The sequence below is a fragment of the Pseudoalteromonas sp. NEC-BIFX-2020_015 genome (assembly GCF_012952265.1).
GTDB lineage: Bacteria > Pseudomonadota > Gammaproteobacteria > Enterobacterales > Alteromonadaceae > Pseudoalteromonas > Pseudoalteromonas neustonica.
In genome coordinates, this window is record NZ_JABCJL010000008.1 from 57,672 (window position 1) to 115,342 (window position 57,671).

Consider the following 57,671-nt stretch of genomic DNA (forward strand, 5'->3'; position numbering starts at 1 on the left):
GGTAAGTCAGGTGCCATTGCTTTAGCTAAGTCGGTAATGCGAATTGACGGTATTTTAGGCACGAAGATTTCTCCACCTAACATGCGTTCAAAGTTCGTTAAAACAAAATCTACACCTTGTTGCAGGCTTATCCAAAAGCGCGTCATTTCTTCATGTGTTATGGGGATGTGATCTTGGCCTTGCTCAATAAACTTTTGAAAAATTGGGACAACAGAGCCGCGTGAACAAACAACATTACCGTAACGCACAACTGAAAATGTGGTGCGATTTCCGCCAGCAATATTATTGGCGGCAACAAATAGCTTATCCGACGCCAATTTAGTGGCGCCGTATAAGTTAATTGGGTTAGCTGCTTTATCGGTAGATAGAGCAATAACTTTTTCAACATCGTTGTCCAGCGCTGCATCAATTACATTCTCAGCGCCGTTGATATTTGTTTTTATGCATTCCATTGGGTTGTATTCAGCGGCGGGAACTTGCTTAAGAGCTGCTGCATGAATAACGTAATTTACACCGCGCATGGCTCTTCTTAAGCGATCTTTATCGCGAACATCGCCGATAAAATATCGCATACATGGTTGATTAAATTCTTGTTGCATTTCAAATTGTTTTAGCTCATCACGAGAGAAAATTATAATCTTTTTAGGGTTATATCGCTCGAGCAAGGTTTTTACGTATTTCTTACCGAATGATCCGGTACCACCGGTTATTAAAATTGTTTTGTTATCGAACATAGTGTTACCCAAGTTATTTATCATTGGCGTAGTTGTTTATAAAAGTTAAATACGCAAAAGTGAAATTCATTACACATCTCAGTACTTTACCTATTAACTTAGTTGGTTAGCAAGCAAGATGCCAAGTTAATTTAATTTAACCATGGTACAAAGTGTAAAATTTGGCAAATTAAGCTATAATTTAACCAATCAGTGTGTCGGAGCCTGCTATGAAAATTCAATCACCATCTACTAGTTTTTTAAACCAAACACAGCAAACTGGAAATAAGCTTGCAGAACAACTTGCTACGGGTAAAAAAATAAACTCTGCGGCTGATGACGCAGCTGCGTTACAGATTATAGACCGTTTGACCTCCCAACAAGATGGGTATGGGCAAGCCGTGAGTAATGCTTATGATGGCATTTCTTACTCACAAGCAACAGAATCTAATTTATCTGGAGTTAATGATGCCGTGTCACGTATTCGTGAACTCTCTATTCAAGCAGGTAATGGCGCGTTGAATGATAATGATCGCGCAGCTTTACAAGATGAAGTTGTGCAATTACAAAGTCAAATAACAGACACCTTTGAGAATGCATCATTTGGTGGTAAACCATTATTTGATGGTCAGGCAGTATCGTTTCAAGTTGGGCCAGATGCGAATACTACGCAAAGTGTAACTCCTGGCAATGGGAGTATTGCTAGCGTGGTTGCGGGTATTGACATTTCGACCCAAGCTGGCGCGCAAGCTGCGATTGATATTAGTGATCAAGCTGCAGATGAAATTAATAGTCAGCGTGCAGAGCTTGGTGCATTTGAAAATACGCTTTCAAGTACCATTCGCGGACTGGGCGAGCAAAATGAAAATATTGCCGCGAGTAAAAGTCGAATTCAAGATACCGATTATGCGCAGGCTATTTCTCAGCAGGTATCTAACGATATTTTAGCGCAAGCATCTATTGCACTTCGTGGGCAAGCAAACCAATCTGCAGAATCTATTTTAGGTTTGTTATAACCGTTATATTGAAACAGTAATTATTAAGTATTACTTATAGTTAACTAGGCGTCTGTTTTTTGGCATTGATGTCAAAAAACTGCCGCTTAGTGCTTGCATCCCTCCCAAAGTCGCTTACAATTTAATGTATCAATCTTTTTTGTAGTAATTGTGGCTCGCCAATAATGATCTTGATTTTAGATAATAATAATAATCGTGCGATAGGCTTAAATGCGGCGCTTACTTTCATTGGTGAAGCGGTGCAATTACTTGATGAACAAAATTTTGAGCAGATATGTTCCAGCTTTGATAAAAAAGAGTGCATGGTTATTCTTGGTGCACTCAATGACCTTGAGCATGAAGCTGTAATTAAAAAATACCCGACACTTCCCTTTTTATTGATTGGCGAAACACTTAAACCATTACTAAGTATTGCTAATGTAGTCGGCCTTATCTGTGAGCCGTTTACTCATGATGTGACTACTCAATTACTGCATGATTGCCAACAGTATCAGCGGATGCTGCCAAATGAACATAAGCACGCAAAACCACATAAAACCTTTGATGGGTTAGTCGGTGAAACAGAAGCTGTTAAAGATGTGCGTTTTTTGATTGAGCAAGTGGCGAAAACTGATGCAAACGTACTTATATTAGGTGAGTCAGGCACTGGTAAAGAAGTTGTGGCTCGTAATGTACATTTGCTTTCTAAGCGCAACTCAGGACCATTTGTACCAGTCAATTGTGGTGCCATACCTGCCGAGTTATTAGAGAGTGAATTGTTTGGCCATGAAAAAGGGGCGTTTACGGGGGCTATTTCTGCTCGTAAAGGGCGTTTTGAACTTGCTCAATGCGGAACACTCTTTTTAGATGAAATTGGTGATATGCCGCTGCAAATGCAAGTGAAGCTTTTGCGTGTGTTACAAGAGCGAAGTTACGAAAGGGTTGGTGGCACTAAGGCAATTCAAGCTGATGTTCGCGTAATCGCGGCAACGCATAGAAACCTTGAGATGATGATTGAGCAAGGGAGCTTTCGCGAAGATTTATATTATCGTTTAAATGTCTTTCCAATTGAAAACCCATCGCTTAATGAGCGCGCAGATGACATCCCATTATTACTGAAAGAATTAATGCGTCGTGTAAATGAACAAAGTGGTACAACTGCTAAATTTACAGAGCGGGCAATTGATAGCTTAAAGGAACATGCATGGCCAGGTAATATTCGTGAACTAGCAAATTTAGTGGAACGTATGGTCATAATGTTCCCTGATAAAGTCGTTGATATCCCCGATTTACCAGCCAAATACCGTTATATTGAAGTAGAAGCATACGAACCACAGTACCCAGAAGAATTAATGGAACGTGATGCATTTAATGATATCTTTAGCGCAGGTTTTAGTGATTATGATGATGAACCTGATGTTGAAGTTAGTCAGTCTTCAGTTGATTTACTTCCCAATGAGGGAATTGAGTTAAAGGATTATTTGGCAGAATTAGAAATAAGCCTGATCACTCAGGCCTTAGAGCGTTATGATTATGTGGTAGCACGTGCAGCCGAAATTTTAGGGGTACGCCGTACAACCTTAGTTGAAAAGATGAAAAAATATAACTTATCACGAGATTAATTCGGGGTAGTTTTCATCTTCTTAGTAACTGAAGTTCGACTCAGTAGCAGCGATTTTACATCGCGAACCGTAAACAAGCGCGTGATAAATCTGAGCCTACTATACCCAAGTCACCTCAATATGCAGTTTCAGTTGAAGTTAAAAGCGATTTAGGCAAGGCATTGATTGCAAATAATAGTGGTTCTATTGTTAAAATCAATAACGCAGTATAAATCGCTTTTAAACCAACCCATTGGGCGTTTCACAGGCGCTTACTCTCATCGTTGTTACTTCTTAAAAGGGACTGCCATTGTTGCAAAGTAACGCCTTGATATTAAGCCCCTGTGAAACGCTGAAGTCTGCATCTTGAGGTGGCTTGGGTATATACCCCATAGACGGAAATTTGTTTCTCATATGTTTTGCTTGTTGAAAATTAACCTAACGCGCTAAAGCACGTCCTAGGGTTTTCTTCTTTAAACTCTTTTTACTCAGCTTAAAGTTATTTTGTACAAAGAGAATATTCTCTAGCGTCTAGTATTGCTCAATAATCTCAGCTTTGCGGAAACAGTCATTACTGTGATCGTTTACCATGCCACAGGCCTGCATATGGGCGTACACGGTGGTTGGCCCTAAAAATTTAAAACCTCGTTTTTTTAAATCTTTTGCAAACGCAGTTGATGCCTCGGTAATCGCGGGGTAGTCACTGAGTTTGTCTAAATCACTTACTAACGGCTTACCACCCACAAACTGCCATTGGTAGTGACTAAAGCTACCAAACTCTTGCTGAATTTCGATAAAACGTTTTGCATTATTTATTGTCGCTGCAATTTTTAGCCGGTTGCGAACAATTGTTTCATCAAGCATTAATCGTTCAATATCGTGTTCGTTCATTAACGCGACTTTTTCTACATCAAAATCTAAAAAAGCACGACGATAGCCACTGCGTTTTTTTAAAATTGTATACCAACTTAATCCTGCTTGTGCTGATTCAAGGGTAATAAACTCAAACAGTTTTTGGTCATTATAAAGTGGCACGCCCCATTCATCGTCGTGATATTTAACATAGTCTTCTTTACTGGTATCGAGCCAAGGGCAGCGACATGCATTTTCTTTACTCATTGAATAATCCTTTCTTTTAAAACCGATGTCATTTTTTTGTCGCGCAAATTTAAAGCTAACATTATGAAAATAAACATTAATAATAGTGGTATGAATCGTGCATTTAACTCGTTAGAAACGATTTATAAGAGTATCGATTATGGCCTTAGCTAATGTCTTGAAACCACAATTTATCACAGCTACCCAATATAACCCATGCCTTCAGCAAGAAGAGTATGTGGGTGAGCTTAGTGAGCTGCGTCAACAAGCCAGCTGGTTAAGCCACTTAGTTGATACTATGCCTGCGGGAGTTGTGGTGCTAGATGCCAGAGGCATGATCGCAAAAGCCAATCAAATAGCGATTGATATGCTTGGCGAGCCACTTGAAGGTGAAAAGTGGTTTAGCGTGATCCAGCGCTCTTTTCGACCTCAGCAGGATGATGGTCATGAAGTATCACTCAAAGATGGTCGCTTAATTAAATTAGAAATAACGGCGTTGACACCAGAGCCTGGACAGTTAATTTTAATGACAGATTTAACTGAAACGCGTCGTTTACAAACACGAGTTGCACATATGCAACGTTTGAGTGCACTGGGTAAAATGGTGGCATCTTTAGCTCATCAAGTGCGTACACCATTATCTGCGGCTATGTTATATGCCGCTAATTTAGGATCCAAGCGTTTACCTGAAAGCTCTCGAGGCAGTTTTCATACAAAATTAATGTCACGGTTAAAAGATCTCGAAACGCAGGTGAACGATATGCTGTTATTTGCAAAAAGCGGCGATCAGCAAGTGGTAGAGCAGGTGTCTATGCAGCAGCTATTAACAGAAGTGAAAATGGGTGCTGATGCGATGGTTGCACTAAACAATTGCGAACTTGAGGTTAGCCTACCGGATCCTGATGTTGAAATTGTCGGTAATAAAACGGCGTTGGCGAGTGCTATTCAAAACCTTGTCCATAATAGTATCCAAGTTATTGGTGCTGGCGCGAAAGTTTACGTAAGTGCGCAACGTGATGAAGATGAGCCTGAGTTTGTCCGGATCAGTGTTAATGATAATGGTCCCGGTATTGATTTAACGCAAGCTGATAAGTTATTTGAACCATTTTATACCACTAAAAGCCAAGGCACAGGGTTGGGCTTAGCAGTGGTTAGCTCAGTGACAATTGCTCACCAAGGGCGAGTTGATGTTGCTAATAATACACAGGGCGGTGCTTGCTTTAGCTTGCTGCTGCCTATTTGTGCAGAATCAAAGTCAGTGGAGGTCATATGAGTAACAATACGATTTTAGTTGTAGAAGATGATGCAGGGCTTCGAGAGGCTTTGATCGACACGTTAGAAATGTCAGGAATTGATTGTGTTGCGGCTGATAGCGCTGAACAAGCAATGGTTTTATTGAAAAAAGATAGCTTTTCTTTAGTCGTAAGTGATGTGCAAATGGGGGCGATGAGTGGTCTTGATTTATTGCGGAGCATTAATTTAAATCACCCTGATTTACCAGTATTGATGATGACAGCATATGCAACAATCGATGATGCGGTTGAGGCAATGCGTTTAGGTGCGATTGATTATATGGCTAAGCCATTTGCGCCAGAAGTGTTACTCAATATGGTGAGCCGCTATTTACCAGAACCAGAAAAAGAAACGGATGGCCCAATTGTCGCAGATCCGAGCAGTATTCAATTATTAGAGCTTGCTTGTAAAGTTGCTAAATCTGATGCCAGTGTAATGGTGTTAGGCCCAAGTGGCTCAGGTAAAGAAGTATTAGCACGGTTTATTCATGATAAATCAGATCGTGCAGATCAGCCTTTTGTCGCAATTAATTGCGCTGCGATCCCAGAGAATATGCTTGAAGCGACCTTATTTGGTTATGAAAAAGGCGCATTTACAGGTGCAATCCAAGCTTGCCCTGGGAAATTTGAGCAAGCACAAGGTGGTACGATTTTACTTGATGAAATCACCGAAATGGATTTAAGCCTGCAAGCTAAGCTACTACGTGTACTGCAAGAGCGTGAAGTTGAACGTTTAGGTGGTCGAAAAACGATTAAATTGGATGTTAGAGTATTAGCCACTAGTAACCGTGACCTAAAAGAGGCCGTAAGTGAGCATCAATTTAGAGAAGATCTTTATTACCGTTTAAATGTGTTTCCATTGATGTGGCGCCCACTTTGTCAGCGCCCTGGTGATATTATTATATTGGCAAAGCATTTAATTGAGCGTCATATTAGTAAAAGCAAAGAGCCAATGGCACAACTTAGTCTATCAGCGCAGGATAAATTATTATCACACGCTTGGCCTGGTAATGTGCGTGAGCTTGATAATGTGATCCAGCGCGCATTAATACTGCGCCACGGTGATGTGATCGATGAAAATGCTATTTTTATCGAAAATCTAACAACGGCTCCATTAACCACCGCTTTAGCTAGCAATCCATTACCTGCTGACACAGCAAGCTCATTGAGTAATGAAGCGTATTACGACGTACAAGTGCCGACAATTAAAGCAAAAGCAACACACAGTGAGCCATTGCTTAGTACGGACTCTGGCAGCTACAAAGATGAATTAAAAGATAAAGAACATCGCATTATTTTAGAAACGCTTTCTCGCTGTCAAGGTAAGCGAAAAGATGTTGCTGAGACTTTAGGGATCAGTCCGCGAACATTACGCTATAAATTGGCGCAAATGCGTGACTTAGGTATTGCATTACCAGCCTAACTTTTATAAATATACGCTCAGTGCTCACTGAGCGTTCTTCCGTCAAAACTCTGACAAGTTAAATTAAACTGTAACTAACTGTATTTAAATGACTATTTTATGGCACGTTTTGTGCTTTATCTAGTTATAAGTAAATTGTATCGTCAGAGATCATTATGAAAATTGAAAACAGTGCATTATTCCAAGAAATGCAATCCATGGCTCTTGAAACAAGCCGTGGTAATCAAGTAAATAACATACCAACTGAAGCGCAACCAACGTCATCAGCACAATTTGGTGATTTACTTACTAGCGCGTTAAATACGGTCGATGGCCATCAAAAAGAAGCGAAACAAAAGGTGACGGCCTTAGAAATGGGGGACCGCAGTGTTTCGTTAGCTGAAGTGATGATCGCATCACAGAAATCATCTGTCGCTTTTGAAGCGACCGTTCAGGTTCGTAATAAGCTTGTAGAGTCTTACAAAGAAATCATGAACATGCCTGTTTAACTAGGTAGTGGAGAATTATTGTGGCGCAATCTAATCAATCAACAGATCTTGCTTTAGCTGGTGGCGGTATCGACCAAAACGATAGTGAAGAGCAACAAGAACAAAAGTCAGGCTATTTAAGTGCTCTTAATGGTGTTGATATATTACGTCAAGCAACACTGCTGATTGCTTTAGCTATTTGTCTTGCGATTGCAATTTTTGTGATTATTTGGGCAAAACAACCAGATATGCGACCACTTGGAAAAATGCCAACAGAAGAGCTTATCCAAACTCTCGACTTTTTAGATGCACAAAAAATTGAATATCAGCTCGATGGTAACGTTATTTCTGTTGAAGAAGGCGAATATCAAAGCATTAAATTATTAATGACTCGAGAAGGGTTAGAGCAATCCCCAAATTCTGGTACTGATATTATCATGCAAGATATGGGTTTTGGTGTAAGCCAACGTTTAGAGCGTGAACGTTTAAAGCACGGTCGTGAGCAACAGCTTGCACGAACTATTGAAGAACTAAAAAATGTTACCCGCGCCAAAGTATTACTAGCCATCCCAAAAGAAAATGTGTTTGCTCGTCGTGAGAAAAAACCATCAGCAACCGTTGTGCTAACACTTAAGCGTGGACGTATGCTTAGTAGTGAAGAAGTTGATTCTATTGTTGATATTATAGGTTCAGCGGTTCAAGGCTTGGAACCTGCACGAGTTACAGTTACAGATCAAAATGGTCGATTATTAAATTCTGGTTCACAAAGTTCACTTGCGTCACGCTCACGTAAAGAATATGAAGTAGAGCGCAAACGTGAGCAGGAATACCTCGAAAAAATTGATAGTATTCTAATTCCGGTACTGGGCTTGGGCAATTATACTGCGCAAGTAGATTTAAGCATGGATTTCAGTTCAATTGAAGAAACCCAAAAACGTTATAATCCTGATTTACCGGCAGTGAGAAGTGAAACAACATTTGAAGAAAGTAACATCGGTGGTCTTGCAATCGGCATACCTGGTGCTTTGTCAAACCAACCTCCTGCAAATTCAGACATACCAGAAGTAGCAGGTCAAGGCGGAGCTGGCTCAGGTACTTCACCAAGTCGTAGTCATAAAGAAGCCACAAGAAATTACGAATTAGATACCACAATTTCTCATAAGCGTCAGCAAACAGGTGTGATACGTCGTATCAGTGTTTCTGTTGCGGTAGATTACTTAGCAACAGCAGGGGAAAATGGTGAAACGACCATGGTGCCTCGCTCAATCGAAGCGCTGTCAAATATTCGTCGTTTATTGCAAGGTGGTGTAGGTTTTGATTTACAACGAGGTGATGCGCTTGAAGTTGTGACCGTTCCTTTTGTTCGAGAGGAAATGGGGTTAGCGATTGAAGTACCAATTTGGGAGCAAAGCTGGTTTATGAAGATCGTTCGTTTAGTGCTCGGTTTCTTAGTCATTGTTGTGCTTATAATGGCCGTTGTTAAACCAATGCTTAAACGCTTAATCTACCCAGATGATACGCTTGAAGAGTATGACGATGACGCACTTAGTTCAGGTGTAGATATTGGAGACAATACGCTGGATATGCTAAATAAAGATTTTGATTCTGCTTCGGTTGGCTTCTCAAGTGATGGTACACTACAGTTACCAGACCTACATGGCGACGAGGACTTGCTCAAAGCTGTACGTGCCCTTGTAGCTAATGAACCTGAACTCTCCTCACAAGTTGTGAAAGCGTGGTTAACAGAAGATGACTGATCAAGACCAAGAACAAAAACAACTACCAACAGCGTTTGATGTTGATAAATTAGACGGTGTAGATAAAGCCGCAATCTTATTGCTGAGTTTATCTGAAGAAGATGCTGCGCAAATATTAAAACATCTTGAACCTAAGCAAGTTCAAAAGGTGGGTATGGCAATGGCTGCGGTAGATGACCTATCGCAAGCTAAAATCAGCGCAGTACATAACTTGTTCATAGAGCAAATCCAAAGCTTTAGCACGATAGGCTTCCAATCAGAAGACTTTATTAAAAAAGCACTGACAGCAGCCTTAGGTGAAGATAAGGCGGCAAGTCTTATTGATCAAATTGTAATGGGATCAGGTGCTAAAGGTCTGGATTCTCTTAAGTGGATGGACTCAAAGCAAGTTGCTAACATTATTCGCAACGAGCATCCGCAAATTCAAACCATTGTTTTATCGTATTTAGAGCCAGAACAATCAGCTGAAATATTAGCGCAATTCCCTGAAAAAGTACGTTTAGATTTAACCATGCGTATTGCTAATTTAGAAGAAGTTCAACCAGCAGCATTGCAAGAATTGAATGAAATCATGGAGAAACAATTTGCTGGTCAAGCTGGCGCGCAAGCTGCGAAAATGGGTGGCTTGAAAGCAGCCGCTGATATTATGAACTACCTTGATACGAATGTTGAAGGTCAGTTAATGGACTCAATACGTGAGCATGATGAAGAAATGTCACAACAAATCCAAGATCTTATGTTTGTGTTTGAAAATCTAATGGAAGTTGAGGATCGTGGTATCCAAGCCATTCTTCGAGAAGTGCAGCAAGACGTATTGATGAAAGCAATTAAAGGCACAGATGAAGGACTGAAAGAGAAAATTCTGGGTAATATGTCTAAACGTGCGGCAGAAATGCTGGCTGATGATTTAGAAGCGATGGCACCTGTGCGAATAAGTGAAGTTGAAGCGGCACAAAAAGAAATATTATCAACTGCGCGACGTTTGGCTGATTCAGGTGAAATCATGCTCGGCGGTGGCGGTGGCGAGGAGTTCCTATAAACGATGAGTAACTCACGCTCAAATCAAGGTCGTCCGCTTCATGCAAGAGAAGCGGTTGATGAATTATTAGAAAATTGGCCAATTCCAGATGTAACGCAAGATACGCGTAAATATGATGGACGTTCAACTGCTTTTGGTACACCGCTTGCTGATCTGTATCGTAAAGAGCAGCAAAGGAGTGAGCCAGAGGTTGAACCTGAAGAGCCTGAACTCCCTTCGTTAACGATGGCAGAATTAGAGCGTATTCGCCAAGACGCTTACGAAGAAGGTTTAAAACAAGGTCATGAGCAAGGCTATATTGATGGTTTTGAGAAAGGCGTCGGTGAAGGAAAAGAAGCAGGTTACAAAGAAGGCGTAGAGTTAGGTAAAACTCAAGGTCAAGAGGAAGTAAAGCCATTAATTGAAGAGCAATTAACAAGCTTGCGAAGTCTACTAGATAGTTTGAGCGAACCATTAGCTAAAGTAGATGATGCAGCTGAAAAACAGCTTGTGCAACTAGCAGTAATGCTTGCACAAGCGCTTATTTATCAAGAAATAAAAACGTCACCAGATATTGTTCTTCATAGTTTAAAGCAATGCATAGATGCACTGGGTACAGAGCAACCGAATATACGTATTCATTTAAACCCAGAAGACATAGAGCTTATTAAAAATAGTTACACAGAAGAGGCATTGGCAGTGAGTGGTTGGCAACTAATACCAGAGCCCACTTTAGAACGTGGTGGTTGCCAAGTTAAAACAGCACAATCATCAATTGATATGACAGTCAAAACCCGCGTCAAAGAAACGTTGGATAGCTTTTTGCATAGTAGTGGTATCTAAGTATATTACTGGCTTGCTATGAGTAGTCAATCGCGCCCTTTAAGTGAACGTTTACAAAAATATCAAAAGCATATTCACGTACCAGTCCCTGCGGTCGCAGGTATTTTAACGCGTGTTGTTGGTTTAACTTTAGAAGCAAAAGGCTTGCGCGCGCCAGTAGGTAGCCAGTGTAAAATTGAAACCATGCATGGTTTTGTTGATGCAGAAATTGTGGGTTTTAACGACCAAACATTGTATCTCATGCCTAATGATCACATCTCAGGGGTGCTACCTGGCGCACGAGTAATACCTCAAGTTAATGAAACCGGACTTCCAGTTGGTATGTGTCTACTTGGGCGCGTTGTTGATGGATTAGGCCGCCCATTAGATGGACTTGGTCCGATCAATGCTGAACATCATCTTAAATTTGCACAAAATTCGATAAACCCTTTATCTCGCAGACCTATCAGTCAACCGATGGATGTGGGGGTGCGTGCCATAAATTCAATTATTACAGTAGGGCAAGGCCAGCGAATGGGCTTGTTTGCAGGTTCTGGTGTCGGTAAATCAGTATTACTAGGGATGATGACCAGAGGGTCTGAGGCTGATGTGATTGTGGTTGGTTTAGTTGGTGAGCGTGGACGAGAAGTTAAAGAATTTATTGAGGAAATTTTAGGCGTCGAGGGACGAAAGCGCTCAGTTGTGGTTGCAGCGCCAGCCGACTCGTCACCTTTAATGCGTCTAAAAGGGTGCGAAAGTGCCGTCACAATCGCGGAGTATTTTCGCGACCAAGGGTTAAATGTTTTGCTATTACTTGATTCTGTTACGCGTTATGCAATGGCTCAGCGTGAAATAGCGTTAGCGGTTGGTGAGCCGCCTGCCACAAAGGGGTACCCACCATCAGTATTTGCGAAACTGCCAGCCTTGGTTGAGCGCGCTGGTAATGGTGGCGAAGGGCAGGGTTCTATCACTGCATTTTTTACTGTGCTGAGTGAAGGCGATGATATGCAAGATCCTATTGCGGATGCTGCGCGCGCGATTTTAGATGGGCATATCGTACTATCGCGAGAGCTCGCTGACAGTGGCCATTATCCTGCCATTGATATTGAAAAATCGATTTCACGGGTGATGCCACAAGTTGTGTCTGAGCCACATATGCAGCAAGCTCGAGTACTTAAACAAGTTTATTCTATGTATCAACAGAATAAAGATATGATCACTTTAGGAGCATATCAAAAAGGTACGGACCAGATGCTCGATCAAGCTATTAATATGATGCCAAGAGTAAACGCTTTTTTGCAACAAGGCATGAAAGATGTGATCAGCTATGACGAAGGTCTGCAAGGGCTGGCTCAATTATTAGGACAAGCATAATGACGAAAAATAAACTTGATTTAGTGCTTAGACTAGAAACTGAGAAAGAAGAATCACTAAGGATGAATTATCTGCAGGCGCAGCAACATCTGCAAAGTAATCAACAAAAGCTGCAAGGTTTGAATGACTTTCGGTTGGAGTATACGCAACAACTTCACTTAAAAGGTCAGTCAGGTTTAAGCAGTGCTGGTTTTAGTCAGTATCATGCCTTTATCGCAAAAATAGAAGAAGCAATACGCCAACAAGCAAATACTGTAAATACAGCAAAACAGGTTGTATCACAGCGACAAAGCTTATGGTTAAAGCAACAAATTAAAGCTAAGGCAGTAGCTAAATTAATAGAAAAACAGCAACTTAAAGCAAATGTTATTGCTCAAAAAAATGAACAGAAAATGTTAGATGAATTTTCGTCAAATCAATTTTATCAAAGGCGCCGCGCTTTATAACGAGTGCAGTAATAGTGAGGCTAAGTTATTTTCTGCTTTTTTTACCTTAGGCACATAACTTGCTTTATTTATCAGTGAAGTATTTATTCTGGCAAGCTGCGGCGGCAAGTTGCCACTTATTATGTAGGTGAATTATGGCGATTAGTGATCTATCAGTACTCATTTCAACTGAACAAGATGTCCAGCTAACTAAAAAGGGCAGTGAAGCCAAAGATCCGCAAAGTACAGCAAGTGATTTTTTTAGTCTTTTGCAAAATGCAAGTGATAATACTGACGTATCGGATAAAAAAATTAAAGAGCATGCAGATGTATCGGATAAAAAAAATAAACTAGAACCACTTGAAAGTGACGGTGAGTTAACGAACTCAGGTGATGATATGCTTGCACATATCAACGCCGCTAATAATATCGATACACGAGTTAATACTCCAAAAATAACAAATACACTCGGTGATTTACTAGATTACAAGGCACCTGAAAAGTTTGATACTTCAATTTCATATACAAAGTCACCTCGGCCAATTGATAGTACAATACCAATTATTGACCCACCAACAGTTGACGATATCAATGAATTACAAAGTCATAAATTGGCAGTAGTGAGTGAGAGAACTGTCATCTCAGAAGCAATAGATAAACAGTTAGATGTAAAATCAAATATAAACTCAGGTGATTCAGTTACACCAATAATACCTATTGAGCCCTTTATTGATGAGGTTAAAAGTGTAGATACATTATCACAAGACTCAGCCACTCATCCCGTGCAAAGTATGTTGAATGCGACATCGTCAATAGAAAAAGGAGAGCAACAAACGACTACGTCAGTTAGTCAAATAGTTCAAACAGTAAGTATTGAAAGAAGAATTATTAAAAGTGGCTCAGATGAAAAAGCGGTTGGTATACCTTTAAGTAATGAATCTAAACAACATACTGAAAAAAGTATGTTGATTGAGCAAGGTAAAGTATATACATCGAATCAACTCGATACTAAGAACCCTGTAAGTAAAGATGATGTGGTGCTTAAGGAAGATGCTAAGCCTATACCTCTTGATAAGTTACAAAGTACAGCGTCATTAGTATCCGAAAATAAAGCGACACAGACAGCTTCTATATTACAAAGCGATAAAACACAGAAAGTTGAAGTGCCTAATAAAGTTGAAGTGCCTAATAAAGATAATAACGCAGCGGATAGACTAAATAACACATCTACAGATAACCTAGATAAACGCGTAATGACTAGCAACAATCTTACAAATACAGCGCAAGAAATTAAAAGTCAGGTGGCATCATCTTCACAGCATTTAGTTAAGGAAGCAGCTATAGCGGATAAGGCAGCAAATATATTACCAAGTGATATTGAGATAGAAAAAGCAAGTAAAGCACTACTTAATAGCCAGTCAGCGACAGAGATAAAAAGTAACCCTGTATTAGCTAATCTAACAGATGAACAGCGTAAAACCCTTCAGAGTCAAGCTGCTGTGATAGTTGAGGAGGGGGTGACGCCGGCTAAACTTGATACCTTTAAACAATATATTACTGAGTTAGTAAACAAAAATGAAAAAGTAGCTCAAAATACAGTTGAAAAACCATTATTAATGTCGCAATCAGAAAAAGTAAGTAAAGAGGTTGATGTTGCGATTGGACAGTTAAATAATGCTGATAAGCAGGCCTTGAGGACTCAATTACAACAGTTTTTAGCAACGGCACAGCCAAAAGGCGCGGCATTAAATAATGTGACGGCGGTTATTGATAAACTTGATCAATTGCACGTGGCCGCGGACACTCAAAAATCAGAAAAAGTGATCCCCCCCCAAAGTGCTCAAGTTTTAAATAGTACAGCTGCAAGCATTGTAACAAGTCCAGAGACTAGCAAAGCTCAGACTTCGCAAGAGGCATTGATTAAGTCAGTTACACAAGAGGCCGTAGTAAAATCAGAGACGCAACAAGCAGTGATAAAAGATGCATTGCTTGAAAGTCATAACAAAGAACAGGTTTTACCGCGAGAGTCAGCAGTAGGGCGTATCAATCAGTTATTTGGACAAATTACAGGGCAGGTCGCAACACTTGCAGCGCCAATAGCTGAAAGTAGTGAGCAGCGTTATCAGCAAGAAATTACAGATATGCAGGTTTTACAAGCTCAACAGGCAAGCCCAACGTCGCAAACAAAACAAGTGAACTTGGATCCAACATTACTCCAAGCATTAAACATAGTGAAAAGTGATGCCGCAAAATTATTGCAAGAGCGAGTGAGTGCCTTATTAAGTATCAATAATAAAGAAGCTGAGATTCGCCTTGATCCACCAGAAATGGGTAGCATGCAAATACGTATTCGCAGCGACGCAGAGCAAGCACAAATTAACTTTGTAGTACAGAATCAACAAGCTAAAGAAGCACTCGAACAATCAATGCCAAAATTACGAGAAATGTTAGCTCAACAAGGTATTGAATTAGGTGAAAGCAGTATTGAGCAAGGTAATAGCCAAAATGGATCTGGAGCGGATGAGCAATCGCAAAGTAGTCAGCATGCAAATAATCAGCAGAAAAATGAGAGTGAAAGTACATTAGCTGAGCAAAATACGAGAATGTCAGGACAACAATCGACATCATCAATAGATTACTACGCCTAACACCTGCTATTATAAAAGCATAAGAATAAATAACTTGATGGGCATACGATACTCGTAATATGCCCATTATTAAGGCATAGAGGAAACCATCATGGCAGAAGAAGCAAATTTAGAAATTGAAGATGGCGGTAAGAGTAAGAAAAAGCTAATAATTATTATTGCTGCTGCAGTGCTTGTTATCGGTGGTGCCGTTGGATTTTTCTTAATGTCTGGCTCTGATTCACCAGAAGAAACATTAGCTGAAGAAACGGTTACAACTCAAGAAGCTGAAAGTTCAACATCGGGGGCTTCTGTTGGCAGTGCTTTATATGTTGCAATGCCACGACCATTTGTATTTAACGTCCCAGGAGCTAGCAGAGACCGCATAGTGCAAATAAAAGTACAATTATTAGTACGTGGTGATGTAAATGAAGAAACAGCTAAAAAACATATACCCTTAATTGAAAGTACACTTTTGGGTGTACTTTCAACCACTACAGCTGATGAGTTAGGAACGAGCGAAGGTAAAGAAACGCTTCGCGTTGCTGCCCTTGATAAGGTGCAAGCGGCGCTCACTGATGTTGAAGGAAGCAAAGTTATTGAGCGGGTATTATTCACCGGCTTTGTGATGCAATAAGGGGTCAGCGTGAGCGATTTATTATCCCAAGACGAAATTGATGCCCTCTTACATGGTGTTGATGATGTTGAAGAGGAAGATATACAAGATGGTGAAGATGGTAGTGGTAATACACTCCAATATGATTTCTCCTCACAAGACCGTATTGTTCGTGGCCGCATGCCAACGTTGGAAATTGTTAACGAGCGCTTTGCTCGCCATATGCGGATCAGTTTATTTAATATGATGCGACGTACGGCAGAAGTATCCATAAATGGCGTGCAAATGATAAAGTTTGGTGAATATATCCACACTTTATTTGTGCCAACAAGTTTGAACATGGTGCGTTTTCGTCCTCTAAAAGGGACTGGATTGATCACCATGGAGGCACGGTTAGTATTTATTTTAGTGGATAACTTCTTTGGTGGTGACGGCCGTTACCATGCAAAAATAGAAGGCCGTGAATTTACTCCCACCGAACGACGTATTGTGCAAATGCTACTAAAAATAATCTTTGAAGATTATAAAGAAGCATGGGCGCCGGTTATGGATGTCTCATTTGAATATCTTGATTCAGAAGTAAACCCTGCTATGGCGAATATTGTGAGCCCCACAGAAGTGGTGGTAATAAGCTCATTCCACATTGAATTAGATGGCGGCGGCGGGGATTTTCATATTGCACTTCCATATTCCATGCTTGAACCTATTCGTGAACTACTCGATGCCGGTGTGCAATCAGATACAGAAGATACAGATCTTCGCTGGAGTAAGGCGCTGCGCGATGAAATAATGGATGTAGAAGTTGAAATGTCAACGCAACTACTTGAAGTTGATTTAACTTTAGCGCAAATTATGGAACTTAAAGCTGGCGATATAATTCCAGTTGAAATGCCTGAACATATTACTGTATTTGTTGAAGACTTACCTACCTATAGGGCGAAAATGGGTCGCTCTCGCGATAATGTAGCTTTACAAATCAGTGAAAAAATTAAACGTCCTGAATCAGTTAAATCAGAACTGCACGTCTTTACTAAAGGTGGCAAAAAACTTGATTCAGATGCAGAATTAGCAGAACTAGAAGATGACTTACACCTTTCAGATGGTGTAGATTTAGACTGGTAAAGAAATAGGGTTAAATGTATGAGCGATGACCAAGATACAATGGATGAGTGGGCTGCTGCGTTAGCTGAAGCAGAAGGCACCGATGATAGCGGCGATGCACAACTTGCTGAACTTGATGAGTTAAGTGATGCTAAGCATGAAATGAGCAGCGATGAAAAGCGCAAGCTTGATACTATTTTAGATATACCCGTTACAATTTCAATGGAAGTTGGGCGATCTAAAATTAATATTCGTAATTTACTTCAGCTAAACCAAGGCTCGGTTGTTGAACTAGATCGCGTTGCGGGTGAACCATTAGATGTACTCGTTAATGGTACCTTGATCGCGCATGGAGAGGTTGTCGTCGTAAATGATAAATTTGGTATTCGCTTAACTGACGTAATAAGCCAGGTTGAACGGATTAAAAAACTGCGATGAGCAGTTGGCTTTTATTATCAACAGCGAGCAGCTCAGTCATACCGAAAGCTGCCGCTTCTGGCGATTTAATCTCGATGGTTATGTCATTAGTCATGGTGCTAGTATTGATAGTGATACTGGCTTTTTTGGTTAAAAAGCTCAACCCGAATATTGCTAACAGTGACGAATTTAAAATTGTGAGAAGTTTGCCACTTAGTACTCGTGAGCGGTTAATGGTGGTTGAAATTGATAATTGTCAGCATTTACTAGGGGTAACTCCTCATAGCATCAATTACTTACATAAACTCGAAACCCCGCTAACAGAAAAAGAGTTACCGGCATTAGTACAACGCTTTGGCAAGTTACTAAACCCACAATCGAATCAAAATAAAAAGAATCTATAATATGACTAAGTGGCTGCTTATTCTTCTTACCCTTGTTTTTGTGCCCTCTGTAAGTGCCGAAGGGATTGAAGCCCTGAACATCACTACCAATGCTGATGGTTCACAAGAATACTCTGTGACTTTGCAAGTACTTGCGATAATGACCGCCATGAGTTTTATTCCAGCGGCAATTATTATGATGACTTCATTTACTCGTATTATTGTTGTATTAGCTATTTTGCGTCAAGCAATTGGGTTGCAGCAAACGCCTTCAAACCAAATACTTTTAGGTATGTCACTATTTTTAAGTATTTTTATCATGGCGCCGGTTTATCAAAAGGTGAACGAGCAAGCGATTGAGCCTTATCTCAATGAGCAAGTAACATCTGTACAAGCCCTTGAGCTTGCAAAAGAACCAATGAAAGCATTTATGCTGTCACAAGTGCGTATTAAAGATATTGAAACGTTTGCAAAAATAGCCGGTTACGATAAATTAGATTCACCCGAAGATACACCATTAATAGTACTTATCCCCGCATTTGTCACCAGTGAATTACAGACTGCATTTATCATCGGTTTCATGTTCTTCATTCCTTTTTTGATTGTTGATTTAGTGGTTGCATCAGTATTAATGGCCATGGGTATGATGATGTTATCGCCAATGATTGTATCCATGCCATTTAAGATAATGTTGTTTGTACTTGTTGATGGCTGGAGTTTAGTGATGGGGACATTGGCAAAAAGTTTTGGTCTTGGCGAATGACAATGTTTATTAATAGAAGCGCTTTTAAATATTAAGAGGCTAGTATGGAACCAGAAGTATTTGTTGATATTTTAAGTGGCGCTTTGTTTCTTGTTATTAAATTAGTTTCGGCAATCGTTGTACCTGGTCTGATAATAGGTTTAGTCGTTGCCGTGTTTCAAGCTGCAACGTCAATTAATGAGCAAACATTAAGTTTTTTACCACGTTTATTAATTACGATTAGCGCCCTGATCGTCGGTGGGCATTGGTTAACGCAAGAGTTAATGGATTTTTTTACACGCATGGTGCTGATTATTCCTGAAATTGCAGGTTAATATGGAATTTCCTTTTTCAGTAATAATTCAATGGCTCAGCGATTTTTTACTCCCACTAATACGCATTAGCTCAATGATCATGGTAATGGCGGGTATTGGTGCAAAAAATGTCCCTACACGTATAAAAATGGGTCTTGCTGTAGTCACTACTTTTCTTGTTGTCCCAGTACTGCCCCCCGCTAGTTTCAATAATTTATTTTCATTTGAAATGGTTCTTGTGGTGATCCAACAAATGTTGATTGGGGTTGCAATTGGGTTTGCTTCGCTGCTTATGCTAAATACCTTTGTAATAGCAGGGCAAATATTGGCAATGCAAACAGGCCTTGGTTTTGCGTCGGTAGTTGATCCCTCAAACGGTATGAGTGTGCCAGCAGTAGGGCAATTTTATTTAATCTTAGCCACCTTACTCTTTTTTGTTTTTAATGGTCATTTAATGATGATTCAAATGGTGGTACATAGTTTTCAAGTATTACCAATAGATGGTACGTGGTGGGCGGTTGATCATTATTGGGATATTGTTACTTGGGGGGGCTGGATGTTTACCACTGCATTAGTTCTTTCACTTGCACCTTTAACTGCAATGCTTGTTATAAGCCTGTCATTTGGCGTGATGACCCGAGCAGCCCCGCAGTTAAATATTTTCTCAATTGGTTTTCCGTTTACATTGGTGGCCGGTTTAGTCATTATTTGGGCTACCCTTGGTAACTTTATGACTCAATTTGAATTTCAATGGTTAAAAATGGTTGAGCTAATGTGTACTTTAGTTGGTTGTTCCCCATAGGAGGCAGTGATGGCTGAAGATTCAGGTCAAGAAAAAACAGAAGAACCCACGGGTAAAAAAATTGATGAATCGAAAAAGAAAGGCCAAGTAGCCCGTTCAAAAGAGTTGGGTACCATGTTCGTTCTGATTTTTTCTGCAATCTCCTTATTAATGTACGGCCCTGATATAGGTAAAGGTCTGTATAATATTATGGGCCGAATGCTTAGTTTAAATCGCAGTGAAACATACGATACAACAAAGATGTTCTCTGTTTGGGCTGAAGTTGCCGATGCACTTGTTTTTCCAATGGCGATGTTTGTTTTTATTATTGTTTTAGCGGGTATTATTGGTAATACACTGTTAGGCGGCTTCAATTTTAGCTGGGAAGCTGCGGCACCCAAAGCGAGTAAAATGTCACCAGCTAAAGGTATTAAACGCATGCTTGGGCCGCAAGCAGGCGTTGAATTGATTAAATCTATTTTAAAATTTACAGTGGTCGCCGGTTTTGCTGTTTTTTTGATTAATACCTTTTTTGATGAAATTCTACATCTGAGTATTGAGAGTGCGCCCGGGAACATTCTTCATTCTTTAGAAATTTTAGCGTGGATGTTTTTAGGACTCACATGCACCATGGCAATTATTGCAGCAATAGACGCTCCTTATCAAAGTCATACTCATCATAAACAACTTAAAATGACTTTACAGGAAGTAAAAGATGAATATAAAAACTCCGAAGGTGATCCGCAAATAAAAGCGCGGATTAGGCAAACTCAAAGACAAATGTCTCAACGTAGAATGATGCAAGATGTGCCCGATGCTGACGTTGTTGTTACTAACCCAACACATTACTCAGTTGCATTAAAGTACGACACAGAGCGTGCAGGTGCACCAATCGTGCTTGCTAAAGGTGTGGATGAGATGGCTATGCAAATTAGAAAAGTAGCATTAGGTAATGAAGTCCCAATTGTCGAATCCCCAATGCTTACGCGTGCGTTATATCATACCGCTGAGGTGGGCGATCAAATACCGGATCAATTATTTACAGCGGTAGCGCAAGTACTCGCATTTGTCTTTCAGCTTAAGCGCTTTCAAAAAGGCCGTGGTAAACGCCCGACAAAACTTAATAAAAACCTCCCCATCCCCGATGCCTACAAGCATTGATTTTTAGTTATTAACCTATTTTAATAAATAATTAATAACTGGAATAGTTATTGCAAATTCCGTGTAGTGTCAATTTTTTGAAATTGTAGAATTATGGAATTTAAAGCTGTATTACAACAACTTAATAGAGATAAAAAAGAGTATTTAAAAGGTGTAGGTACCCCTTTACTGGTACTTGCTGCGCTGGGAATGGTGATTTTACCGTTACCGCCATTTTTACTCGATATTCTTTTTTCGTTTAATATAGCTTTAGCACTAGTTGTGTTATTGGTGACCGTTTACACCATGAAGCCAGTAGAGTTTGGCATGTTTCCAGCTGTACTTCTTATTGCAACCATCATGCGTTTAGCGCTCAATGTTGCCAGCACTCGAGTTGTACTTTTAGAAGGCCATAATGGAGGCGATGCTGCAGGTAAAGTTATTGAAGCCTTTGGCTCCGTAGTAATTGGCGGAAATTACGCAGTTGGTCTAGTGGTGTTTTTAATTCTGATCATCATCAACTTTGTAGTAATCACTAAGGGTGCGGGCCGTATCTCAGAAGTATCTGCACGCTTTACCCTTGATGCAATGCCAGGTAAGCAAATGGCAATTGATGCTGATTTGAACGCAGGCTTTATAAGCGCTGAGCAAGCACGTGACCGTCGTGAAGAGGTTACTCGCGAGGCTGATTTCTATGGTTCTATGGATGGTGCCAGTAAGTTTGTAAAAGGCGATGCCATAGCCGGTATCGTTATTTTGATTATCAATATTGTAGGTGGTTTATTTGTTGGAATGATCCAACATGACTTAAGTTTTAGTAATGCAATGGAAGTATACACTTTGCTTACTATTGGTGACGGCCTAGTTGCTCAATTACCTTCATTACTCCTTTCAATTGGTACGGCCATTGTAGTAACCCGTCAAAATGAATCGCTCAATATGGGTGATCAATTTAAGAAACAACTTGGCAATGAAAAGTCACTATTTATCGCCTCAGGCATTTTGATTGTAATGGGCTTAGTGCCAGGCATGCCACACTTTGCATTTTTAAGCCTTGGTGCACTACTGGGGTATTTAGCATATTACACTCAACAAAGTAAGATCAAAGCCGCAGCGGAAAAAGAAGCTGAAACAGCGAACGGTGGTGCATCAGGAACAGGTGTTGCAAATAAAAAAGAGCAAAAAGAACTTAGCTGGGATGATGTTCAGCAAGTCGATGTTATTGGTTTGGAAGTGGGCTATCGTTTAATTCCGCTCGTTGATCAATCACAAGGTGGTGAGCTACTAAATCGAATTAAAGGTGTACGTAAAAAGCTTTCTCAAGAGTTAGGGTTTTTGGTACCGCCAGTACACATTCGCGATAACTTAGAATTAGATCCAAACGCATACAGAATTACTCTGATGGGTGTTTCAAGTGGTGAGGGGGAGCTTAAACATGGTGACGAGTTAGCGATTAACCCGGGACAAGTGTTTGGAGCGATTAAAGGGATTGCGACGAAAGACCCTGCTTTTGGTTTAGATGCAGTTTGGATTAAACCCGATCAAAAAGATGAAGCGCAATCATTAGGTTACACCGTTGTAGATGCTGCCACTGTCGTCGCGACCCATATTAGTCAACTACTTACAAATAGTGCAGCTTTACTACTTGGCCATGAAGAAGTACAAAATTTACTTGATATGCTAGCTAAGAGTCACCCTCGTTTAGTTGAAGGTTTAGTCCCAGATGTATTACCGTTGACAACAATCGTTAAAGTTTTACAAAATTTATTAAATGAAGGTGTCGCAATACGCGATATGCGTTCAATAGTACAAACCCTAGTAGAGTATGGCCCACGTAGCCAAGACCCTGATGTATTAACGGCTGCAGTGCGAATTTCACTGCGTAGATTAATTGTTCAGGACGCTGTTGGTATGTCATCAGAAATCCCTGTCATAACCTTGGCGCCTGAGTTGGAACAGATGTTGCATCAGTCACTACAGAATGCAGGCGACGAAGGTGCCGGAATTGAACCAGGACTTGCAGAGCGACTTCAGCAATCATTAAATGAAGCGCATCAAAATCAAGAAATGGCCGGTGAACCTTCGATATTGCTAACGTCAGGAATGTTACGCACGGTGTTATCTCGTTTTGTTAAGTACACCATACCAGGGTTACGGGTGATGTCTTATCAAGAGGTACCAGACGAAAGACAGATCAAGATTGTCAGCTCAGTAGGCCAATAATCGGATTTTAAAGGGGTTGAATTATGAAAATTAAACGTTTTTTTGCTAAAGATATGCGCACGGCACTTAAAGAAGTAAAAGATGAACTAGGTGTTGATGCGGTTATTATGTCAAATAAAAAACTTGCGAACGGTGTTGAAATCGTTGCCGCTGTTGATTATGACAAAGCAGCCCCAAAAGCGCCTGAAGCAAAACCAGCTATTGCGCAGGCACAAACAAATTCAAACTTTGTAAAGCCAGCACCACAGCGCTCTCAGCCTGAACCACAAGCAAAAGTTGCAGATAGCTTGCAAGCATTGTTAGAGCGTCAAACACCACGTCCACGCTCACCTGAACTTGCATCAATGTTTAGTCAATCTGGATTTGATACAGGCAGCCAATACCAAGAACAAAAACACAGTGCTCGTCAACACAGTGAAGTAAAGCCTAAACAAGATTTTTATCATCGAGATACTGCGCCAGTGTCACGCCCACAAACTCAAGCTCATAGCTTAGGTTTTGATGACGACTTAGACCGTGATTTTGATGATCTAGATACCTCAATGCCTACTAAAGAGGTTGCAAAAACAGATGAGATAACAGCAATGCGTGATGAAATGGCCGCAATGCGTCAGTTGTTAGAGCATCAAGTATCAGGTTTAATGCAGCAGGATATGGCTCGTCGTGACCCAACAAGAGCATGCATGATAGATCGCTTGATAGGTATGGGGATTGATAGTGAAGTTGCAGACCAAATGGCATGCTTTATTCCTGACGATGTATCACGTCAACAAGCATGGCAAGCCTTATTGCAAATGATTGAAAATCAGATGCATACAACTAATAATGAAATATTACGTCAAGGTGGTGTATTTGCATTAGTAGGTCCAACAGGGGTTGGGAAGACGACGACAGTTGCAAAACTTGCTGCGTTGGGTGCACAAAAGTACGGCGCTGATAAAGTGGCACTGATCACAACTGATACATACCGTATTGGTGCATATGAGCAACTAGCTACATACGGACGTATTATCGGCTGTGGTGTTAAGCAAGTTAAAGATGCTAATGAATTAGCTGAAGTTTTATACCATTTACGAAATAAGCGTCTAGTATTAATAGATACGGCGGGAATGAGTCAGCGTGATTTACGTTTAACAGAGCAATTAAACACCTTAATGCGCAATCAAAGAGTTGATATTCGCAATTACTTGGTGCTTAGTGCAACAGCGCAAATTAACGTTTTACAAGAAACCGTAAGACACTTTAAAAAAGTACAATTAAGTGGCTGTATTTTCACCAAATTAGATGAATCACTAAGTTTAGGTGAGATAATTAGTATAGCGATTCAAAATCGCCTCCCAATAGGGTATCTTACTAATGGTCAGCGAGTCCCTGAGGACATCCGGGTGGCTAATGCAGAGAAATTAGTAAAAAAAGCTGAACAATTGTATTTAAAAAGAACAAAAGCACAACATTCGCGACGTCAAGCAGTAGCGTCAAGCACAGTAGGGATGTATGATTAACACAGTATTAGATCAAGCAAGTGGCCTGCGTAAAATGAGTCAAAACAATAATAACGGCGTTAAGGTTATCGCTGTCACTGGTGGTAAGGGAGGCGTTGGTAAAACAAACGTTTCACTTAATACTGCGATTGCTTTGGGTCAACTCGGAAACAGAGTATTAGTATTGGATGCCGATTTAGGCCTAGCAAACTGTGATGTGATGTTAGGATTACGTGTTGAGCGTAACTTGTCTCACGTATTGTCGGGTGAATGTGAGCTCGATGAAATTTTAGTTGAAGGCCCCGCAGGGATAAAAATAGTCCCCGCTACCTCCGGCTCGCAGAGTATGGTTGAATTATCGCCATCAGAGCATGCCGGTCTTATTCGTGCCTTTAGTGAGCTAAATACCGAATTTGATATATTAATTGTTGATACTGCAGCCGGTATTTCAGATATGGTGCTCAGTTTTTCGCGCGCCGCACAAGATGTGATGGTTGTCGTATGTGACGAGCCCACTTCAATTACTGATGCCTATGCGCTTATTAAAATATTAAGTCGTGAACACGGCGTATACAAGTTCAAAATAGTCGCTAATATGGTACGCAGTATACGTGAAGGTCATGAGTTATTTGCAAAGTTATCTAAAGTCACAGATCGTTTTTTAGATGTGTCGATGGAACTAGTTGCAACTGTGCCTTATGATGAAAATATGCGAAAGTCTACGCGCCGTCAAAAAGTAATCGTAGAGCTGTTTCCTAGCTCACCAGCTGCAATTGCATTTAAAACACTCGCGACAAAAGCAGTAAAATGGCCTATACCTAATCAACCATCTGGCCATTTAGAATTTTTCATAGAAAAATTAGTAAACGGCTAATTATGACGGCATCGGTGAATAAAGCGATGGGATATCAATCTACACAGAACTTAAATGTGATTGTTGAGCGCCATGCTTCATTAGTCAAAAAAGTGGCGTGCCATTTAATTGCTCGTTTACCACCAAGTGTACAGTTGGATGATTTAATTCAATCAGGAATGATTGGTTTAATTGAAGCCTCGAAAAACTTTGACGCCACTAAAGGCGCCAGTTTTGAAACATTTGCAGGTATTCGTATTCGTGGTGCTATGCTTGATGAAATGAGGCGTGGTGATTGGGCTCCAAGATCGGTGCATCGCAATAGTCGTATGGTTGCAGAAGCGATATCAGAGTTAGAAAGTGGACTTAATCGTGAACCAAAAGATATTGAAGTTGCTGAAAAACTTGATATTACGCTAGATGAGTACCATCATATTCTTAATGATGTGAATTCTAGTAAAATACTAGGCATTGAAGACCTTGGTGTTGATGAAGATGTAATTACACCAGTTGGACATGATTTAGCACTAGATAAGCCTTTTAATAATGTTAAAAATGATAAGTTTAATCAATCATTGCTAGAGGCAATAAAGTCTTTACCAGAACGAGATGGTTTAGTGCTATCGCTTTACTACAATGATGAAATGAATTTAAAAGAAATTGGGCACATACTCGATGTAAGTGAATCGCGTGTGAGTCAGATACATGGTCAGGCGATGATTAAGCTTAAAGCAAAAATCAATGACTGGATAAACTAGTAGTAAGTAAATATAGGTTCAGACCTCACCGGAGGATGTTTTGGATAAAAACATGAAAATTCTTGTTGTTGATGACTTTTCGACGATGAGACGTATTATCAAAAATCTGTTAAGGGATTTAGGTTTTACTAATGTGCAAGAAGCTGATGATGGCTCAACAGCTTTGCCGATGCTGCAAAATCAAGAGTTTGATTTTGTTGTGACAGACTGGAATATGCCTGGAATGCAAGGTATTGATTTGCTAAGAGCAATCAGAGCGGATGATACGCTTAAGCATATTCCAGTGTTAATGGTAACCGCAGAAGCTAAAAAAGAACAAATTGTAGCTGCTGCACAAGCCGGCGTTAACGGCTACATCGTTAAACCATTTACTGCAGCAACACTAAAAACCAAATTGGAAAAAGTGTTTGAGCGTTTAGGTTAAATAAAGAGGAGAGGCTTATGTCAGCACCTGCTGCGCCTCAGATCAGTTTAGAGCAAGCCCGTCAGCTTGTGGTTTACTTAGAAAACGGTGAACAAGACAAAGCTGATCAACTAATTCTAGATGCGGCGTCAAAAGAGCAGTCAGAACTTTTTGCAGAGGTTGGTAAGTTAACTCGCCAACTTCATGATGCGCTGAAAAATTTTGAACTCGATACACGTCTAGCTGATTTAACCACCGAAGCCTTACCGGATGCTAAACAGCGGCTCAATTATGTTATGGAAATGACAGAAAGTGCTGCTAATAAAACGATGGATGCGGTAGAGGCTAGTTTACCTATAGCTCAGCAACTAGCAGATGAAATTTCACATATCAAACCCACATGGGATCGTTTGATGAACCGTGAAATTGAATTGGGCGAGTTTAAAACGCTCTGCCATAGCTTAGATAAGTTTATGAATAACTCGCATTCTAAGACTGATGAATTACAAGGTCTAATGACCAATGTATTGATGGCACAAGATTATCAAGATTTAACTGGGCAAGTAATTCGCCGTGTTATTGAACTTGTAAGAGAAGTTGAAGATAGCTTAATCCATTTGCTTACTGCATTTGGTACCCATGATGATGGCGACACTAAAGTACAACAACAAGCCATTGAAACACCGCCTGCTGAAGATACACTTGCAGGTCCTGAAGGGCCAATAATTGATAAAGAATCACGTGATGATGTTGTCTCAGGACAAGATGAAGTTGATGATTTGTTATCAAGCTTGGGTTTCTAAGAGGAGAAGACTGCATGAGCTTTGAAGTCGATGAAGATATTTTACAAGATTTTCTAGTTGAAGCTGGAGAAATTCTTGAGCTTTTATCAGAACAGCTAGTAGAACTTGAAAATAACCCTGATGATACCGAGTTGCTCAATGCAATTTTCCGTGGATTTCATACGGTTAAAGGCGGCGCCGGTTTTTTAAGCATGACTGAGTTAGTTGATGCTTGTCATGGTGCAGAGAATGTTTTTGATTTGTTACGCCAGGGTGTTCGAAAAGTAAATTCTGAGCTGATGGATGTTATCCTACAAGCATTAGATACTATAAATGAGATGTTCGCTACAATTCAAAGTAGAGAAAAGCCGACCCCTGCTGATCCTGAATTATTAGCGATAATGCATAGATTGGGGCAACCGCCCACAGCTGATGAAGAAAGCGCCATCGAAGTTACAGAAGCGCCAGCTGAAGTAAATGATGAGTCAGCTTCAGCTTCAGGTGACGATCCATTTGCATTTGATTTGTTATTTGATGGACAAGTAGATAGCCCGCAAGCCGATACACAAATTGATGATATATCGGAAGATGAATTTGAAAATTTGCTTGATGAACTTCATGGCAAAGGACAAAGTCCGATAATATCAAGTACGACGACTAGTAGTGCTAATAGTAGTGATATAACCGATGACGAGTTTGATAATTTATTGGATGAATTACATGGTGTAGGTAGTTTTGGTGCTGTTAGTAATGATATTCCGGTCAGCAAACCTGAAGCACCAAAAGACCCAATAGCACCGGTAAATAAACCCGTGGTAAGTCAAACCGATGATGAAATCAGTGATGATGAATTTGAAGCATTACTTGATGAATTACATGGTAAAGGCAGTGCTCCAAAAGCGACAGAAGAAGCACCTATTGCAGCGGCTACTCCAAAAGTAGCACCCGCAGCACCTAAAGCTGCTGCTCCTGCTCCTGCGCCAGTTTCTAAGCCAGCACCAGTGAGTCAGCCTGCAAAAGTTGCTGATAAACCAGCTGCGGTAGCTAAAAAACCAGCACCAACGCAAGCAGAAACAACAGTTCGTGTTGATACTAAGCGCCTTGACCAAATAATGAATATGGTCGGTGAATTAGTATTGGTTCGTAATCGTTTAGTAAGCTTAGCAACAAATACTGATAGCGAAACTATGGGTAAAGCTATCTCTAATCTCGATGTCGTTACGGCTGATTTACAAGGTGCCGTAATGAAAACCCGAATGCAGCCGATTAAGAAAGTGTTTGGTCGTTTCCCACGAGTTGTAAGAGATTTAGCGCGTAGTTTGAAAAAAGATATAAACTTATTACTTGTTGGTGAAGAAACTGACCTAGATAAAAATCTAGTTGAAGCTTTAGCTGACCCATTAGTGCATTTAGTACGTAACTCTGTTGACCACGGTATTGAAATGCCAGACGTGCGTGAAGCAAGTGGTAAATCTCGAACAGGTACAGTTACACTTTCAGCTTCTCAAGAAGGCGATCATATTTTACTGACCATCAAAGATGATGGCGCAGGAATGGATGCAGAGAAACTTAAAAAGATCGCGATTAATAAAGGTGTGTTAGATCATGATCAAGCGAGTCGATTATCTGATACTGAAGCCTATAACTTAATTTTTGCACCAGGCTTTTCTACCAAAGAAGAGATTTCAGATATATCAGGGCGTGGTGTTGGAATGGATGTGGTGAAAACCAAAATCACGCAGCTTAATGGCTCCGTTAATATCCAATCGGAATTAGGTGTTGGCACTATACTTGAAATCAAAGTGCCGTTAACTTTAGCGATTCTACCCACATTAATGGTGGTAGTTGGTGAGCAAACATTTGCTTTACCTTTGGCCGGTGTAAATGAAATATTTCATTTGGATTTAACTAAAACGAATGTGGTTGATGGTCAGTTGACTATTATCGTTCGTAAGAAAGCGATACCGCTGTTTTATTTAGAGCATTGGTTGGTCAAAGGGGCTGATAGATCATTACGAAAAGCACAAGGCCATGTGGTTATTGTGCAAATCGGAACTCAGCAAGTTGGTTTTGTGGTGGATTCTTTAATAGGCCAAGAAGAAGTAGTAATCAAGCCATTGGATGCTTTATTGCAAGGGACACCTGGTATGGCTGGGGCAACAATTACCTCAGACGGTGGTATCGCCTTGATTTTAGATGTTCCTAATCTATTGAAGCATTACGCAGGATAACCATATATTTATCTTAATACGGGAGTCTAAATTACTCCCGTTGATAAACTTAACAAGAGAATACCAATGGCAGTTAAAGTATTAGTTGTTGATGATTCTAGTTTTTTTCGTCGCCGTGTGAGTGAAATACTAGAGCAAGATAAGGATATTGAAGTTATTGGTTTTGCGGTTAATGGCCGTGAAGCAGTAGAAAAGACCAGTCAGTTACGTCCAGATGTAATCACCATGGATATCGAAATGCCTGTGCTTGATGGTATTAGTGCTGTGAAAGAAATCATGGCTGCAAACCCTACACCTATTTTAATGTTTTCTTCATTAACCCGTGATGGTGCAACAGCAACATTAGATGCGCTTGATGCTGGAGCTTTGGATTTTTTACCGAAAAAATTTGAAGATATCGCTCGTAATAATGAAGACGCAGTTAAGTTATTACAAAATAAAGTAAAAGAAATTAGCCGCAGGCGCCTATCACGTATTAGTAGGCCAACAGCTCAAACACGACCAACAGCACCTACAACACCAACAAGGGTCGGTGGAGTTTCAGCGCGATCGTTAACAACTCCTCAGCCTGATCGTACTTTTAGCAGTAGACCTGCCAGTCCTTCTGTAGCGTCATCTAATAGTTTACGTGCATCAGGAAAAAAATACCAAATTGTCGCGATAGGAACATCAACGGGTGGACCCGTTGCATTGCAAGCAATTTTAACAAAGTTACCAGCCAATTTCCCTCATCCTATTTTACTGATACAGCATATGCCTGCAGCGTTTACACCTGCTTTTGCGGCTCGTTTAAATGGGTTGTGTCAAATTAAAGTAAAAGAAGCACAACAAGGTGACAGACTGTTACCTGGTGTCGCCTACCTCGCGCCAGGAGGCCAGCAAATGCTGATTGAGGGGCGTGGTGGCAGTCGAACATTAAAGGTATTTGAAGACGATAGTGCTAGGATCACTTATAAGCCAAGCGTAGATGTAACCTTTGCAAGTACTGCAAAAGCTTACCAAGGTGATGTATTGGCAGTTGTGTTGACTGGTATGGGAGCTGATGGCCGCGACGGTGCTAGAATGCTTAAACAAGCAGGGGCAACTATTTGGGCACAAGACGAAAAAACAAGTGTTGTTTATGGTATGCCACAAGCCGTTGCGAATGCAGGTCTATCATCTGCAAGTCTTGCGCTCGATGAAGTAGCAGGGCGAATCGTTCGAGAGATAGGTTGTGGATAAATTATCTTTTTTTGGTTTAGCAATCGCGTTAGGCGCGATTGCTTTTGGTTATGTACTAGAGGGAGGCGTTGTTAGTGCCTTATTCAATGGTCCTGCTTTAGTTATAGTGCTTGGTGGTACATTAGGTGCTGTGATGTTGCAATCTCCAGCAAGTACTTTCATTAAAGCCTTAAAAATTAGCCATTGGGTTTTTTTCCCGCCAAAACGCGATATAGATAGTGCGATTGAGCAAGTAAAAGCATGGTCTCATAAAGCTCGTCAGGAGGGGTATTTAGCTCTTGAGGATGCAGCTCTTACCCACCCGGACCCCTATGCGGCGAAAGGCCTTAGTTTGCTCATTGATGGTGCAAGCGAGAATAAGCTTCGTGATGCGCTTGAAATCGATTTATTACTAGAGCGAGATCGTCTACTTGAATCAAGTCGAGTTTATGAAGCTTTAGGGGGCTACAGTCCCACGATAGGTATTCTGGGGGCAGTGCTTGGCCTGATTCAGGCAATGTCATTTATTACCGAACCGGAAAAACTTGGCGCAGGTGTCGCTACGGCATTTATTGCAACTATTTACGGTGTCGGTTTGGCAAATCTTTTATTTTTACCTATGGCGAATAAGCTAAAATATCAAGTTGAACAAAAAATGCTTTTACATGAACTATTAGCTGAAGGCATCATTGCAATGAGCCAAGGTGACAGCCCAGCAAATATTGAATTAAAGCTAGAAGCATATCGCGTTGAGCGTCCTAACTTGATGCAAGAGTAATATTTATGATCCGCCGTCGTCTTCGTTCTTCAGCAGCAAGCAATCAGCACACTGAGCGTTGGCTTGTATCTTATGCTGACTACATGACAATTATGTTTGCGTTTTTTGTTGTTATGTATGCAATAGCAATCAATAAAGATGAAAGCTTTCAAATACTATCAGATTCATTGGAGCAGGTGTTTGATCAATCAGCTCGCCAACATAGTCAAGAAGGTAAAGGTGTTACAGGCACAGGATTATTGACTGACCGCGTTACGCCAGAAAATGACTTGTTGTTTGGTGAAAGCATACAAAAACAAGAAGCTGGGCCCGAATTACTTGATGGGCAAAGTGAGACTAGTAACATTAAACAAAAACATTTAGGCAAACCCTTAGATAGTTTGTTAACTAAATTGCAATCAGCACTGATTGATGAAATTCGTGATGGTGAAGCAAGTTTAGAATTACATCAAGATTGGTTAATTATTGAGTTAAGTTCAGGCATGCTATTTTCTAGCGGGAGTGCTGTCGCACATAGTCGTGCGAAAACGGTGATCGGTGTCGTTAAAGATATAATAGCGCCCGTTGATAATTATATAAGAGTGCGCGGCTATACGGATAATGAGACTATACAGAACGAAATTTACCGTTCTAATTGGGAGCTATCAGTATCTCGTGCAACTTCTATTTTAGTCGAGTTAGAAGCCCTAGGTATAAACCCCGCCAGAATGGCAATTGAGGGTTACGGTCAATATTCGCCATTTGCTGATAATGATACAGAACAAGGCCGCGCTGAAAATCGTAAAGTGGTTGTTGCCTTATCTAAATATGGATTACCGCCAAAAATACTGAAAGTAGAAGGTGGCCCAGTAATCGAAGAGCCAGAACTTGAATCAATTGAGTTGCCATCGGACGATAACACTATTAAAGTGATCCAATTACCACATGGTGGAATACGAATTACAACGCGCAACGAAAAAAATAAGGTGTGATGTGAAAATTTGGACGGTGGCAAATCAAAAAGGCGGAGTGGGTAAAACAACCACTGCTGTCAGTCTTGCTGGTATTTTAGCGCTGCAGGGAAAGCGAGTATTATTGATTGATACTGATCCTCATGCATCATTAACTTATTATTTTGGAATTGACTCTGAAGATTTAGAAGTCAGTGTTTACGATATTTTTGCACGGGGTAACTCGATGCAAAGTGAAGAAATTTTACAGGCTTTATGTCCGTCTAATATAGATAATTTAGATATCCTGCCGGCCACCATGGCAATTGCGACGCTCGATCGCAGTATGGGTAATAGAACAGGTATGGGGTTGATATTAAAAAAAGCCTTAGCAAAAATTAGTGATCATTATGATTACGCTATTTTAGATTGTCCACCAGTACTTGGTGTTCTTATGGTGAATGCTTTGGCTGCAAGTGAGCGTATTTTAGTTCCGGTACAAACGGAGTTTTTAGCATTAAAAGGGCTGGATAGAATGATGCGAACTATGGAGTTAATGCAAAGCTCGCAATCAAAGCAGTATCAATATACCATTATCCCTACAATGTATGATAAGAGAACTAATGCTTCTCTTGAAGCATACAAAACACTGCAACAAACATATCAAGAAAAAGTGTGGCCTGGAGTAATACCAGTAGATACTAAATTTCGTGATGCGAGTCTTGCTCAACAGGTGCCCATTCAGTATTGTCCACGATCTCGTGGTGTATACGCCTATCGTGCATTACTCGATTATTTGATTGAACAAGGTTGATTAATGAGCAAGCAGTTATTTGCTAATGAAAAAGTTATGACCCAATATTTGGGGGCTTTACTGTGCGAGGACGAAGATTCAACTGATTTACAGCCTGTAGCTAAATTGCTTGAGCAAGTTACTTCAACTCAAAAGAATACAGATTTACCAGCAAAGGCATCGCAACAACCAATTATAATGTTGGATGCGCTTGAAGATGTGAAGCCTCATGAAGAAGAAATTACTGAACAATTAAACCCCGTCCTTGAGAAACCACAGATCCAAGCTAAGATCAAAGGTATAGCAAATACTGAGCCGAAAGTTAGTACAACGCAGCCGAAAACCCCTATTCAACGTCAAGAGGATTATTTTGATGGTGAATTTCAAGCGTTGTTCTTTGAAGTGGCGGGTTTAACGCTTGCCGTACCGTTAAAAGCGCTAGGTGGTATACATCAGTTAAGCGAAGTGAATCAATTGTTTGGGAAACCAAAATGGTTTAAAGGAGTCATGTTAAACCGTGAGGAAAACCTAAATGTTGTGGATACTGCTCGATGGGTAATGCCTGAAAAGTATACACAAGAATTAGAAGATAAGCTAAATTACCAATACCTGATCACGTTAGGTGATAGCCAGTGGGGGTTGTTAGCTGAAAAGTTAGTTAATAATATTACACTGCGTAGTGAAGATGTTAAGTGGCGGACAAAAAATGGCAAGCGCCCTTGGCTTGCCGGTGTTATTAAAGAAAAAATGTGTGCCTTAATTGATGTTGAAAATTTAAATCAATTACTGGAGCAAGGCTTAGATAGCCGTGAGCAGTAACGATATTCGGAGTAATAGCATGAGCGAAAAAAGAGTATTATCAAGCAGTAGAAATGCCGATAGCAATGATGAAGTATTGCAGTGGGTAACATTCAAACTTGAATCAGAGACCTACGGTGTCAATGTAATGCAGGTGCAAGAAATTTTGCGTTACACTGAAATAGCCCCAGTCCCTGGTGCGCCAAGTTACGTGTTGGGGATCATTAACTTACGCGGTAACGTAGTGACAGTTATTGATACTCGCTCACGCTTTGGTTTGATGTCAGCGGAAACTACTGATAACTCACGTGTTTTGATTATTGAAGCGGAAGAGCAGGTTATTGGTATTCTTGCTGATAGCGTTGCAGAAGTTGTTTACCTTCGAAGTTCAGAAATAGACAGCGCACCAAATATAGGCACTGAAGAAAGTGCTAAATTTATTCAAGGTGTAAGCAACCGTGATGGTGAGTTACTCATTCTAGTTGATTTAAATAAATTACTAAATGATGAAGAGTGGGATGAGTTAAGCGATATTTAACGCTTACAGATAAACTATGTTGTTACTCTCTTTAGTTTGTGGCGCACTAATTTTGATATTAGTGTGCTTTATTGTTTTATATGTCATGAATAGAAAAATATCTCAGATTGAATTTCTACATCAAAAAAAATTGAGCGATGTACTACAGCAAACCAATATTTTGCGAAGTGAAGTTGCAGAAATGCGAACTGGTATGCTTAGTATCGGTAAGCGCTTGGTGACTGTAGAGCAGCGTAATCAAGAGCTTGCACAGCAACAAGATGCGCAAAAATACGATGACCCTGATGCGAAAATTTATTCACGCGCAGTGAAAATGGTTGAACTTGGTGCAGATATAGAAGAGATCATTCGAGAATGCGAATTGCCGCGTGCTGAAGCTGAGTTACTCATGTCGTTACATCAACAGAAGGGCGCTAGTTAGCGCCTTTTATTTATATATACCCAAGCCACCTCAAGATGCGAGCGTCGTTGGAATTAAAAGCGATTTAGGCAAGGCATTGATTGCAAGTAATAGTGGTTCTATTGTTAAAATCAATAACGCAGTATAAATCGCTTTTAAACCAACCCGTTGGGCGTTTCACAGGGACTTACTCTCATCGTTGTTCCTTCTTAAAAGGGATTGCCATTGTTGCAAAGTAACGCCTTGATATTAAGCCCCTGTGAAACGCTGAATTCTACATCTTGAGGTGGCTTGGGTATAAGTTTAAGGACCGCAGATACTTTAATGAGTGAACTTTCAATCTTAATCACGGCATGAGGCTTGTGGGCTAAGTAAGAATTGAGCTACAAGAAGCCAATATCTCTTAAGTAAAATGTTCAAGCAGTGCGTGTTTGGTAGTTATACCGTGTTATCACCTTTTTATATGAAGTAATCACACTACATAGATTTTGCTATATTTAAATAGCAAGCATGCGACAGAAAATTCACTCAGCAATGAATAAAGGGTTTTAAGCTTTTATATTTAATTTGCCGTGGAAGTCTTGCCAGCCTGGCGGAAACTTACCTCTTAAAACATATGAAAATGCGATAAGCTCTGCAATAACGTAATAAAGCTCTTTTGGAATTTCTTCACCAAGCTCTAAATGAGACAGTGTTTTTGCCAGCGCTTCGTCTTTATGTATTAAAATACCTTTTTCTTGGGCTGCTTTAATTATTTCATCTGCAAGCTCCCCAAAACCTTTACTGCTAACGGTAGGTGCTCGGCCTGCTTCATAGAGTAAGCCTATTGCCGACTTTTGTTTTGGCTCTTCATTCATAACTACACCTCATAACTACACTTTAATATTAATAATGGCGTGGGATTGGTAAAATGCCTGATGCTGTGGCGCACCTTGGCTAAGGTTAAGCTCTCCCACTTGTAAACCATGCGCTGTGAGCTTGTGCCGAAGACTCTCTATATGCGGATGCGCCATAGCCGTTATTTCTTGGCTAGATGCGAGTAACTTACAGTCTAATGCTTTATCCATTAACTCCGCAGTAATTTGTAATTGACCTAATGTGGCATAGTCAAAATTTAAACGTACAAACCAGACACTCTTGGCCTCTAACTTATCTTTACTGGGTTTTTTATATTGGCCAAGTGATATTTCTGTTTGTGCTGCTTCTGGTGGCAGCCGCATAGGCAGTAAAAATTGCACCAGTGGGTTGGTGTCTGGTTGTTGATTTATTGGAGTTGTCGTTACTTGGTTTAGTGCTGTTTTTATTTGACTCAAGTCGGCCGCTAAAACTTGGCTATTTGCTTGCAGCAGCTGCTCTTGTAATTTTTGGCTATTAACCGCTTTGAAGTTTGGTACAAGCACCTGCAATAATGCATCAACAGAATTTTGGCCGTTAAACGTCAATGCGCTGATCGTATTTAAAGCCGGTGCGGCTAAAATACTAACAGTTAAGTGCTCAATGGCTTGGCTAAAACTCGTGTGTAGTGCACTTGCGGGGAGGCTTTGTGGTTGAATTATACTGAGGATTTCCCGTTGAATGGTCAAAGGTTGATGTGATTGGCTATCAATCATACGGCTAAAGGCCTGATTAACAAGGCGGTTAAGATCAACATTATCACTAAATTTCGGTTGTGCTAACTGCTCTATTTTTGCTGAGAGTATTTGACGAGACAGTAAATTTTTTTCACTGTGTGATATATGCGATAGTGTATAAGGAGGTGTTTTTTCTATCGGCATATTTAATAAAGGGGCTAGTAGTTTTGCCTCAATGGGTAGGCTTAATTGACTTGCTATTGGCGATACTGTTAGTGGTGCTTTTAGCGTCGGTATTGAGGGGTTATGCATTTGTGGTTTTGTTTTGATGTTAGCAGTAAGACTTTGCTTCATTGAGTCTATTGAGCTGTGTATAGGAGCATGAGCAGGTTTAAGCGTTACTTTATTTGATTCTACTACTTCAACGTTTTTGACTGTGCCGTAATGCGAACTCGTTTGTGTCGATTTATTTTTATTCTCGTCGATGGGGAGGGGTTTCTGAACGAGTTCATTAATAGGTGTTTTTATTTTACTCTTATCTCGAGATTGTGCTGAATTAGTTATCAGAGGTTCATTCATAGGCACACTTTTCGGTATTCGAACAGTCGCGTCATCCTTTATAGAAGACGGTATGGAAGGCTCCTTAAGCACAGGAGTCTGAATTTTTTCGGTCGGTGTAATCTGCGATCCCTTGCCCGTATTAGCTTGCCCCATTTTTGTTTGTGAGTTAGAGGTTGTTTGCGTTAAAAATAGCCCCGTCTCAGCTGTTTGCCGGTTACTGGTTGAAGAGGTTGGCATCTGGGTATTTACAGTCTTTAATGAGTCTAATTTATTTAGTGGTAATTCAGTGGCAGCATGTTGAGTGTTTGCTACCGCTGGCTGTATTGGTGTTGTTAACGTATTCAGCGCAGCTTTAACTTGTTGGAAAAATTGCACTAAGGGAGGCGATGAATGAAAATGTTTAGGTAGCGAAGACCCTTTACTGATATCAGCTTGTAGTGGGTCTAGATTATTATTAGCAAGGGCTGTTAAGTTAATTCTGCGCAATGACTCAGGTAATAGGGTTGCCAATTCCATTTTTTTGATTGTACGCGGTGATGGAGGTCGACTCATTTCGTCTTTGTTAAAAGAGGGGCTTGGCTTAGTAAACGGCTTATTTTCAAAGTATTGCACAGCATCTTTAATACGTGTTTTTAAATCAGCGAAACTATGTTGCAACCATGAGCTAATAGGGCTATTGCTGGAAAGTGAAGGGCTTGAGGTAACCGTATTTGCTTGCGAAAGTGCAGTTGTCTTTGCTAAATGCTGAGCACTGAGTAATGAATTAAATGTATGAGTAAGAGAATTTTTTAAAACAAGATCAACACTGGGTACATGCGTTTTAATCTGTAGTTGTTCATTCACTGCTGCAAGAGTGACTTTTTGCATCGTATTGCTGAGTTGATGTACATGCTCAGTTTTTACTGGAATGTTAAATGCATTTTTTTGTTGTGGAATAGTTAATTGTACGCTTTTATTTACCGTTTTTAATTGTGCTAGAGGAACAAGACTCGCAAGCCATGTTGCTAGTTTTCCTTGGCTAATAGGTTGCTGATGGAGGTTGTCGGCAAAGCGATTAATTACGGTTAACCTAAAGTTTTTATCTTGGACATTAATGAGCGCTTGTAAAGGTTGCTCTGCCTGTAATAACTGAGCGACTTCTTTATTAAGCGGTAAGCTGGCGTGCAATTGGCTAATAAGTAATTTTGCAATTGGCGCAGTAATCACATTAACCGGGAAAGGTTTATTGTCTAACTGACTGCCAGTGTTTATGAAATTTAATAAACTTTGTAGCTGCTTATGTTGTGTTAAAGGGATATTTAGTTGCGTTGGTAAAATGGTGAGTTGTTTACCATCAGCACTTAATTGTACTTGCGCACTGGAAATCTTTTGCGCCTGCTCAGGAGATTGAGTGGTTGCTAAGCGTAACGTTTGCCAGTGTTTATCAACAAGTATATCTATCTGTACAGAGCCTTTAGCAAACACGATGTTTCTCGCGCTGAGTGTTTGTTCACCTGAGATGATTGTTTGCTGCGTAGCACCGACTGCAGGCTGGTTAACAGTCAGTGAGTTAGCTAAAGATATCTGTGTAGGTTTATTCATTATTTTAAATCAAATTATCATTAATCGGTTTCATCGGATTATTCGTATTACCCTATCATTATGGTAGACTAACACCTAATTTTGGGGATAGAGAATCGTCATCTTGTTACACATTAAGTCCGTCACCTGCATCAAGCAAGAGCGCTGTTTGTTTGAGGATCTTAATTTCAGTTTGAAATCGGGACAAATTATGCAGTTAGCTGGCCCTAACGGGGCAGGTAAAACATCATTATTGCGAATTATCGCGGGTTTTTCAGTCCCCGATGAGGGGGATGTTTTATGGCAAGGTAAGTCGATAATTAAGAACTATGACGAATTTGCGCGTGAGCTTTTATTTATTGGCCATAAAACGGGCGTTAATAGTCAGTTGACCGCATTGGAAAATGTACAGTTTTGGTTACAGATACAAGGCTATAACGATACCCAAGACCTTTATGCGTTACTTGCCAAAATTGGTTTAGTTGGCCTTGAAGATGTCCCCGTTCGAATGTTGTCTGCAGGACAACAGCGACGTGTTGCCTTACTTAGATTATGGTTAAATAGCGCAAAGTTATGGGTTTTAGATGAACCATTTACTGCGCTAGATAAAGCGGGTGTTGCCTTTTTACAGCAACGCTTTATAACCCACCTAGAGCAGGGGGGGGCTATTTTACTAACTACCCACCAAGATTTAACAACCCACTTTAATGATTTACAAACTGTCACGTTGGAGTACAGACATTGATGATACGCCAGCATTCTTATTGGCAGCTATTTAGTGCTGTTTGTAAAAAAGATTTACAGTTAGCCTTTCGCCAACGCGCAGAAATTGTTAATCCATTATTATTCTTTTTAATTGTTATTACGTTATTTCCGTTAGCAATTGGTCCTGAGCCAGGACTTCTAGCACGTATAGCTCCTGGTATTATTTGGGTTGCTGCGCTGTTATCTACTATGTTGGGGTTGGATAAATTATTTCGTGATGATTATCACGATGGCAGTCTTGAGCAGTTAATAGCATCATCTTACCCGCTACCGCTTACGGTGTTAGCAAAAGTAGTTGCTCATTGGATTATTACAGGACTGCCGTTGGTACTAATGACACCTTTATTTGCGCTATTACTGAATTTAGACACGAATGCGTTAATCGCAACAGTGCTCACTTTATTGTTGGGCACACCATTATTAAGTTTTATTGGCGCTATTGGCGCGGGTTTAACTGTCGGATTACAAAAGGGAGGGATTTTAATGAGTTTGCTCGTACTGCCTTTGTATATTCCGGTTTTGATTTTTGCAACGTCTGCTATTGATACCAGTACAATGTCACTGGATTATAGTGGGCAGCTTGCCATCCTTGGTGCGATGTTAGTCGTTGCTATATTAAGCGCACCAATTGCCATATCGTCAGCATTAAAAGTGAGTGTAAGTTAATATGTGGAAGTGGTTACATCCCTACGCTAAAGCAGATCGTGCATATCAATTATGTAATACGTTACTGCCCTATTTTGCCGTAATAACGGTTGTGTGTATGATTGTTGGTTGGGTTTGGGGTTTGGCGTACGCGCCGGCTGATTACCAACAAAAAGACAGCTATCGTATTATTTTTATTCATGTACCTTCAGCAATTTTATCAATGGGAGCATATTCTTCTATGGCCATAGCCGCTATCGTGGCACTTGTATGGCAACTTCGTAATGCAGAGCTTGCAGTTATTGCAATTGCACCTGTGGGCGCATGTGTTACAGCTATCGCACTTATTACTGGTGCTGCATGGGGTAAACCTATGTGGGGTGCTTGGTGGGTGTGGGATGCGCGTTTAACCTCAGAGTTAATTTTATTATTCTTATACCTAGGCGTGTTGTCGTTGTACCACGCTTTTGAAGACAAGAAAGCAGCGGGTCGAGCTGCGTCTATTCTTGCCATTGTAGGAGTTATAAATTTACCGATCATTCATTTCTCAGTTGAATGGTGGAACACACTACATCAAGGAGCAAGTATTACTAAATTCAATACTAATGCCATTGATCCAAGTATGTTTTGGCCACTAATGTTAAATATTGTTGCGTTTGCTGCATTCGTCGGCACTGTGACTTTAATGCGTCTTAAAAATGAAATTTTACAACGTGAAAAACACCGTCCTTGGGTTCGTCAGTTGTTAAATAGGGGCTAGTTATGCAGTTTGATTCTTTTTCTGATTTTATAGCCATGGGTGGTTATGGCTTTTATGTTTGGTTATCTTTTGGTTCCTGCGCGCTGATTTTAATAGGTATTTTACTCAGCTCGTTAAACGACACTAAACGCATTTTATCGTCTGTTCAGCAACAGGTTGACCGTGAAGCACGTATAAAACAGGCTAAACAGGAGCAGCAAGTATGAACCCAAGACGTAAAAAACGTTTATTAGCAGTCACTGCAATTGTATTTGGTGTAGGTGCGGTTATTGGATTAGTGCTTTATGCACTGCAAGAGAATATTAATTTATTTTACACCCCTAGTGAACTAATAGAAGGTAAAGGACCGAATAAAGAGTTGCCGTATATAGGCCAAAAATTACGTATCGGTGGCATGGTAGTGCCAGGTTCAGTGGTCCGTGATGAAACGAGCTTAGAAGTGAGCTTTAAGCTAATTGATACTGGGCCTTTAGTGACTATACGTTATCAAGGTATTTTGCCGGATTTATTTCGCGAGGGACAAGGGATTGTGGCGCAAGGGTTATTAGTTGAACCTAATGTGATAGAAGCCTTTGAAGTACTTGCCAAGCATGACGAAGAGTATATGCCAGCTGAAGTTGCTGAGGCAGTAAAAGGAATTAAACACGAGAAACCGAAGTACAACTTAGGAAGTGACTATTAATATGATCCCTGAAATCGGTTATTTTTCTTTAACACTCGCTATGGTGCTGAGTGTTTTACTGTGTATTTTTCCATTGTGGGGTGCGCATACAGGCAATTTACGCCTAATGCGTGCAGCGCCTTCATTGGCTATTGGTCAATTCGTTTTTGTTTTAATCTCATTTGCAGCATTAATTTATGCAAGTTTAACCGATGATTTTACTGTGGCGTATGTCGCATACCATTCAAGTAGTTCATTACCTTGGTATTATAAAATCACCTCTACATGGGGCGGACATGAAGGCGCAATTTTATTGTGGTTAGTCATGCAAGCTGGTTGGACTGCTGTCGTGGCGATGCGTTCAGGTTCTTTACCTTGGATACTCAGGGCTCGCGTGCTTGGCGTGCTAGGCTTTTTAGGGGTAGGCTTTATGCTTTATACGCTCTTAATGTCTAGTCCATTTGAGCTACTCTTACCTTACTATCCAGTTGAAGGCCGTGATTTAAATCCGTTATTACAAGATCCCGGTATGATTATCCATCCCCCATTATTATATATGGGCTATGTTGGCTTATCTGTTTCATTCTCATTTGCTATTGCTGCGTTATTGACCGGCAAACTCGATAATACATGGGCAAAATGGTCACGTCCTTGGACTATGACTGCCTGGGGCTTCTTAACTTTGGGTATAACAGTCGGTAGCTGGTGGGCATACGCGGAGTTAGGTTGGGGCGGTTGGTGGTTCTGGGATCCTGTTGAAAATGCATCTCTAATGCCATGGCTTGTTGCCACAGCGTTATTACACTCACTATCAGTGACTGAAAAACGTGGCGTATTCAAATCATGGACAGTTTTACTTGCTATCTCAGCTTTCTCTTTGAGCTTATTAGGAACGTTTATTGTTCGTTCAGGTATTATTGTTTCGGTCCATGCATTTGCGACAGACCCTGATCGTGGTTTATTTATTCTTGCATTTTTAGCGATTGTTGTAGGCGGTGGTTTAACGCTCTATGCCTTTAGAGTATCGCAAGTAAAAAGTGAAGGGCGTTATAAGTTAGTCTCTCGAGAAGTTGCATTATGGCTGAATAATATCTTTTTAGTGGTTGCGACATTCATTGTTTTATTAGGCACTTTGTTACCTATGATCCACAAAGAAATGGGCTTAGGCAGCATTTCAATTGGCGAACCATTCTTTAATAAGATGTTTGCAATTTTATTGGTACCATTTGCAATACTAATGGGAATTGGGCCGCTATTACGTTGGAAGCAAAATAAATGGGCATTTTTACAAAATAAATTACTCATAGCAGCAGTTGTAAGCATAGTGGTCACCGCAGGCTGGCTATTTTTAAGTTATGAGGATGTTGCACCCCTTACATTATTAGCAACGACATTAGCCATGTGGATTATGTTCACAACAGCATCAGATTTATATGATAAAACCCTTGTTCATGGCAGCTTTATTAAAGGGTTAAAACGTTTGACTTTAAGCTACTGGGCAATGGTGTTGGGGCATGTTGGTATTGCCTTTGTTATTGCTGGAGTAACTTTAACATCAGCTTATTCAGTTGAACGAGATGTTTCAATGCAGCCATTGGACGTTGTTCAGCTTAATGAGTATGACTACCGCTTTGAGGGTGTAAAAAGTATTCGCGGGCCAAATTACAGTGGTCATGCTGGTGTAGTAAGCGTATTGAAAAATGGCTCACTCGTAACGAAATTATACGCAGAGAAACGTCAGTATGATATTGGCATGCAATTTATGACTGAAGCGGCGATTGATGCAGGGTTTACTCGAGATCTTTATTTAGCGCTAGGTGAGCAACTCAGTAATGGGGGCTGGTCGTTACGCATTTATCACAAACCATACGTGAGATGGATGTGGTTAGGTGGTATTTTAATTTCGTTGGCTGGGTTTATGATTTTAGGTGATAAACGCTACAGGACAAGCAGAAAAAGTGACGAGCAATTACAGCCGAAGGGTGTTGTATGAACCGTAAATTTTTAGCGCTATTGCCTTTATTAGCATTCGCACTGGTATGCGTGTTTTTATTTCAGGGATTATTTGCTAATCCCCGTGAGATTCAAACGGGTCGCTTGGGTCAACAAATGCCAGCATTTAATTTGCCAGATTTAATGCAAGACTCAAAGCGTTGGCAAGAAAGTGATTTAAAAGGCAATGTCTATTTATTAAATGTGTGGGGCACATGGTGCCCAACGTGTTTAGCAGAACTTGATTATCTTACCCAATTACGAGAACAAGGCGTCAGAATTATAGGGCTCTATTACGTACAAAGTTATGACAGTGATTTTGATGGTGAGTTTGATATTGTCGCACTGCGTGATGAAGTCAGCACGATGTTAGGTCGTGCAGGTGACCCATACCAATTTAATATCCTAGACTTAAACCGCACACTGGCATTGGATTTAGGTGTATCGGGTGCACCAGAAACGTTTTTAGTGGATAGCAAAGGTACTATTTTGCTTCATCACACGGGGGATATTAATCCACGCGTGTGGCGTGCTAAATTTGCACCGTTAATGCAGGAGTTAAAGCCATGAAGTATGTATTAATTAGTTTTTTCTTATTATTCAGCACAGGAATTCTCGCTGAACAAGACCGCTACGTTTTTGCCAATGATGAGCAAGCTCAGCGCTTTGGTGAGTTAACAAAAGAACTGCGTTGTCCTAAATGTCAAAATCAAAACATTGCAGACTCTGATGCTGTAGTTGCAAAAGATTTGCGTGATAAAGTACTGTTGCTCGTTAAAGATGGCAAAACAAAAGATGAAGTAATTGACTATATGATAGATCGTTATGGTTACTTTGTTCATTACGAACCACCCGTTACGCCGGCCACATTAGTATTGTGGGTATTACCAGTATTAATCGTTATTTTTGGTTTTGGTTTCATTGTGTTTCGCCAACGTAAAGCGGCTGTCAAACAAACATGGAATGATCAAGATGAAGTGTTATTAACTAAGTTAATTGCAAAAAACCAGCGTCAGGAGCAAAACTAAATGATTTTAATGTGGGCATCGTTTGTGCTACTGACGCTTTTGGCTATCGCGTTTGTGGCTTTGCCTTTTTTAACCAAAGAGCGAATACAGAATCTAACCTATAATGCTAACTCTGAATTAATTGCTATTTATGAGCAACGACTTGGTGAGCTTAGTTTAGATCTGGCTGAGCAGCGCATAGAACAACAAAGTTACGATGAGTCAATTATTGAATTGAAATGTCGATTGTTAAATGAGCTATCGCCAGAAAAGTCACTCTTCAGTCGTGGAAATAATCGTATTTTTGCGTTGACGGGCAGTGCATTTTTAGTCGTCTTAACCTTAATATTTTATACCGCAACAGGTTCGCAGCATCAATTAGAAAGCTGGAAGGCTGCGATGGAAAATTTACCTGAATATGGTGAGCGTGCAGTGATGCAAAAAGGTGAACCATTAACGCAGAATGAGCTTCAAGCGTTCGCGTTGGGTTTACGCACTAAGCTTGCGCAAAGTGGTGATGATGAAGTTGCATGGATGTTACTAGGTCGCGTTGCGATGTCTTTAAATGAATATGACATGGCTCAGCAATCATTTGATAAAGTACTGCGTTTAAACCCTGAAAACTTGGCTGTATTGATCAGTTATAGTCAGTTAATGTTGCTCCAAGGCGACGATGTTAGTATGAATAAAGCAGCGCAAATGCTATCACGTGTATTAAAAGATGAACCTGCAAATCTTGATGCTATTTCATTATTAGCGCTTATTGCTTATGAACGCCACGATTGGCTGGAAGCAAAAGCTGCATTTGAGATGCTTTTAAACAGCATGGATGAACAAGATAGTCGTTATAATATGATTGCACAGAGAATCGCAGAGATTGATCAAAATATTGCAGCCAAGAACACGCAGATCACCCCTGTAGAGAAGTCGTTTGCTGCAAGTACAGAGACAAGTAATATTTCCGTCACGATTGAGCTTGCTCCTCAACTGATAGCAAACTTACCTGAAAAAGGCACTTTATTTGTATTTGCAAAAGCAGCCAGTGGCCCTGCAATGCCGCTTGCAGTTGTAAAGTTAACGCAATATAGTTTTCCTCTTCAAGTCCAATTAAGCGATAACAACTCAATGGTTGAAGGTTTAACGCTTTCAAGTACCGAGCAAATAATATTAACAGCACGTATTTCAAAAGACGCTTCTGTAATGCCATCAAGTGGTGAGCTTGAAGGAAAATCAGGTATTTTACAGCGCAGTGAAACGAGCGAATACACTCTATTAATAGATGAGCTAATACCTTAAGGATAAAAGATGTTAAGACAGAGTTTGATTATATTAGGGTTACTAGTGAGCGCGGGATGCGCACAAGTACCAGAAGAAAAAGCGGATGAGCGTGACCCGCTGCAATCATTTAATCGTCCAATGTATGACTTTAATATGGATGTGTTGGATGCCTACATTCTTCGCCCTGTTGCAGTTGGGTATGTTGCTGTTACACCAACACCTGTAAGACGAAGCTTAGTTAATTTTACAGATAACATCAGTGCCCCAACGGATGTTATTAATGCGACATTACAAGGTAAAGCTGGTAATGCGGGCATTAGTATTGCTCGCTTTTTAGTTAATTCAACCGTGGGTATTTTTGGTGTTTTTGATGTTGCCAGCTCTCTTGGTCTAAATATTATAGATGAAGATTTCGGACAAACCCTAGGTGTGTGGGGAGTCGGCGATGGTGCGTATTTAATGTTACCAGGTATGGGACCATCAACAGCGCGTAATCTAGCTGGCGATGTGGTCGATGGTTTTGTATTACCTGAGATAGCCTTAACCACACCACAAACAGTGCTGGTATTTGCTTTTAAAGCAATTGAAGCGCGAGCATCATTAATTCCACAAGAAAGCTTACTGAATGAATCTTTAGACCCTTATATTTTTATGAAGGATATCTATTTTCAACGTCAGTTATATGAATTGTATGATGGTAATCCACCAATTGAGAAAGAGCCTGAAGATTTTGATGAAGACTTTTTAGAAAGTTTGTAATTGAAAACATAAAAAATGCCAGCTAAGCTGGCATTTTTTATGTTTATACTAATCTGCATAAACATTTGAACAATTTAACGAATTAAATAGCCCCCATATCGACGCTGATTGGTATTAGATGATTAGGCTGAAAGCTTATTATTCACCAAGTACTCTCATTTGTTCGTTTGCCCAGTTTACGGCGTCATGGTACGCATCTGGCACTTTATCTGTCGCTAAGCCAAGCTGCTCTTGTATTGCATTCGCGCCTTGCCAATTTGCTTGTTCATAGAGTTTTACTAAACGTAAGTATTGTGCCAGCAAGCCCTCGTCTTTAACGAGTGCTAATTTTATGTCATTGGATAGTGGTAACTTTTCCATAACACTTTCCATACTTTCATCGAGTATGGCATCCATTAACGACATCATACCGGTCAAAAATGCCATGCCTGTATCTTTAAATTTATTATGATTTATTGCGAGTAACTCAGTAAAGCGTGCGCGAGTGAGCGATAATCTAATTAGTTCTGCAGGTTTATCTGCGGCAACTTGAGATGCAAAAAGTAGCGATAAAAACTTTTTAATTTCTTGTGCGCCTAAAACAATTAAGGCTTGTTTTATGGTATTTATTTCAGCTCTTCGTTTGAATGCAGCAGAATTACTATAGCGCAGAAGTTTGTAAGATAAGTTTACATCTCTTTCAAAAACTTCAGTAATTTTCTTTAAGTTTAAGTCAACAGTCGACGTTTCATAGAGTAATTCAGCAAGTGCCATTTCTGATGGAGGCAGTGTTTTACTTTGTACCATTTCAGGTTTAGAAAAGAAAAACCCTTGAAAGTATGTAAACCCTAGTTCAAGTGCTAATTGATACTTTTCGTATGTTTCGACTTTCTCAGCCAATAATTTAATTTGTGGGAATGGCTTAATTGCTTCAATAACTTCATGGATAGTATCAAGTTCACAGGTCAAAAAATCGATTTTGATGATATCAATAAAAGGGTAAAAATGACGCCATACAGGCTGGTGAATATAATCATCAAGCGCTAGGGTATAGCCTTTTTCTTTTAAGTCTTTGACTAAAGAAAGTAAACGTTTCCCTGGTTGAATTGTCTCTAATATTTCGACCACAATTTGTTCTTTGCCTAATAGAGTAGGGTAGCCTTTTTGCAGTGTGTCGAGTGTAAAGTTTATAAAAGCAGGTTTGTTATCGGTTAAATCTTCTAAACCAAAGTTAAACTGGCTGCCCTCAATTAGTCGCGAGGTCGCTTCATCGCCATCGATGTTGGGAAATACATTATCAACGCCATCACGAAATAGTAACTCGTAACCTACAAGTTTTTTTTCACGGTCTAGAATTGGTTGGCGCGCAGCATAAAAATACATAAACAACAGATCCACATCAGTTAAACGATTACATCAGCAATATAAGGTAAAACATAGCAAATAGCATTAACTATATTTTCAAAATTAAACCTATAGTATTGGTGTGTACCAGTGTAAATACCCAAACCACCTCAAGATGCGAGCTTCAGTTGGAATTAAAAGCGATTTAGGCAAGACATTGATTGCAAGTAATAGTGGTTCTATTGTTAAAATCAATAACGCAGTATAAATCGCTTTTAAACCAACCCCTTGGGCGTTTCACAGGCACTTACTCTCATCGTTGTTACTTCTTAAAATGGATTGCCATTGTTGCAAAGTAACGCCTTGATATTAAGCGCCTGTGAAACGCTGAATTCTGCATCTTGAGGTGGCTTGGGTATAGATCTTATCCTAGGGTAAATAGTCATTAATTTCCATTGATATACACTAAATTTACTGCTTTTCACAAAAAATCAGAATGTTCTCATATGGTTGCTAGATTAGTCGTACTAATTGGAGTTATTTACCCTTAGCATGATATAGTCAAGCACTAGGTTGGTTTTTACACCAATAATGTCTTATTTATAGCATTGATTTGCGAGTCATTATTAGGATTAAATGCCTGATTTAAACTTCTTTATCGGAGGCGAATTTGGAAACTGGAATGATTATTTCTTTGGCAGCATACTTTATTGTAATGCTCGGCATTGGTTTGTATGCATATAAACAGTCAACCAGCGATGTGTCGGGTTACATGCTTGGTGGTCGTAGTTTATCACCAGGTGTAGCTGCATTATCTGCAGGTGCATCAGATATGAGTGGCTGGATCTTGATGGGGCTACCTGGCGCTATGTTTGTTACTGGGTTTAGCAGTACATGGATTGCGTTAGGCTTAATTATCGGCGCATGGTTAAACTACTTTTTGGTCGCACCGCGATTACGTGTTTATACTGAAAAAGCGAATGACTCTATTACTATCCCAGATTACTTTTCAAATCGTTTTAACGACAACAGTAACTTACTGCGAGTAGTGTCTGCGGTTGTGATTATTGTTTTCTTTACTTTATATACCTCATCAGGTGTAGTGGCTGGTGGTAAATTATTTGAAAGTTCATTTGGTTTAAGTTATGAAATGGGACTTTATATTACAACAGGTGTTGTAGTTTTATATACTTTATTCGGTGGTTTTTTAGCGGTAAGCCTGACTGATTTTGTACAAGGTTGTATTATGTTCATTGCTTTAATTTTAGTACCTACGGTGACTTATACATTACTAGAACAGCCTTTAACATCAACACTTAACAGTATTAACCCGCAAATGCTGCAATGGATTGGGGCAGGTTCTTTGGTGAGTATTATATCAGCAATGGCATGGGGGTTAGGCTATTTTGGCCAGCCGCATATTATTGTTAGATTTATGTCTGTTCGAAGCGTCAAAGATATGCCTACCGCACGTCGTATAGGTATGAGCTGGATGATAGTTGCAGCGCTAGGTGCGGTAGCTACGGGTTTATGTGGAGCTGCATATGCCTATGAAAATGGCATCGTTGTTGATGATCCAGAAACAATATTTCTTGTTTTATCTGAATTACTTTTCCACCCACTTATTGCAGGCTTTTTATTAGCCGCTATATTAGCGGCAATTATGAGTACAATATCTTCGCAACTATTAGTGAGCTCAAGCTCGTTAACAGAAGATTTTTATAAGACATTTATTCGTCGAGATGCCACAGATAAAGAGCTTGTATTAGTAGGGCGAATTAGTGTTGCTTTAGTTGCTATTTGTGCCATTTACTTAGCGTATGATAGAGATAGTTCTATTTTAGACTTAGTAAGCAACGCATGGGCTGGTTTTGGCGCTGCATTTGGTCCACTGGTTCTATTTAGTTTATATTGGAAAAGAATGAACTTTGAGGGCGCATTAGCTGGTATGGTCGTCGGTGCTGTAACCGTGTTAGTGTGGTTTTATGCGCCGATAGAGGTTAATGGTGAACATATCAGTAAGTTAATTTACGGTATTGTTCCTGGGTTTATTTTATCAAGTATTGCAATTGTTGCTGTAAGCTTAACAGCAGCAGCGCCGAGTGAAAAAATTACGCTATTGTTTGATGATGTCGAGAAATCGCTTTAATCATAATGTGTAATTAAGAATAAAAAAGGAGCTAATTAGCTCCTTTTTTATTTGTATTTTAGCTAAACGTTAACTGGCTGCTTTTTCTTCTGTGTTTTTCAGATCAGTAACGCTACTTGCTTCTTTTTTAGATTTTGCAGATGAAGCCTTAATTGGTACTTCTTTTGCGCCTTTCAAAACATTCATGAAATCATCTTTGCTTTTTGCAATCTCAAGTGCGAGCGATTCAATTTGTTGCTCGCTTAAAGGCACATCGACCTTTTCTAGCATCGCCTCAAGTGATTCAGCGATATCGAGCATCTTGTCATACGCGTCAGCTTCTTTTTTAGTAGTAAACGTCATACGCTCGACTCCGTTTCTTTCTACAACATATTTAACAACAACAGCCATGATTTCTCCTGCCAACTTGCTTGGTGAATGATAATTCACCTTGATTGATTACTGTTTTTATGTACAGTAAATGTTTGTCCGGCTATTTGCAAGTGAACATTTTTATTTTTTTATTATCGGTACGGTTGACAAGATGGACGCTATTTACTTTATTTAAAAGGTCACACTTTTTCAGTATGGCTTTAATTAAAATCAGTCAAAAAGTGAGATCGCTTTATCAACTATTAACTAAGTCCACGAATGGACATCATGGAGGAGAAACATGAAGTTTTTAACTTTAATAGTCGTATTATTTGGTTTTGCAGTCGCCTTGCCAAGTTATGCGGTCGATAATAAGCCTGCTACAGCTAAAATTGCTCAAAAAGCTGAGGTTATTAATATTAATCAAGCAAACGTTGACCAATTGGTTCAATTACCAGGTATTGGTAAATCAAAAGCGCAGGCTATTATTGATTACCGTACTAAGCAGGGTAAATTTAAATCACTAGGTGAGCTTACTCAGGTTAAAGGTATTGGTGACAAAATCGTTGCAAAATTAGAAGGAAAAGTAACGCTTTAATTACAAAGGCGAGCTATTGCTCGCCTTGTTTCTCTTTATTATATAGTTTAATAGCCTCGGCTAAAAAAGGTTTTGAAAATTGTATTTCGACGGGCGTTGTCAATATTGGATAACTTATACCTGTGACAATTAATGCAAGTATCATCAGCCAGCCATCAATATAAACGAGTGAGAAAAACAATGGAATTAATAGAGTTAGCTTAGCGATACGTAGACTGATTTTTTGCATTGGGCTTAGCATGCTAAGTGCTATTGCGATTATATCTTGTCGCTGTCGCACTTTTAGATGCTTAAGTTGAGGTAACTGGCTTGATAAAAAAGCAGGCATCATAGACTCTTCTTAATGATTAAACGAGCGAAAACAACAGTTATTAATACAATACTGAATGCTGCAAATATCACTTCCATCCAAGCAGGCATACTCATTCCTAAAAATTCCCAATCAATATTACCGCAATCACCGGTTGCAGCAAAAAAATTTGGTATCCATTCGTGTAAAGGCAGCGGGAAATTCGGCTCAAATTCACAACTAAAAGCAAATGGATCAGTCGTTGTTTGCATATCAATGTGCTCACGTGCGATCAGGTAGCCCCAAATACTGGCTGTTGCCCACGTCACAATACCTAAAAACCGAAAGATAAAATGGCTTGGTTTAATGGCGCCAATTAATCCGGCAACTAATAATCCCAGCATTGCAGTACGTTGATATATACACATAATGCAAGGCTCTAAGCCCATTTTATATTGAAAAAACAACGCAACAATTTCAAAGATAAATGCAGTCACTGCCAATAATATCCATGGAGTACGTTGCTGTGCTAAATTAGCTAACCAATTCATAAAACTTCCAATTAAAAACGCTGTAGTTAGATTATGACGTAGACGCTAAACCACACGCAAGGGTAAACATCACTTGTAGCTATAAAAAGTTATATACCCAAACCACCTCAAGATGCAGACTTCAGTGTTTCACAGGTGTTTAATATCAAGGCGTTACTTTGCAAGAATGGCAGTCCCTTTTAAGAAGTAACAACGATGAGAGTAAGCGCCTGTGAAACGCCCAACGGGTTGGTTTAAAAGCGATTTATACTACGTTATTGATTTTAATAAGGGAACAACCATTATTTGCAATCAATGCCTTGTTTAAATCGCTTTTAATTCCAACTGAAACTGCATCTTGAGGTGGCTTGGGTATACTCTGTTATTTATTCTTTGATGAAAATATCGCGTTTCGTGATCGCTGTGTTTTAATATGTAAAAGACGCAAGATGTTATATTTTTATGGATAATCCTAATTATTAGTATAGATTGGAGTGGGAAATCAAATGAGGGCGTTCTGACTGACTTTACTTGTTAGTTTGGCTTCATCTGGTACAATCAGTCAGTTAACTTATAAAGTGATGTAATGTGATAACTCGAGTGGGAATTGAATGAGAATTTTTAAAGCTAAAAGTCCAGCTGGATTTGCGGAAGAGTACATTGTTGAATCAATTTGGAATGGTGATTTTCCTCCAGGCTCTATTCTTCCTGCTGAGCGTGAGTTATCAGAATTAATAGGTGTTACACGTACGACTTTACGCGAAGTGCTACAACGTTTAGCGCGTGATGGTTGGTTAACTATCCAACATGGTAAACCAACACGGGTTAACAACTTTTGGGAAACCTCAGGATTAAATATATTAGAAACGCTTGCGCGTCTTGATGAAGATAAAATGCCAGAGCTAACAGATCAATTATTATCTGCTAGAACTAATATTAGCGCAATTTATACTCGTGCAGCAATTAAACATGCACCAGATCGTGTGATTGAAATCTTATCACAAAGTGATGAGCTTGAAGATAGCGCACAAGCATTTGCAGATTATGATTATAAAGTTCACCATGAATTAGCGGTTGCCGGAAATAACCGTATTTATGTGTTAATTTTAAATGGCTTTAGAGGTTTTTACTCTAAAATAGCTTGTCATTACTTCTCTGATCCAGGCACACGTCAATTAGCGCGTCAGTTTTATAAAGACTTAACTATACTGGCCGAAAAGCGTGAACACGATGGCGCAATTTCATTGCTACGTAAATACGGTCATCAAACTGGTGAAATATGGCAAAAAATTCGTGGTGACATGCCAGAAAACATTATGGACTAATGCAGTAAAATAAATAGATTGAAGAAACCTGCTTTTGCGGGTTTTTTTGTGTCCATTTTATGCATTAAAATATGTTCAATATTTTCGATTGACTGCATCGAAAAATACGATTATCTATTTAAGGTTATTATCTCTAGAATATTTTGATAATTATGCATGTAAACCCTTGGTATTTCATTTTTTGATGCCATATTAAAGGCAAGCATTGCGTAAGCAATTAAAAGCAAACTCAAATATTTGGAGAATAAAATGGGTGTATTAGTAGGCCGCCAGGCACCAGACTTTACCGCTGCAGCAGTATTAGGTAACGGCGAGATCGTAGATAGCTACAATCTTCACGAAACAATTAAAGGTAAAAAAGCAGTTATTTTCTTTTACCCGTTAGATTTCACTTTCGTATGTCCTTCTGAACTAATTGCTTTTGACAAGCGTTTCGAAGAATTTCAAAAACGTGGTGTTGAAGTAATTGGTGTTTCAATTGATTCACAATTCTCACACAACGCATGGCGTAACACTGCTGTTGCAGATGGCGGCATTGGCCAAGTGCAATATGCATTAGTTGCAGACGTTAAACACGAAATTTGTAAAGCATATGACGTTGAGCACCCAGAAGCTGGCGTTGCATTTCGTGGTTCATTCTTAATCGACGAAGCCGGTAACGTTCGTCACCAAGTAGTGAACGACTTACCACTAGGTCGTAATATCGATGAAATGCTACGTATGGTTGATGCACTTGCATTTCATACTGAGCACGGTGAAGTATGCCCTGCTGGTTGGACTGAAGGTAAAAAAGGTATGGACGCAAGCCCTGCAGGCGTTGCTAAGTTCCTTTCTGAAAACGAAGGCGACCTATAATTTAGGCCTTTGTTTTAGAATATAAAAAACCCGCCAATTTGGCGGGTTTTTTTATGTGCTTTTATTTAGAAGGAAAAAGATATTTTAGTATATATATAACGGCCTCGTGGATTGTGCACACCAGATGCATAACCATATAAGTCACTGTCACCATCACCAATTGCGAAAGGTGGCTCTTCATCAAATAAATTGTTAATACCGAATGATACTTTTGTTGACTCAGTAATTCGATAAGCTGTTTGTAAATCCACTAATACTTGTGAGTCGACCATTCTCGATGAATTACTATCAAAGTCGAGTGTTCCGTCGAAGTCTATGTCAGGAGTATCTTCAAATTCACCTACATAACTAATATTTAAGTTTGTATTTAGCTCACCTAGCTCCCAATTAGTTGAAAATATAAAACGATGTTCAGGGTAGCCGTATTCACCAGTATAATCACGCCCATCTTTCTCAAATTTATTTTGGAATGCCCACTCTAAATTAAACTTTAATAGGCCAAGGTCATCAAGTGAATGATTGTAATTAGCTGAAAAATCAACACCTGAAACTTCCTGTGAAGAAACATTTTGGAAAGTACTGTGTATCTTTTGTATTACCCCTAAACGTTGCCCTGCTAGTGGAGCTAGGCGAACACAAACAGTACTATTTTGATTATCGCATTCAGCGTCATATATTGGACCAAAGGCTTGTTCATCAATTTTATTATCTTGGGTGATACTCCATACATCAATACTCAAGCCAAATTCAGCCATCGGTGCCCAAATAAAGCCAACATTCCATGATTCAGATTCTTCTGGTTTTAAATCAGGGTTGCCTGCAAACTGAATATTATAATCCAGAACCCCACAATCTTGGCCTGTTGCATTACAGCGATAAGTATCAGTGAAGAATTGACTTTCTTCTGATGGGCCTAAACCTACTTGAGCAAGAGAGGGAGCTCTAAACCCTTGTGCCCAAGAACCACGGACTGTAATTTCGTCAGTAGGAGCCCAACGTAGTGCAATTTTTGGATTAGTCGTATTACCAAAATCACTGTAATCGTCATAACGCCCTGCAAGCTGTAATTCTAAAGTATCGGCAAGTGGGATTGAAAATTCAACATATGCAGCGTATTGCTTGCGATTTGCTGCAGCTGACACTGACTCGGTGCCAAATATTAACCCGCGCTGGAATTGATCGTCAGGGATATCACTAACATCTTCCTCACGGTACTCGACACCCGCTGCTACCATTACGAAATCGTCACCAAAACTAAATGCTTCTCCCGTAATATTGGCATCAAATGAAGTCATATGAGATTCACCGCGGCGTACCAAACTAGTGGTTATGCGATCAATGACTGCAGGGTCGTTATATGTACCGCCAAAAGGATTGTAATTGCCAGCATTGATTTCTTGTTGCAGGAAATCGGTTCTTACCCAGCCTTGTGTACGATCACCTGTTTGCATTGATTTACTGCGGCCTTTTTGTACTGCAGTTTCCCAACTCCAATCATTTATTTCACCCTTAAGGCCAGCGACAAAGCGCAATGTATCTGATTCAATATCCCATTGGCGTGCACCAGCATCGACAGTGCGGTAGCGGCCAATTTTAATATCTTTGCCAAATGGGTTGTTAGGGTGAGATACGGGTACAGTTAAACCTGCATCTTCATCTAGAGGGGTTGGAGCACCAGCCGCAATTGAGCTGTTATGCTGAACTGCGAGTTCCAAAAATGCGCTAATACCGTTATCAAAATTGTATTCAAATTGTGAAATGGCGCCTACACGCTCTGAAGCCGGTGCAATATAACCAAACGGGCCATAATCAAACAGGCAACTGCCAGTTGATGTTGCGTTTTCTGCAGGACAGTCTGGATCGATTGTTTTTACACCATCAACAATAAAGTAGCCAGGAAACCCACGTGATGAACGGAAGTCTTGCCCGCCATTGGCTGATTGGTTTGCTGTACCTAGACGACCCATTTCATTTGACGATAAGGATGTATTCTTAAAGTAATCTATTATTACTGAAGCACTACTTTTATCACTCGCAGTTCCCCATACAAGGCTTGCAGATGTTTCTTCGTAATTAGGACCATCTGTACCGCCATAACCTAAGTTAACTTCTAAACCATCAATATCTTTTTTCAAAATGACATTAACTACACCAGCAACAGCATCAGAACCATAGATAGCAGATGCACCATCTTTTAATATATCAATGCGTTCAATAGCAGAAACAGGAATACTATTGATATCAACGAAAGAATTGGTAATTCCTTCTGCAAATGCGCTTATAGCAACACGGCGACCATTTATTAATACTAAGGTTGCATCAGCGCCTAGCCCTCGTAAGCTCACTGCCGCAGCTCCATTTGCTGTTGAGTCTTGATTATTACCTCGAGTAGAAAATGTGCCATTGCCTGCAACAGGCATTCTTTCTAATAATTGCTGAAGGTTATCATAACCCATATTATCGATATCAGCGCGGCTGATAGACTGAACAGGTGATGGACCTTCTATATCTGTTCTTTTTATTCTTGAGCCTGTTACTTGAATACGCTCTACTTTAGTTGCTTCATCAGCTGCGTAAGCTATGTTAGTAAAACCAGTTGTTAGTGCGAGCGTTGCACATGCTAATAGGCTTGGTGTAAATGGAATAACTTGCTTCATCCTTAAATCCTTGTTGTTTTATTAAGTATTTTTGGTTCAATAAACCAGTGACATCAATACCATGTAATCAAAATGTTATCAACTTGAGCGAAAGGTTAACTTATGAAGTTTTTTGTTTTAAGGTATAAAAATAAAAACGCCTAACAGGGTGTTAGGCGTTATAGGGTTAAGCTTTGTGTTTCATTAACCGTTCTTTCTCGCGGGACCAGTCTTTACTTTTACCGTCTTCGCGTTTGTCATGCATTTTCTTACCTTTACCGAGTTGAAATTCTAATTTAACCCAACATTTTTTCCAATACATGGCTGTAGCGATTAATGAATAACCATCGCGTTCAGTTGCACCAATTAAGCGGTCTAACTCACGCCGACTCAATAAGAGCTTGCGATAACGCAGTGGATCACAAATTACATGGGTAGAGGCACTATTAAGTGGCTGAATTTGACTGCCAAGTAAAAATGCTTCGCCATTTTTAAGGTGAATATAAGTTTCAGAGATATTTACTTTGCCAGCTCGGATGCTTTTTACTTCCCAGCCCTGCAGTTCGACACCAGCCTCAAACTTGTCGTGTAAAAAATACTCATGGCGCGCTTTTTTATTCAGCGCGATGGTATTACTTGTCGATTTAGATGAATTTTTCTTAGCCATAGTGTCCCATATTATACGTAAAGCTCTGCTTTTTACATCGATTTTTTATTTTTACTGTAAATAATCGATGATAAATAAAGCGTCGGGAAAGTTTGGGGAAAAACGCAAAACTTGCT

General features: G+C 40.0%; 57 protein-coding genes (1 of these 57 only partly in view). 47 read left to right on the plus strand and 10 right to left on the minus strand.

Going from position 1 to position 57,671, the window contains the following annotated elements:
• Window positions 1-734, minus strand: partial view of a UDP-N-acetylglucosamine 4,6-dehydratase (inverting) gene (gene pseB / locus HH219_RS07865; protein ID WP_054203322.1) — the 5' portion only. The gene continues 268 nt to the left of window position 1, outside the view; the window shows 734 of its 1,002 coding nt (coding positions 1-734); its start codon is at window positions 732-734; the stop codon falls past the left edge of the window.
• A gap of 209 nt (window positions 735-943) precedes the next feature.
• On the opposite strand from pseB, the gene HH219_RS07870 reads away from it, so the two are divergent.
• Window positions 944-1,729 carry a flagellin gene (locus tag HH219_RS07870; protein ID WP_054203321.1) on the plus strand — a complete coding sequence of 262 codons (786 nt, stop codon included), beginning with the start codon at window positions 944-946 and terminating at the stop codon, window positions 1,727-1,729.
• A 164-nt stretch (window positions 1,730-1,893) separates the two neighbouring features.
• A complete protein-coding gene (locus HH219_RS07875) occupies window positions 1,894-3,330 on the plus strand; it encodes a sigma-54 dependent transcriptional regulator (RefSeq protein ID WP_054203320.1) in 1,437 nt (478 codons plus the stop codon).
• A 510-nt stretch (window positions 3,331-3,840) separates the two neighbouring features.
• On the opposite strand, the gene HH219_RS07880 is transcribed toward HH219_RS07875, so the two are convergent.
• Window positions 3,841-4,428 (minus strand): DNA-3-methyladenine glycosylase I, encoded by a 588-nt coding sequence (locus HH219_RS07880; protein WP_169327110.1) that lies wholly within the window; start codon window positions 4,426-4,428, stop codon window positions 3,841-3,843.
• Window positions 4,429-4,567: 139 nt separating this feature from the next.
• Here HH219_RS07880 and HH219_RS07885 point away from each other — a divergent pair, with 139 nt between their 5' ends.
• The 31 genes from HH219_RS07885 (at window position 4,568) to HH219_RS08035 (ending at window position 35,294) form a co-directional block, all read left to right on the plus strand.
• On the plus strand, window positions 4,568-5,680 hold the full coding sequence (locus HH219_RS07885; protein ID WP_054203318.1) for an ATP-binding protein: 1,113 nt from the start codon (window positions 4,568-4,570) through the stop codon (window positions 5,678-5,680).
• A complete protein-coding gene (locus tag HH219_RS07890) occupies window positions 5,677-7,122 on the plus strand; it encodes a sigma-54 dependent transcriptional regulator (RefSeq protein ID WP_054203317.1) in 1,446 nt (481 codons plus the stop codon). The genes HH219_RS07885 and HH219_RS07890 overlap by 4 nt, the downstream gene beginning before the upstream one ends.
• Before the next feature lie 155 nt (window positions 7,123-7,277).
• A complete protein-coding gene (gene fliE, locus HH219_RS07895; protein ID WP_054203316.1) occupies window positions 7,278-7,610 on the plus strand; it encodes a flagellar hook-basal body complex protein FliE in 333 nt (110 codons plus the stop codon).
• A 20-nt stretch (window positions 7,611-7,630) separates the two neighbouring features.
• Window positions 7,631-9,346: a flagellar basal-body MS-ring/collar protein FliF gene (gene fliF / locus HH219_RS07900; protein WP_054203315.1), complete on the plus strand. Its 1,716-nt coding sequence runs from the start codon at window positions 7,631-7,633 to the stop codon at window positions 9,344-9,346.
• A complete protein-coding gene (gene fliG, locus HH219_RS07905) occupies window positions 9,339-10,385 on the plus strand; it encodes a flagellar motor switch protein FliG (RefSeq protein WP_054203314.1) in 1,047 nt (348 codons plus the stop codon). Before fliF ends, fliG begins: the two co-directional genes overlap by 8 nt.
• 3 nt (window positions 10,386-10,388) lie before the next feature.
• Entirely contained in the window at window positions 10,389-11,207 is an 819-nt protein-coding gene (fliH, locus tag HH219_RS07910) for a flagellar assembly protein FliH (RefSeq protein ID WP_054453884.1), read from the plus strand.
• An 18-nt stretch (window positions 11,208-11,225) separates the two neighbouring features.
• On the plus strand, window positions 11,226-12,560 hold the full coding sequence (gene fliI / locus HH219_RS07915; protein ID WP_054203312.1) for a flagellar protein export ATPase FliI: 1,335 nt from the start codon (window positions 11,226-11,228) through the stop codon (window positions 12,558-12,560).
• Window positions 12,560-13,006 (plus strand): flagellar export protein FliJ, encoded by a 447-nt coding sequence (fliJ, locus tag HH219_RS07920; RefSeq protein ID WP_054203311.1) that lies wholly within the window; start codon window positions 12,560-12,562, stop codon window positions 13,004-13,006. Before fliI ends, fliJ begins: the two co-directional genes overlap by 1 nt.
• A gap of 134 nt (window positions 13,007-13,140) precedes the next feature.
• Window positions 13,141-15,633 carry a flagellar hook-length control protein FliK gene (locus HH219_RS07925; RefSeq protein ID WP_169327111.1) on the plus strand — a complete coding sequence of 831 codons (2,493 nt, stop codon included), beginning with the start codon at window positions 13,141-13,143 and terminating at the stop codon, window positions 15,631-15,633.
• Between the two features lie 91 nt (window positions 15,634-15,724).
• Window positions 15,725-16,249 carry a flagellar basal body-associated protein FliL gene (fliL, locus tag HH219_RS07930; protein ID WP_054203309.1) on the plus strand — a complete coding sequence of 175 codons (525 nt, stop codon included), beginning with the start codon at window positions 15,725-15,727 and terminating at the stop codon, window positions 16,247-16,249.
• Between the two features lie 9 nt (window positions 16,250-16,258).
• On the plus strand, window positions 16,259-17,350 hold the full coding sequence (gene fliM / locus HH219_RS07935) for a flagellar motor switch protein FliM (RefSeq protein WP_054203308.1): 1,092 nt from the start codon (window positions 16,259-16,261) through the stop codon (window positions 17,348-17,350).
• Window positions 17,351-17,368: 18 nt separating this feature from the next.
• Window positions 17,369-17,767: a flagellar motor switch protein FliN gene (gene fliN / locus HH219_RS07940; RefSeq protein WP_054203307.1), complete on the plus strand. Its 399-nt coding sequence runs from the start codon at window positions 17,369-17,371 to the stop codon at window positions 17,765-17,767.
• Entirely contained in the window at window positions 17,764-18,150 is a 387-nt protein-coding gene (gene fliO / locus HH219_RS07945; protein ID WP_169327112.1) for a flagellar biosynthetic protein FliO, read from the plus strand. Before fliN ends, fliO begins: the two co-directional genes overlap by 4 nt.
• Window position 18,151: 1 nt before the next feature.
• Window positions 18,152-18,892 carry a flagellar type III secretion system pore protein FliP gene (gene fliP / locus HH219_RS07950; protein ID WP_054203305.1) on the plus strand — a complete coding sequence of 247 codons (741 nt, stop codon included), beginning with the start codon at window positions 18,152-18,154 and terminating at the stop codon, window positions 18,890-18,892.
• A gap of 44 nt (window positions 18,893-18,936) precedes the next feature.
• Complete coding sequence (locus HH219_RS07955) at window positions 18,937-19,206, plus strand: flagellar biosynthetic protein FliQ (RefSeq protein ID WP_054203304.1); 270 nt, start codon at window positions 18,937-18,939, stop codon at window positions 19,204-19,206.
• Window position 19,207: 1 nt separating this feature from the next.
• Window positions 19,208-19,987 (plus strand): flagellar biosynthetic protein FliR, encoded by a 780-nt coding sequence (gene fliR / locus HH219_RS07960; RefSeq protein WP_169327113.1) that lies wholly within the window; start codon window positions 19,208-19,210, stop codon window positions 19,985-19,987.
• A gap of 9 nt (window positions 19,988-19,996) precedes the next feature.
• On the plus strand, window positions 19,997-21,127 hold the full coding sequence (flhB, locus tag HH219_RS07965) for a flagellar biosynthesis protein FlhB (RefSeq protein WP_064435373.1): 1,131 nt from the start codon (window positions 19,997-19,999) through the stop codon (window positions 21,125-21,127).
• A gap of 93 nt (window positions 21,128-21,220) precedes the next feature.
• Window positions 21,221-23,329, plus strand: coding sequence for a flagellar biosynthesis protein FlhA (flhA, locus tag HH219_RS07970; RefSeq protein ID WP_064435374.1), 2,109 nt, complete (start codon window positions 21,221-21,223; stop codon window positions 23,327-23,329).
• A gap of 23 nt (window positions 23,330-23,352) precedes the next feature.
• On the plus strand, window positions 23,353-24,831 hold the full coding sequence (flhF, locus tag HH219_RS07975) for a flagellar biosynthesis protein FlhF (RefSeq protein ID WP_054203300.1): 1,479 nt from the start codon (window positions 23,353-23,355) through the stop codon (window positions 24,829-24,831).
• Window positions 24,824-25,684: a MinD/ParA family protein gene (locus HH219_RS07980; RefSeq protein WP_054203299.1), complete on the plus strand. Its 861-nt coding sequence runs from the start codon at window positions 24,824-24,826 to the stop codon at window positions 25,682-25,684. Before flhF ends, HH219_RS07980 begins: the two co-directional genes overlap by 8 nt.
• Window positions 25,685-25,710: 26 nt before the next feature.
• On the plus strand, window positions 25,711-26,421 hold the full coding sequence (locus HH219_RS07985) for an RNA polymerase sigma factor FliA (RefSeq protein WP_054203478.1): 711 nt from the start codon (window positions 25,711-25,713) through the stop codon (window positions 26,419-26,421).
• A gap of 40 nt (window positions 26,422-26,461) precedes the next feature.
• A complete protein-coding gene (gene cheY / locus HH219_RS07990) occupies window positions 26,462-26,845 on the plus strand; it encodes a chemotaxis response regulator CheY (protein WP_054203298.1) in 384 nt (127 codons plus the stop codon).
• Between the two features lie 17 nt (window positions 26,846-26,862).
• Window positions 26,863-27,627, plus strand: coding sequence for a protein phosphatase CheZ (locus HH219_RS07995; protein ID WP_054203297.1), 765 nt, complete (start codon window positions 26,863-26,865; stop codon window positions 27,625-27,627).
• 14 nt (window positions 27,628-27,641) lie between these two features.
• Window positions 27,642-29,837: a chemotaxis protein CheA gene (locus HH219_RS08000; RefSeq protein ID WP_169327114.1), complete on the plus strand. Its 2,196-nt coding sequence runs from the start codon at window positions 27,642-27,644 to the stop codon at window positions 29,835-29,837.
• 66 nt (window positions 29,838-29,903) lie between these two features.
• Window positions 29,904-31,058, plus strand: a complete 1,155-nt coding sequence (locus HH219_RS08005; RefSeq protein WP_054203295.1) for a chemotaxis response regulator protein-glutamate methylesterase — start codon at window positions 29,904-29,906, stop codon at window positions 31,056-31,058.
• The gene (locus HH219_RS08010; RefSeq protein WP_054203294.1) at window positions 31,051-31,815 is read left to right on the plus strand and encodes a flagellar motor protein; all 765 of its coding nucleotides are present in this window, start codon (window positions 31,051-31,053) and stop codon (window positions 31,813-31,815) included. Before HH219_RS08005 ends, HH219_RS08010 begins: the two co-directional genes overlap by 8 nt.
• 5 nt (window positions 31,816-31,820) lie before the next feature.
• Window positions 31,821-32,786, plus strand: coding sequence for a flagellar motor protein MotB (locus HH219_RS08015; RefSeq protein WP_169327115.1), 966 nt, complete (start codon window positions 31,821-31,823; stop codon window positions 32,784-32,786).
• 1 nt (window position 32,787) lies between these two features.
• Entirely contained in the window at window positions 32,788-33,558 is a 771-nt protein-coding gene (locus HH219_RS08020; protein WP_054203292.1) for a ParA family protein, read from the plus strand.
• Window positions 33,559-33,561: 3 nt separating this feature from the next.
• The gene (locus HH219_RS08025; RefSeq protein ID WP_169327116.1) at window positions 33,562-34,356 is read left to right on the plus strand and encodes a chemotaxis protein CheW; all 795 of its coding nucleotides are present in this window, start codon (window positions 33,562-33,564) and stop codon (window positions 34,354-34,356) included.
• Window positions 34,357-34,375: 19 nt separating this feature from the next.
• Complete coding sequence (locus tag HH219_RS08030; protein WP_054453890.1) at window positions 34,376-34,873, plus strand: chemotaxis protein CheW; 498 nt, start codon at window positions 34,376-34,378, stop codon at window positions 34,871-34,873.
• Between the two features lie 16 nt (window positions 34,874-34,889).
• Entirely contained in the window at window positions 34,890-35,294 is a 405-nt protein-coding gene (locus tag HH219_RS08035; RefSeq protein ID WP_054453892.1) for a DUF2802 domain-containing protein, read from the plus strand.
• A 527-nt stretch (window positions 35,295-35,821) separates the two neighbouring features.
• On the opposite strand, the gene HH219_RS08040 is transcribed toward HH219_RS08035, so the two are convergent.
• Together HH219_RS08040 and HH219_RS21930 are read right to left on the minus strand one after the other, a co-directional pair.
• Entirely contained in the window at window positions 35,822-36,130 is a 309-nt protein-coding gene (locus HH219_RS08040) for an EscU/YscU/HrcU family type III secretion system export apparatus switch protein (protein WP_054203288.1), read from the minus strand.
• 15 nt (window positions 36,131-36,145) lie between these two features.
• The gene (locus tag HH219_RS21930; RefSeq protein ID WP_249118476.1) at window positions 36,146-38,986 is read right to left on the minus strand and encodes a flagellar hook-length control protein FliK; all 2,841 of its coding nucleotides are present in this window, start codon (window positions 38,984-38,986) and stop codon (window positions 36,146-36,148) included.
• 103 nt (window positions 38,987-39,089) lie between these two features.
• Between HH219_RS21930 and ccmA the strand changes: the two genes are divergently transcribed.
• From ccmA to HH219_RS08095, 10 genes are read left to right on the plus strand one after another with little or no spacing between them, the layout of a single operon-like run.
• On the plus strand, window positions 39,090-39,710 hold the full coding sequence (gene ccmA / locus HH219_RS08050; protein WP_082355638.1) for a cytochrome c biogenesis heme-transporting ATPase CcmA: 621 nt from the start codon (window positions 39,090-39,092) through the stop codon (window positions 39,708-39,710).
• Window positions 39,710-40,396 carry a heme exporter protein CcmB gene (gene ccmB / locus HH219_RS08055; protein ID WP_054453895.1) on the plus strand — a complete coding sequence of 229 codons (687 nt, stop codon included), beginning with the start codon at window positions 39,710-39,712 and terminating at the stop codon, window positions 40,394-40,396. The genes ccmA and ccmB overlap by 1 nt, the downstream gene beginning before the upstream one ends.
• 1 nt (window position 40,397) lies before the next feature.
• Window positions 40,398-41,135: a heme ABC transporter permease gene (locus tag HH219_RS08060; RefSeq protein ID WP_054203284.1), complete on the plus strand. Its 738-nt coding sequence runs from the start codon at window positions 40,398-40,400 to the stop codon at window positions 41,133-41,135.
• Between the two features lie 2 nt (window positions 41,136-41,137).
• Complete coding sequence (ccmD, locus tag HH219_RS08065) at window positions 41,138-41,341, plus strand: heme exporter protein CcmD (protein WP_054453897.1); 204 nt, start codon at window positions 41,138-41,140, stop codon at window positions 41,339-41,341.
• Window positions 41,338-41,817 carry a cytochrome c maturation protein CcmE gene (ccmE, locus tag HH219_RS08070; RefSeq protein WP_054203282.1) on the plus strand — a complete coding sequence of 160 codons (480 nt, stop codon included), beginning with the start codon at window positions 41,338-41,340 and terminating at the stop codon, window positions 41,815-41,817. The genes ccmD and ccmE overlap by 4 nt, the downstream gene beginning before the upstream one ends.
• A 1-nt stretch (window position 41,818) precedes the next feature.
• A complete protein-coding gene (locus tag HH219_RS08075; RefSeq protein ID WP_169327117.1) occupies window positions 41,819-43,789 on the plus strand; it encodes a heme lyase CcmF/NrfE family subunit in 1,971 nt (656 codons plus the stop codon).
• The gene (locus HH219_RS08080) at window positions 43,786-44,358 is read left to right on the plus strand and encodes a redoxin family protein (protein ID WP_169327118.1); all 573 of its coding nucleotides are present in this window, start codon (window positions 43,786-43,788) and stop codon (window positions 44,356-44,358) included. Before HH219_RS08075 ends, HH219_RS08080 begins: the two co-directional genes overlap by 4 nt.
• Window positions 44,355-44,816 carry a cytochrome c-type biogenesis protein gene (locus HH219_RS08085; RefSeq protein WP_169327119.1) on the plus strand — a complete coding sequence of 154 codons (462 nt, stop codon included), beginning with the start codon at window positions 44,355-44,357 and terminating at the stop codon, window positions 44,814-44,816. The genes HH219_RS08080 and HH219_RS08085 overlap by 4 nt, the downstream gene beginning before the upstream one ends.
• The gene (gene ccmI / locus HH219_RS08090; RefSeq protein WP_054453900.1) at window positions 44,817-46,091 is read left to right on the plus strand and encodes a c-type cytochrome biogenesis protein CcmI; all 1,275 of its coding nucleotides are present in this window, start codon (window positions 44,817-44,819) and stop codon (window positions 46,089-46,091) included. It begins immediately after the preceding gene.
• Window positions 46,092-46,100: 9 nt separating this feature from the next.
• Window positions 46,101-46,832, plus strand: coding sequence for a VacJ family lipoprotein (locus HH219_RS08095; RefSeq protein WP_054203277.1), 732 nt, complete (start codon window positions 46,101-46,103; stop codon window positions 46,830-46,832).
• Window positions 46,833-46,970: 138 nt separating this feature from the next.
• On the opposite strand, the gene HH219_RS08100 is transcribed toward HH219_RS08095, so the two are convergent.
• On the minus strand, window positions 46,971-48,194 hold the full coding sequence (locus tag HH219_RS08100) for an HDOD domain-containing protein (protein ID WP_054203276.1): 1,224 nt from the start codon (window positions 48,192-48,194) through the stop codon (window positions 46,971-46,973).
• Window positions 48,195-48,825: 631 nt separating this feature from the next.
• Here HH219_RS08100 and putP point away from each other — a divergent pair.
• Window positions 48,826-50,304: a sodium/proline symporter PutP gene (putP, locus tag HH219_RS08105; RefSeq protein WP_169327120.1), complete on the plus strand. Its 1,479-nt coding sequence runs from the start codon at window positions 48,826-48,828 to the stop codon at window positions 50,302-50,304.
• 69 nt (window positions 50,305-50,373) lie between these two features.
• On the opposite strand, the gene HH219_RS08110 is transcribed toward putP, so the two are convergent.
• Window positions 50,374-50,694 carry a YebG family protein gene (locus tag HH219_RS08110; protein WP_054203274.1) on the minus strand — a complete coding sequence of 107 codons (321 nt, stop codon included), beginning with the start codon at window positions 50,692-50,694 and terminating at the stop codon, window positions 50,374-50,376.
• Between the two features lie 262 nt (window positions 50,695-50,956).
• On the opposite strand from HH219_RS08110, the gene HH219_RS08115 reads away from it, so the two are divergent.
• Window positions 50,957-51,253 carry a ComEA family DNA-binding protein gene (locus HH219_RS08115; protein ID WP_054203273.1) on the plus strand — a complete coding sequence of 99 codons (297 nt, stop codon included), beginning with the start codon at window positions 50,957-50,959 and terminating at the stop codon, window positions 51,251-51,253.
• 13 nt (window positions 51,254-51,266) lie between these two features.
• On the opposite strand, the gene HH219_RS08120 is transcribed toward HH219_RS08115, so the two are convergent.
• On the minus strand, window positions 51,267-51,584 hold the full coding sequence (locus HH219_RS08120; protein ID WP_316244664.1) for a hypothetical protein: 318 nt from the start codon (window positions 51,582-51,584) through the stop codon (window positions 51,267-51,269).
• On the minus strand, window positions 51,581-52,093 hold the full coding sequence (dsbB, locus tag HH219_RS08125) for a disulfide bond formation protein DsbB (RefSeq protein ID WP_054203272.1): 513 nt from the start codon (window positions 52,091-52,093) through the stop codon (window positions 51,581-51,583). The genes HH219_RS08120 and dsbB overlap by 4 nt, the downstream gene beginning before the upstream one ends.
• A gap of 590 nt (window positions 52,094-52,683) precedes the next feature.
• On the opposite strand from dsbB, the gene fadR reads away from it, so the two are divergent.
• On the plus strand, window positions 52,684-53,397 hold the full coding sequence (gene fadR, locus HH219_RS08130) for a fatty acid metabolism transcriptional regulator FadR (protein ID WP_169327121.1): 714 nt from the start codon (window positions 52,684-52,686) through the stop codon (window positions 53,395-53,397).
• Between the two features lie 249 nt (window positions 53,398-53,646).
• A complete protein-coding gene (locus HH219_RS08135) occupies window positions 53,647-54,252 on the plus strand; it encodes a peroxiredoxin C (protein ID WP_054203270.1) in 606 nt (201 codons plus the stop codon).
• Between the two features lie 65 nt (window positions 54,253-54,317).
• On the opposite strand, the gene HH219_RS08140 is transcribed toward HH219_RS08135, so the two are convergent.
• Together HH219_RS08140 and smpB are read right to left on the minus strand one after the other, a co-directional pair.
• A complete protein-coding gene (locus tag HH219_RS08140; RefSeq protein ID WP_169327122.1) occupies window positions 54,318-56,909 on the minus strand; it encodes a TonB-dependent receptor in 2,592 nt (863 codons plus the stop codon).
• A 166-nt stretch (window positions 56,910-57,075) separates the two neighbouring features.
• Window positions 57,076-57,555: an SsrA-binding protein SmpB gene (gene smpB, locus HH219_RS08145; RefSeq protein ID WP_054203268.1), complete on the minus strand. Its 480-nt coding sequence runs from the start codon at window positions 57,553-57,555 to the stop codon at window positions 57,076-57,078.
• Window positions 57,556-57,671: the final 116 nt, after the last annotated feature.

What these genes read in the sequence shown, in the direction of transcription:
- HH219_RS07870 (WP_054203321.1), top strand. Translation starts at nt 944, where the DNA reads ATGAAAATTCAATCACCATCTACTAGTTTTTTAAACCAAACACAGCAA.
- HH219_RS07875 (WP_054203320.1), top strand. Translation starts at nt 1,894, where the DNA reads ATGATCTTGATTTTAGATAATAATAATAATCGTGCGATAGGCTTAAAT.
- HH219_RS07880 (WP_169327110.1), bottom strand. Translation starts at nt 4,428, where the DNA reads ATGAGTAAAGAAAATGCATGTCGCTGCCCTTGGCTCGATACCAGTAAA.
- HH219_RS07885 (WP_054203318.1), top strand. Translation starts at nt 4,568, where the DNA reads ATGGCCTTAGCTAATGTCTTGAAACCACAATTTATCACAGCTACCCAA.
- HH219_RS07890 (WP_054203317.1), top strand. Translation starts at nt 5,677, where the DNA reads ATGAGTAACAATACGATTTTAGTTGTAGAAGATGATGCAGGGCTTCGA.
- fliE (WP_054203316.1), top strand. Translation starts at nt 7,278, where the DNA reads ATGAAAATTGAAAACAGTGCATTATTCCAAGAAATGCAATCCATGGCT.
- fliG (WP_054203314.1), top strand. Translation starts at nt 9,339, where the DNA reads ATGACTGATCAAGACCAAGAACAAAAACAACTACCAACAGCGTTTGAT.
- fliH (WP_054453884.1), top strand. Translation starts at nt 10,389, where the DNA reads ATGAGTAACTCACGCTCAAATCAAGGTCGTCCGCTTCATGCAAGAGAA.
- fliI (WP_054203312.1), top strand. Translation starts at nt 11,226, where the DNA reads ATGAGTAGTCAATCGCGCCCTTTAAGTGAACGTTTACAAAAATATCAA.
- fliJ (WP_054203311.1), top strand. Translation starts at nt 12,560, where the DNA reads ATGACGAAAAATAAACTTGATTTAGTGCTTAGACTAGAAACTGAGAAA.
- HH219_RS07925 (WP_169327111.1), top strand. Translation starts at nt 13,141, where the DNA reads ATGGCGATTAGTGATCTATCAGTACTCATTTCAACTGAACAAGATGTC.
- fliL (WP_054203309.1), top strand. Translation starts at nt 15,725, where the DNA reads ATGGCAGAAGAAGCAAATTTAGAAATTGAAGATGGCGGTAAGAGTAAG.
- fliN (WP_054203307.1), top strand. Translation starts at nt 17,369, where the DNA reads ATGAGCGATGACCAAGATACAATGGATGAGTGGGCTGCTGCGTTAGCT.
- fliO (WP_169327112.1), top strand. Translation starts at nt 17,764, where the DNA reads ATGAGCAGTTGGCTTTTATTATCAACAGCGAGCAGCTCAGTCATACCG.
- fliP (WP_054203305.1), top strand. Translation starts at nt 18,152, where the DNA reads ATGACTAAGTGGCTGCTTATTCTTCTTACCCTTGTTTTTGTGCCCTCT.
- HH219_RS07955 (WP_054203304.1), top strand. Translation starts at nt 18,937, where the DNA reads ATGGAACCAGAAGTATTTGTTGATATTTTAAGTGGCGCTTTGTTTCTT.
- fliR (WP_169327113.1), top strand. Translation starts at nt 19,208, where the DNA reads ATGGAATTTCCTTTTTCAGTAATAATTCAATGGCTCAGCGATTTTTTA.
- flhB (WP_064435373.1), top strand. Translation starts at nt 19,997, where the DNA reads ATGGCTGAAGATTCAGGTCAAGAAAAAACAGAAGAACCCACGGGTAAA.
- flhA (WP_064435374.1), top strand. Translation starts at nt 21,221, where the DNA reads ATGGAATTTAAAGCTGTATTACAACAACTTAATAGAGATAAAAAAGAG.
- flhF (WP_054203300.1), top strand. Translation starts at nt 23,353, where the DNA reads ATGAAAATTAAACGTTTTTTTGCTAAAGATATGCGCACGGCACTTAAA.
- HH219_RS07980 (WP_054203299.1), top strand. Translation starts at nt 24,824, where the DNA reads ATGATTAACACAGTATTAGATCAAGCAAGTGGCCTGCGTAAAATGAGT.
- HH219_RS07985 (WP_054203478.1), top strand. Translation starts at nt 25,711, where the DNA reads ATGGGATATCAATCTACACAGAACTTAAATGTGATTGTTGAGCGCCAT.
- HH219_RS07995 (WP_054203297.1), top strand. Translation starts at nt 26,863, where the DNA reads ATGTCAGCACCTGCTGCGCCTCAGATCAGTTTAGAGCAAGCCCGTCAG.
- HH219_RS08000 (WP_169327114.1), top strand. Translation starts at nt 27,642, where the DNA reads ATGAGCTTTGAAGTCGATGAAGATATTTTACAAGATTTTCTAGTTGAA.
- HH219_RS08005 (WP_054203295.1), top strand. Translation starts at nt 29,904, where the DNA reads ATGGCAGTTAAAGTATTAGTTGTTGATGATTCTAGTTTTTTTCGTCGC.
- HH219_RS08015 (WP_169327115.1), top strand. Translation starts at nt 31,821, where the DNA reads ATGATCCGCCGTCGTCTTCGTTCTTCAGCAGCAAGCAATCAGCACACT.
- HH219_RS08025 (WP_169327116.1), top strand. Translation starts at nt 33,562, where the DNA reads ATGAGCAAGCAGTTATTTGCTAATGAAAAAGTTATGACCCAATATTTG.
- HH219_RS08030 (WP_054453890.1), top strand. Translation starts at nt 34,376, where the DNA reads ATGAGCGAAAAAAGAGTATTATCAAGCAGTAGAAATGCCGATAGCAAT.
- HH219_RS08035 (WP_054453892.1), top strand. Translation starts at nt 34,890, where the DNA reads ATGTTGTTACTCTCTTTAGTTTGTGGCGCACTAATTTTGATATTAGTG.
- HH219_RS08040 (WP_054203288.1), bottom strand. Translation starts at nt 36,130, where the DNA reads ATGAATGAAGAGCCAAAACAAAAGTCGGCAATAGGCTTACTCTATGAA.
- HH219_RS21930 (WP_249118476.1), bottom strand. Translation starts at nt 38,986, where the DNA reads ATGAATAAACCTACACAGATATCTTTAGCTAACTCACTGACTGTTAAC.
- ccmB (WP_054453895.1), top strand. Translation starts at nt 39,710, where the DNA reads ATGATACGCCAGCATTCTTATTGGCAGCTATTTAGTGCTGTTTGTAAA.
- HH219_RS08060 (WP_054203284.1), top strand. Translation starts at nt 40,398, where the DNA reads ATGTGGAAGTGGTTACATCCCTACGCTAAAGCAGATCGTGCATATCAA.
- ccmD (WP_054453897.1), top strand. Translation starts at nt 41,138, where the DNA reads ATGCAGTTTGATTCTTTTTCTGATTTTATAGCCATGGGTGGTTATGGC.
- ccmE (WP_054203282.1), top strand. Translation starts at nt 41,338, where the DNA reads ATGAACCCAAGACGTAAAAAACGTTTATTAGCAGTCACTGCAATTGTA.
- HH219_RS08075 (WP_169327117.1), top strand. Translation starts at nt 41,819, where the DNA reads ATGATCCCTGAAATCGGTTATTTTTCTTTAACACTCGCTATGGTGCTG.
- HH219_RS08080 (WP_169327118.1), top strand. Translation starts at nt 43,786, where the DNA reads ATGAACCGTAAATTTTTAGCGCTATTGCCTTTATTAGCATTCGCACTG.
- HH219_RS08085 (WP_169327119.1), top strand. Translation starts at nt 44,355, where the DNA reads ATGAAGTATGTATTAATTAGTTTTTTCTTATTATTCAGCACAGGAATT.
- ccmI (WP_054453900.1), top strand. Translation starts at nt 44,817, where the DNA reads ATGATTTTAATGTGGGCATCGTTTGTGCTACTGACGCTTTTGGCTATC.
- HH219_RS08095 (WP_054203277.1), top strand. Translation starts at nt 46,101, where the DNA reads ATGTTAAGACAGAGTTTGATTATATTAGGGTTACTAGTGAGCGCGGGA.
- HH219_RS08100 (WP_054203276.1), bottom strand. Translation starts at nt 48,194, where the DNA reads ATGTATTTTTATGCTGCGCGCCAACCAATTCTAGACCGTGAAAAAAAA.
- HH219_RS08110 (WP_054203274.1), bottom strand. Translation starts at nt 50,694, where the DNA reads ATGGCTGTTGTTGTTAAATATGTTGTAGAAAGAAACGGAGTCGAGCGT.
- HH219_RS08115 (WP_054203273.1), top strand. Translation starts at nt 50,957, where the DNA reads ATGAAGTTTTTAACTTTAATAGTCGTATTATTTGGTTTTGCAGTCGCC.
- HH219_RS08120 (WP_316244664.1), bottom strand. Translation starts at nt 51,584, where the DNA reads ATGATGCCTGCTTTTTTATCAAGCCAGTTACCTCAACTTAAGCATCTA.
- dsbB (WP_054203272.1), bottom strand. Translation starts at nt 52,093, where the DNA reads ATGAATTGGTTAGCTAATTTAGCACAGCAACGTACTCCATGGATATTA.
- fadR (WP_169327121.1), top strand. Translation starts at nt 52,684, where the DNA reads ATGAGAATTTTTAAAGCTAAAAGTCCAGCTGGATTTGCGGAAGAGTAC.
- HH219_RS08135 (WP_054203270.1), top strand. Translation starts at nt 53,647, where the DNA reads ATGGGTGTATTAGTAGGCCGCCAGGCACCAGACTTTACCGCTGCAGCA.
- HH219_RS08140 (WP_169327122.1), bottom strand. Translation starts at nt 56,909, where the DNA reads ATGAAGCAAGTTATTCCATTTACACCAAGCCTATTAGCATGTGCAACG.
- smpB (WP_054203268.1), bottom strand. Translation starts at nt 57,555, where the DNA reads ATGGCTAAGAAAAATTCATCTAAATCGACAAGTAATACCATCGCGCTG.